This is a genomic window from uncultured Citricoccus sp. (assembly GCF_937871995.1).
GTDB lineage: Bacteria > Actinomycetota > Actinomycetes > Actinomycetales > Micrococcaceae > Citricoccus.
This window is the reverse complement of the sequence record NZ_CALMQR010000073.1, coordinates 1-57,671: the sequence shown is the minus strand read 5'-3', so window position 1 is coordinate 57,671 and position 57,671 is coordinate 1. Positions and strand designations below refer to the sequence as shown.

53 protein-coding genes (1 of these 53 running past the window's edge) are annotated in these 57,671 nt (G+C 71.3%); 43 read left to right on the top strand and 10 right to left on the bottom strand.

Translation table 11 applies throughout. The features are described 5' to 3' along the window. The 5 genes from aroC to nusB form a co-directional block, all read left to right on the top strand. A protein-coding gene (gene aroC / locus Q0283_RS08775) for a chorismate synthase (protein ID WP_298044244.1) crosses the window boundary here: on the top strand, positions 1–163 show its 3' end. It extends 1,079 nt beyond the left edge of the window; only the last 163 of its 1,242 coding nucleotides appear in the window; its start codon lies off the left edge, out of view; the stop codon is at positions 161–163. A 68-nt stretch (positions 164–231) separates the two neighbouring features. Then, positions 232–744 carry a shikimate kinase gene (locus Q0283_RS08770; RefSeq protein WP_183526332.1) on the top strand — a complete coding sequence of 171 codons (513 nt, stop codon included), beginning with the start codon at positions 232–234 and terminating at the stop codon, positions 742–744. Continuing rightward, a complete protein-coding gene (aroB, locus tag Q0283_RS08765) occupies positions 741–1,892 on the top strand; it encodes a 3-dehydroquinate synthase (RefSeq protein WP_183526329.1) in 1,152 nt (383 codons plus the stop codon). Before Q0283_RS08770 ends, aroB begins: the two co-directional genes overlap by 4 nt. 66 nt (positions 1,893–1,958) lie before the next feature. Further along, positions 1,959–2,522, top strand: coding sequence for an elongation factor P (gene efp / locus Q0283_RS08760; RefSeq protein WP_010143271.1), 564 nt, complete (start codon positions 1,959–1,961; stop codon positions 2,520–2,522). 7 nt (positions 2,523–2,529) lie between these two features. Continuing rightward, entirely contained in the window at positions 2,530–2,940 is a 411-nt protein-coding gene (nusB, locus tag Q0283_RS08755; RefSeq protein ID WP_010143269.1) for a transcription antitermination factor NusB, read from the top strand. Here nusB and Q0283_RS08750 read toward each other — a convergent pair. Continuing rightward, complete coding sequence (locus Q0283_RS08750) at positions 2,918–4,141, bottom strand: PrsW family intramembrane metalloprotease (protein WP_298044241.1); 1,224 nt, start codon at positions 4,139–4,141, stop codon at positions 2,918–2,920. The two genes, nusB and Q0283_RS08750, sit on opposite strands and share 23 nt — an antisense overlap. Before the next feature lie 151 nt (positions 4,142–4,292). Here Q0283_RS08750 and pyrR point away from each other — a divergent pair, with 151 nt between their 5' ends. The 13 genes from pyrR to Q0283_RS08685 all read left to right on the top strand — a co-directional run bounded on the left by pyrR (position 4,293) and on the right by Q0283_RS08685 (position 19,949). Continuing rightward, on the top strand, positions 4,293–4,910 hold the full coding sequence (pyrR, locus tag Q0283_RS08745) for a bifunctional pyr operon transcriptional regulator/uracil phosphoribosyltransferase PyrR (protein ID WP_298044239.1): 618 nt from the start codon (positions 4,293–4,295) through the stop codon (positions 4,908–4,910). Then, positions 4,907–5,920, top strand: a complete 1,014-nt coding sequence (locus tag Q0283_RS08740) for an aspartate carbamoyltransferase catalytic subunit (RefSeq protein ID WP_298044238.1) — start codon at positions 4,907–4,909, stop codon at positions 5,918–5,920. Before pyrR ends, Q0283_RS08740 begins: the two co-directional genes overlap by 4 nt. Continuing rightward, positions 5,917–7,263, top strand: a complete 1,347-nt coding sequence (locus Q0283_RS08735) for a dihydroorotase (protein ID WP_298044237.1) — start codon at positions 5,917–5,919, stop codon at positions 7,261–7,263. The genes Q0283_RS08740 and Q0283_RS08735 overlap by 4 nt, the downstream gene beginning before the upstream one ends. An 18-nt stretch (positions 7,264–7,281) precedes the next feature. Next, a complete protein-coding gene (locus tag Q0283_RS08730; RefSeq protein ID WP_298044235.1) occupies positions 7,282–7,818 on the top strand; it encodes a hypothetical protein in 537 nt (178 codons plus the stop codon). A gap of 44 nt (positions 7,819–7,862) precedes the next feature. Continuing rightward, the gene (carA, locus tag Q0283_RS08725; RefSeq protein WP_298044234.1) at positions 7,863–9,059 is read left to right on the top strand and encodes a glutamine-hydrolyzing carbamoyl-phosphate synthase small subunit; all 1,197 of its coding nucleotides are present in this window, start codon (positions 7,863–7,865) and stop codon (positions 9,057–9,059) included. Between the two features lie 6 nt (positions 9,060–9,065). Beyond that, positions 9,066–12,377, top strand: a complete 3,312-nt coding sequence (gene carB, locus Q0283_RS08720) for a carbamoyl-phosphate synthase large subunit (protein ID WP_298044232.1) — start codon at positions 9,066–9,068, stop codon at positions 12,375–12,377. Continuing rightward, entirely contained in the window at positions 12,374–13,294 is a 921-nt protein-coding gene (pyrF, locus tag Q0283_RS08715; RefSeq protein ID WP_298044231.1) for an orotidine-5'-phosphate decarboxylase, read from the top strand. Before carB ends, pyrF begins: the two co-directional genes overlap by 4 nt. 202 nt (positions 13,295–13,496) lie before the next feature. Continuing rightward, positions 13,497–13,811 (top strand): integration host factor, actinobacterial type, encoded by a 315-nt coding sequence (gene mihF / locus Q0283_RS08710; RefSeq protein WP_010143257.1) that lies wholly within the window; start codon positions 13,497–13,499, stop codon positions 13,809–13,811. A 140-nt stretch (positions 13,812–13,951) separates the two neighbouring features. After that, a complete protein-coding gene (gmk, locus tag Q0283_RS08705) occupies positions 13,952–14,554 on the top strand; it encodes a guanylate kinase (RefSeq protein ID WP_183528386.1) in 603 nt (200 codons plus the stop codon). A 76-nt stretch (positions 14,555–14,630) separates the two neighbouring features. After that, complete coding sequence (gene rpoZ, locus Q0283_RS08700) at positions 14,631–15,128, top strand: DNA-directed RNA polymerase subunit omega (RefSeq protein ID WP_298044225.1); 498 nt, start codon at positions 14,631–14,633, stop codon at positions 15,126–15,128. 7 nt (positions 15,129–15,135) lie between these two features. Next, entirely contained in the window at positions 15,136–16,359 is a 1,224-nt protein-coding gene (coaBC, locus tag Q0283_RS08695) for a bifunctional phosphopantothenoylcysteine decarboxylase/phosphopantothenate--cysteine ligase CoaBC (protein WP_298044223.1), read from the top strand. Between the two features lie 75 nt (positions 16,360–16,434). Continuing rightward, the gene (gene metK / locus Q0283_RS08690) at positions 16,435–17,685 is read left to right on the top strand and encodes a methionine adenosyltransferase (RefSeq protein ID WP_183528382.1); all 1,251 of its coding nucleotides are present in this window, start codon (positions 16,435–16,437) and stop codon (positions 17,683–17,685) included. Continuing rightward, a complete protein-coding gene (locus Q0283_RS08685) occupies positions 17,682–19,949 on the top strand; it encodes a primosomal protein N' (RefSeq protein ID WP_298044221.1) in 2,268 nt (755 codons plus the stop codon). The genes metK and Q0283_RS08685 overlap by 4 nt, the downstream gene beginning before the upstream one ends. A gap of 20 nt (positions 19,950–19,969) precedes the next feature. Here Q0283_RS08685 and Q0283_RS08680 read toward each other — a convergent pair whose 3' ends face one another. Further along, positions 19,970–20,803 carry an alpha/beta fold hydrolase gene (locus tag Q0283_RS08680; protein WP_298044280.1) on the bottom strand — a complete coding sequence of 278 codons (834 nt, stop codon included), beginning with the start codon at positions 20,801–20,803 and terminating at the stop codon, positions 19,970–19,972. 405 nt (positions 20,804–21,208) lie between these two features. Between Q0283_RS08680 and Q0283_RS08675 the strand changes: the two genes are divergently transcribed. Then, positions 21,209–21,616 (top strand): hypothetical protein, encoded by a 408-nt coding sequence (locus Q0283_RS08675; protein WP_298044219.1) that lies wholly within the window; start codon positions 21,209–21,211, stop codon positions 21,614–21,616. Between the two features lie 56 nt (positions 21,617–21,672). Here the strand turns inward: Q0283_RS08675 and Q0283_RS08670 are convergent, their stop codons facing one another. Together Q0283_RS08670 and Q0283_RS08665 are read right to left on the bottom strand one after the other, a co-directional pair. Continuing rightward, complete coding sequence (locus Q0283_RS08670; RefSeq protein WP_298044218.1) at positions 21,673–22,602, bottom strand: hypothetical protein; 930 nt, start codon at positions 22,600–22,602, stop codon at positions 21,673–21,675. Positions 22,603–22,667: 65 nt separating this feature from the next. After that, positions 22,668–23,372: a DUF6318 family protein gene (locus Q0283_RS08665; protein WP_298044217.1), complete on the bottom strand. Its 705-nt coding sequence runs from the start codon at positions 23,370–23,372 to the stop codon at positions 22,668–22,670. Between the two features lie 191 nt (positions 23,373–23,563). Here Q0283_RS08665 and glpK point away from each other — a divergent pair, with 191 nt between their 5' ends. The 7 genes from glpK (at position 23,564) to holA (ending at position 34,495) form a co-directional block, all read left to right on the top strand. Further along, entirely contained in the window at positions 23,564–25,102 is a 1,539-nt protein-coding gene (glpK, locus tag Q0283_RS08660; protein WP_298044216.1) for a glycerol kinase GlpK, read from the top strand. Between the two features lie 140 nt (positions 25,103–25,242). Further along, positions 25,243–26,163, top strand: coding sequence for a type II CAAX prenyl endopeptidase Rce1 family protein (locus Q0283_RS08655; protein ID WP_298044215.1), 921 nt, complete (start codon positions 25,243–25,245; stop codon positions 26,161–26,163). 159 nt (positions 26,164–26,322) lie between these two features. Then, on the top strand, positions 26,323–28,821 hold the full coding sequence (gene leuS, locus Q0283_RS08650; protein WP_298044279.1) for a leucine--tRNA ligase: 2,499 nt from the start codon (positions 26,323–26,325) through the stop codon (positions 28,819–28,821). An 84-nt stretch (positions 28,822–28,905) separates the two neighbouring features. Beyond that, positions 28,906–29,889, top strand: coding sequence for a DegV family protein (locus Q0283_RS08645; protein ID WP_298044214.1), 984 nt, complete (start codon positions 28,906–28,908; stop codon positions 29,887–29,889). A gap of 67 nt (positions 29,890–29,956) precedes the next feature. Continuing rightward, complete coding sequence (locus tag Q0283_RS08640; protein ID WP_298044213.1) at positions 29,957–30,793, top strand: ComEA family DNA-binding protein; 837 nt, start codon at positions 29,957–29,959, stop codon at positions 30,791–30,793. Positions 30,794–30,905: 112 nt separating this feature from the next. Further along, positions 30,906–33,485 (top strand): ComEC/Rec2 family competence protein, encoded by a 2,580-nt coding sequence (locus Q0283_RS08635; RefSeq protein ID WP_298044212.1) that lies wholly within the window; start codon positions 30,906–30,908, stop codon positions 33,483–33,485. Positions 33,486–33,490: 5 nt separating this feature from the next. Next, positions 33,491–34,495: a DNA polymerase III subunit delta gene (gene holA / locus Q0283_RS08630; RefSeq protein ID WP_298044211.1), complete on the top strand. Its 1,005-nt coding sequence runs from the start codon at positions 33,491–33,493 to the stop codon at positions 34,493–34,495. A gap of 138 nt (positions 34,496–34,633) precedes the next feature. Here holA and rpsT read toward each other — a convergent pair whose 3' ends face one another. Together rpsT and Q0283_RS08620 are read right to left on the bottom strand one after the other, a co-directional pair. Then, positions 34,634–34,900: a 30S ribosomal protein S20 gene (gene rpsT, locus Q0283_RS08625; RefSeq protein ID WP_298044209.1), complete on the bottom strand. Its 267-nt coding sequence runs from the start codon at positions 34,898–34,900 to the stop codon at positions 34,634–34,636. 139 nt (positions 34,901–35,039) lie between these two features. Then, the gene (locus Q0283_RS08620) at positions 35,040–35,702 is read right to left on the bottom strand and encodes a type II toxin-antitoxin system PemK/MazF family toxin (protein WP_298044208.1); all 663 of its coding nucleotides are present in this window, start codon (positions 35,700–35,702) and stop codon (positions 35,040–35,042) included. A gap of 150 nt (positions 35,703–35,852) precedes the next feature. On the opposite strand from Q0283_RS08620, the gene lepA reads away from it, so the two are divergent. Further along, positions 35,853–37,712, top strand: coding sequence for a translation elongation factor 4 (gene lepA / locus Q0283_RS08615; protein ID WP_029139329.1), 1,860 nt, complete (start codon positions 35,853–35,855; stop codon positions 37,710–37,712). A gap of 40 nt (positions 37,713–37,752) precedes the next feature. Next, positions 37,753–39,033 carry a radical SAM family heme chaperone HemW gene (gene hemW / locus Q0283_RS08610; protein ID WP_183526213.1) on the top strand — a complete coding sequence of 427 codons (1,281 nt, stop codon included), beginning with the start codon at positions 37,753–37,755 and terminating at the stop codon, positions 39,031–39,033. Positions 39,034–39,120: 87 nt separating this feature from the next. On the opposite strand, the gene Q0283_RS08605 is transcribed toward hemW, so the two are convergent. Continuing rightward, positions 39,121–39,552 (bottom strand): DUF4870 domain-containing protein, encoded by a 432-nt coding sequence (locus Q0283_RS08605; RefSeq protein WP_183526210.1) that lies wholly within the window; start codon positions 39,550–39,552, stop codon positions 39,121–39,123. Positions 39,553–39,625: 73 nt separating this feature from the next. Further along, entirely contained in the window at positions 39,626–40,510 is an 885-nt protein-coding gene (locus Q0283_RS08600) for a DUF3097 family protein (protein ID WP_183526207.1), read from the bottom strand. Between the two features lie 222 nt (positions 40,511–40,732). Here Q0283_RS08600 and hrcA point away from each other — a divergent pair, with 222 nt between their 5' ends. The 10 genes from hrcA to Q0283_RS08550 all read left to right on the top strand — a co-directional run bounded on the left by hrcA (position 40,733) and on the right by Q0283_RS08550 (position 51,235). After that, complete coding sequence (gene hrcA, locus Q0283_RS08595) at positions 40,733–41,746, top strand: heat-inducible transcriptional repressor HrcA (RefSeq protein WP_029139326.1); 1,014 nt, start codon at positions 40,733–40,735, stop codon at positions 41,744–41,746. 58 nt (positions 41,747–41,804) lie between these two features. Further along, positions 41,805–42,938 (top strand): molecular chaperone DnaJ, encoded by a 1,134-nt coding sequence (gene dnaJ, locus Q0283_RS08590; RefSeq protein WP_010145378.1) that lies wholly within the window; start codon positions 41,805–41,807, stop codon positions 42,936–42,938. A gap of 10 nt (positions 42,939–42,948) precedes the next feature. Further along, complete coding sequence (locus Q0283_RS08585) at positions 42,949–43,737, top strand: 16S rRNA (uracil(1498)-N(3))-methyltransferase (protein WP_183526204.1); 789 nt, start codon at positions 42,949–42,951, stop codon at positions 43,735–43,737. Positions 43,738–43,855: 118 nt separating this feature from the next. Beyond that, on the top strand, positions 43,856–44,773 hold the full coding sequence (locus tag Q0283_RS08580; protein ID WP_083843453.1) for a PhoH family protein: 918 nt from the start codon (positions 43,856–43,858) through the stop codon (positions 44,771–44,773). Continuing rightward, a complete protein-coding gene (ybeY, locus tag Q0283_RS08575) occupies positions 44,763–45,236 on the top strand; it encodes an rRNA maturation RNase YbeY (RefSeq protein WP_010145375.1) in 474 nt (157 codons plus the stop codon). The genes Q0283_RS08580 and ybeY overlap by 11 nt, the downstream gene beginning before the upstream one ends. Before the next feature lie 3 nt (positions 45,237–45,239). Continuing rightward, on the top strand, positions 45,240–46,592 hold the full coding sequence (locus Q0283_RS08570; protein ID WP_183526201.1) for a hemolysin family protein: 1,353 nt from the start codon (positions 45,240–45,242) through the stop codon (positions 46,590–46,592). After that, complete coding sequence (gene era / locus Q0283_RS08565) at positions 46,589–47,554, top strand: GTPase Era (RefSeq protein WP_183526198.1); 966 nt, start codon at positions 46,589–46,591, stop codon at positions 47,552–47,554. Before Q0283_RS08570 ends, era begins: the two co-directional genes overlap by 4 nt. 277 nt (positions 47,555–47,831) lie before the next feature. Further along, complete coding sequence (gene leuA / locus Q0283_RS08560) at positions 47,832–49,619, top strand: 2-isopropylmalate synthase (protein WP_183528376.1); 1,788 nt, start codon at positions 47,832–47,834, stop codon at positions 49,617–49,619. 12 nt (positions 49,620–49,631) lie between these two features. Then, the gene (recO, locus tag Q0283_RS08555) at positions 49,632–50,423 is read left to right on the top strand and encodes a DNA repair protein RecO (RefSeq protein WP_298044205.1); all 792 of its coding nucleotides are present in this window, start codon (positions 49,632–49,634) and stop codon (positions 50,421–50,423) included. Between the two features lie 8 nt (positions 50,424–50,431). Beyond that, positions 50,432–51,235 carry an isoprenyl transferase gene (locus tag Q0283_RS08550; RefSeq protein ID WP_183526192.1) on the top strand — a complete coding sequence of 268 codons (804 nt, stop codon included), beginning with the start codon at positions 50,432–50,434 and terminating at the stop codon, positions 51,233–51,235. On the opposite strand, the gene Q0283_RS08545 is transcribed toward Q0283_RS08550, so the two are convergent. Beyond that, positions 51,226–52,302, bottom strand: coding sequence for an alpha/beta hydrolase (locus Q0283_RS08545; RefSeq protein WP_183526189.1), 1,077 nt, complete (start codon positions 52,300–52,302; stop codon positions 51,226–51,228). The two genes, Q0283_RS08550 and Q0283_RS08545, sit on opposite strands and share 10 nt — an antisense overlap. A 23-nt stretch (positions 52,303–52,325) precedes the next feature. Here Q0283_RS08545 and Q0283_RS08540 point away from each other — a divergent pair, with 23 nt between their 5' ends. Then, positions 52,326–53,414: a quinone-dependent dihydroorotate dehydrogenase gene (locus Q0283_RS08540; protein WP_183526186.1), complete on the top strand. Its 1,089-nt coding sequence runs from the start codon at positions 52,326–52,328 to the stop codon at positions 53,412–53,414. Positions 53,415–53,423: 9 nt separating this feature from the next. Here Q0283_RS08540 and Q0283_RS08535 read toward each other — a convergent pair whose 3' ends face one another. Beyond that, positions 53,424–54,011, bottom strand: a complete 588-nt coding sequence (locus tag Q0283_RS08535) for a DUF3043 domain-containing protein (protein WP_298044204.1) — start codon at positions 54,009–54,011, stop codon at positions 53,424–53,426. A gap of 84 nt (positions 54,012–54,095) precedes the next feature. Here Q0283_RS08535 and Q0283_RS08530 point away from each other — a divergent pair, with 84 nt between their 5' ends. From Q0283_RS08530 to Q0283_RS08515, 4 genes are all read left to right on the top strand, one after another. Further along, positions 54,096–55,469, top strand: coding sequence for a dipeptidase (locus Q0283_RS08530; RefSeq protein ID WP_298044203.1), 1,374 nt, complete (start codon positions 54,096–54,098; stop codon positions 55,467–55,469). A 112-nt stretch (positions 55,470–55,581) separates the two neighbouring features. After that, positions 55,582–55,974 (top strand): iron-sulfur cluster assembly accessory protein, encoded by a 393-nt coding sequence (locus tag Q0283_RS08525; RefSeq protein ID WP_010145801.1) that lies wholly within the window; start codon positions 55,582–55,584, stop codon positions 55,972–55,974. 233 nt (positions 55,975–56,207) lie between these two features. Continuing rightward, positions 56,208–57,158, top strand: coding sequence for a cytochrome c oxidase subunit II (coxB, locus tag Q0283_RS08520; protein WP_298044202.1), 951 nt, complete (start codon positions 56,208–56,210; stop codon positions 57,156–57,158). Continuing rightward, positions 57,158–57,671: cbb3-type cytochrome c oxidase subunit I (locus Q0283_RS08515; RefSeq protein ID WP_298044201.1), on the top strand; the 514-nt coding region annotated here is incomplete at its 3' end. The genes coxB and Q0283_RS08515, both read left to right, overlap by 1 nt.

Genomic DNA, 57,671 nt, shown 5'->3' with positions numbered 1-57,671 from the left:
CCTCGTCCTCGCCCAGGCCGTCCTGGAGAAGTTCGGCGGGGACTCGGTCGCCGAGACCCGGCGGAACCTGGACAACTTCGTGGCGGCCCTCGAGCCCCTGCCCGCACCGGAGCCCACCGGGGTCTCCGCTGCCGAGGCGCCGATGGGCGATCCGCTGCAGTGACGCCCGGACCAGTCCCGGCTGGCGCACCGGACCGGTTCCCCCGTCAGCGCATCGTGCTGGTCGGCCCCATGGGATCCGGGAAGTCGACGGTCGGCACCGTCCTGGCCCGTTCCCTCGGCCTGGCCCGGCTCGACGCGGACGAGCTCTTCGAGTCCGCCCACGGACCGATCCCGGACTACTTCGCACGCCACGGCGAGCCGGCCTTCCGACAGGCCGAGGAGGACGTGATCGGCCAGGCGATCAGCGGCGCCGAGCCCTGCGTGCTCTCGCTCGGCGGAGGCGCCGTGCTCAGCGCGCTGACCCGGTCCCGGCTGGCCGGGTCGCACGTGGTCTACCTGACGGTCGACGAGGCCGTCGCGCTGCGCCGGGTCGGCGGCGGTGAGGGCCGCCCGGTGCTGGCGGGTGACCCCGGTCGCACGTGGCGGCGCATCCTGTCCGAGCGCGAGGCACTGTACCGTGAGGTGTCGGACTGGACGGTGGACACCACCGACCGGTCGGCCGACGAACTGGCCCAGACCATCATCCGCCTCGTGCGCGAGGCCGAATCCGTTTCCCCCACCCCAGGAGCTGTCCATCCATGACCGAACCGAACGTGCCGCAGGCCGCTACGCCCGGGACTCCCACTCCGGCTGCCGATGACGCCACCGTCATCCCCGTCTCGGGTGGATCCGGGGCCGCGGCCTCCGGCGGGTACGACGTCGTCGTGGGCAAGGGGCTGCTGGCCCGGCTGCCGGAGATGCTCGGTGCCGGCGTGCGCCGCGTCCTGGTCATCCACCCGCGCGCGCTGCGGGCCACCGGTGACGTGGTCAAGGCGGACCTGGAGACGGCCGGCTACACCGCCCTGACCGCGGAGATCCCGGACGCCGAGGAGGGCAAGCACATCCAGGTCGCCGCGTTCTGCTGGCAGGTGCTGGGCCAGAACGACTTCACCCGCTCGGACGCGATCGTCGCGGTGGGCGGCGGCTCGGTGACCGACGTCGCCGGGTTCGTGGCCGCCACCTGGCTGCGCGGCGTACGGGTCGTGCACATCCCCACCACCCTGCTGGGCATGGTGGACGCCGCCGTGGGCGGGAAGACCGGGATCAACACCGCCGAGGGCAAGAACCTGGTCGGCGCGTTCCACCCGCCGGCCGGCGTCCTGGCCGACCTCGACACCCTGCTGACCCTGCCGCCGAACGAACTCGTCTCCGGGCTCGCCGAGGTGGTCAAGTGCGGGTTCATCGCCGACCCGACGATCCTGGACGTCATCGAGTCCTCGCCGCAGCAGGCCCAGAACCCCCACTCGGCCCAGCTGCGGGAGCTGATCGAGCGCTCCATCAGCGTCAAGGCCGAGGTGGTCTCCCAGGACCTGCGCGAGGCGGGGCTGCGGGAGATGCTCAACTACGGGCACACCCTGGGCCACGCGATCGAACTGGCCGAGCGCTACCAGTGGCGCCACGGGGCGGCCGTCTCCGTCGGCATGGTCTTCGCGGCCGAGCTCGCCCGCTCCGTCGGACGGCTGGACGACGCCACCGCCGACCGGCACCGCAGCATCCTGCAGTCCCTGGGCCTGCCCACCTCGTACGCGGCCGGGCGCTGGGAGACGCTGCTCGACGGCATCCGCCGCGACAAGAAGAACCGCGGCGACCAGCTGCGCTTCGTCCTGCTGGACGGCCTCGCCCGCCCGACGACCTACGACGTCCCGGACGCCTCGCTGCTGTTCGCCACCTACCAGGAGATCGCCGAATAACCGGACTCCGGTCATCGCCTAGAATGGTCGACTGGACTTCGAACGAGGCAACAGACGGAGAAGACTGTGGCAACCAGCAATGACATCAAGAACGGCACCGTCCTGAAGATGGACGGCCACCTGTGGAACGTGATCGAGTTCCAGCACGTGAAGCCGGGCAAGGGCGGCGCCTTCGTGCGCACCAAGATGAAGAACATCACCACGGGCAAGCTCGTGGACAAGACCTTCAACGCCGGGGCCAAGGTCGAGACCGCCACCGTGGACCGTTCGGACTACGAGTACCTGTACCAGGACGGCGAGGACTTCGTGTTCATGGACCTGGACACCTACGACCAGATCACGGTCTCCCCGGCCGTCGTCGGGGACGCCGCGCACTTCATGCTGGAGAACCAGAAGGTGACCATCGCCATGAACGAGGGCACCCCGCTGTACCTGGACATGCCGCCGTCGGTGGTCCTGGAGATCACCTACACCGAGCCGGGCCTGCAGGGGGACCGTTCCTCCGCCGGCACCAAGCCGGCCACGGTGGAGACCGGTTACGAGATCCAGGTCCCGCTGTTCGTGGACCAGGGCACCAAGGTCAAGGTGGACACCCGCACCGGTGACTACCTCGGCCGCGTGAACGACTGATCCGCCGGTGAGTGCACGAGGCCGCGCCCGCAGGCGCGCCCTGGAGATCCTGTTCGAGGCCGAGCAGCGGGGGACCACGCCGGATGAGGGAATCACCTCCCGCCGGACGTCGACGGAGCAGGTGATCAACCCGTACACGGTCGAGATCATCCACGGCGTGATCGCCGAGCAGGAGCGGATCGACGAGATCCTCTCCTCCTACGCCCAGGGCTGGACCCTGGACCGTATGCCCGCGGTGGACCGTTCGATCCTGCGCATCGGCGCCTGGGAGCTGCTGTTCAACGACGACGTCCCGGACGGCGTGGCCGTGGCCGAGTCCGTCACCATGGCCAAGGAGCTCTCGACCGACGCCTCCCCGGAGTTCGTCAACGGGCTGCTCGGCCGCATCCAGCAGCTCAAGCCAACCCTGCTGGACTGACGCCCGCCGACCCGACCGCGGCCAGCAGCTCCTGGCGCTGGCGGACCGTGGCCCGCAGCAGCCTGGACTCCTCGGCGGCATTGCGCTCCACGTCGTGTCCCCGGTCGAGCCGGTGCCGCACGGCGGCCAGCCTGCGGGCCGTGCGTTCGAGCTGCACCAGCTGGTCACCGGCGCCGGCACGGCGGGCCCAGCGCCGGGACTGGAGCCGGCCCGCCCGGGTGCCGAACATGACCGTCTCCTGGGGCAGCAGCCATCCGGTCCGCTCGTAGTGGGCCAGCTTCTCGTGGGCCAGGCGCCGCTCACCGCGCATCAACAGCAGCACGGCCGCGATCGCGGCGAGGAACAGCGGCACCTGCAGCAGCACGTAGAACGAGAAGAAGTCGTCGAAGAGCAGCGCGAGGCCGCCGTTCCACAGGACGTGCCCGAGGACGGCCGGGACCAGTCCCAGCAGGAACCATCCCGCCCAGCGGGCCGGGGCGGCGTGGGACCCGGGACCCATCCGGTGGGCGGCGATACCCAGGAAGAACCCGATCCAGACGGTGAACAGCACGTGGGCGAAGGGCGAGAACAGCCCCCGCAGCACGAACGTGACGGCCAGTTCCGGGCCCCATCCCACCTCGCCGTAGGCGGCGCCGAAGTAGAGGATGTTCTCGGTGAAGGCGAAGCCGGCGGCGACCAGCCCGGCGTAGACGACCCCGTCCACGGGCCCGTCGAAGTGTGAGCGCGCCGCCAGGAAGACGACGATCAGCCCGGCCCCCTTCATGACCTCCTCCACGACCGGGGCCTGGACCACCGCGCCGAAGGTGCCGGCGTCCAGGGCCGACAATTCGGCGAAGGCGGCCGTGAACACCTCCCCGAGCACGAGGGTCCCGAACACGGACACCCCGGCCCCCCACAGCAGGGCGAAGGCCAGCCAGCCCCGCGGTTCCGGATCCCACCGGTCGATCCACCACAGCCCGACCAGCACGATCGCCAGGGGGACGAGGGCGAGCAGCCCGACCACGAACAGGGTGTCCGGACCCAGTGCCGAGGCGAGGAACCGCGCCACCAGGACCGCGACGGCGGCGGTGAGCACCAGCAGGACGGTCACGGCGGCGGTGGAGCGACGCCGGCCGCGCTCGAGCTGACGGGGTGTGGGCGCGGTCGCGTAGGGGCTGGGCGCGGGCGGTTGCGGCCCGCGGCCGTGGACCTGCTGTGACATGCCTCCCATCCTGTCATCCCGGTCCGTCACGTCCCGTCTCGGCCCCGTGGCGGCGGGTCCCGGTGGTAGGGTTGTCGCCGGACCAGACACACCCCTACCGGGGTTGCGTTTCCTTTAAGTTCCGTCCTGTGAGGCGGGGAAGGAGGCATGTGTGCAGGCTGCACCCCGCGATGCGAGGACCGTCCTGTCCGCTGCGGACATCGATCGGGCACTGACCCGGATCGCCCACGAGATCCTTGAGGCCAACCGTGGCCCGGAGGGGATCGTCGTGCTGGGCATCCCCCGCCGGGGCGTGCCGCTCGCCGAGCGCATCGCCGCGAAGCTGGAGCGGATCGAGCCCGGCTTCGACGCCGCCGCCGCCACGGGCCAGCTCGACGTCACCCTGTACCGCGACGACCTGCGCCGCTCCACCTCACGCACCCCCGCCCCGACGCGGCTCCCGGCCTCCGGGATCGACGGCGCCGTCGTCGTCCTCGTGGACGACGTCCTGTACTCCGGGCGCACCATCCGGGCCGCCCTGGACGCCCTGAACGACGTCGGCCGGCCCGCCGCCGTGCGGCTGGCGGTGCTGGTGGACCGTGGCCACCGCGAGCTGCCCATCCGGGCCGACTTCGTGGGCAAGAACCTGCCGACCTCCACCGCCGAGCGCGTCCAGGTCCGGCTCCTGGAGATCGACGGTCCCGCGGGCACCGGTGAGGTCACCGAGGACGCCGTCGCGATCATGGACATCACCGACCCCGCCACGGCCGTGGGGGAGGGCGCCCGGTGAAGCACCTGCTCTCCACCCAGGACCTCTCGCTGGGCGACGCGCTGCGCATCCTCGACACCGCCGAGGAGATGTCCGCCGTCTCCGGCCGCGAGGTCAAGAAGCTGCCGGCCCTGCGCGGCCGCACTGTGGTCAACCTCTTCCTCGAGGACTCCACCCGCACCCGGATCTCGTTCGAGGCGGCCGCCAAGCGGTTGAGCGCGGACGTCATCAACTTCACCGGGAAGGGCACCTCCGTGTCCAAGGGGGAGTCCCTCAAGGACACGGTGCAGACCCTGGAGGCCATCGGCGCGGACGCGATCGTCATGCGCCACTGGGGCTCCGGGGCCGCCGCCCAGCTGGCCGGCTCCGGCTGGATCACCTCCTCGGTGGTCAACGCCGGCGACGGCACGCACGAGCACCCCACCCAGGCGCTGCTGGACGCGCTGACCCTGCGCCGTCACCTGGCCCGCCGCCACGGCACCGGCCCGCGCGGGACCGACCTGTCCGGGATGAAGGTCGTGATCGTGGGAGACATCCTGCACTCGCGCGTGGCCCGCTCCAACCTGTGGCTGCTCACCACCCTGGGGGCCGAGGTCACCCTCGCGGCGCCGCCCACGCTCATGCCCGTGGGCGTGGAGCAGTGGCCCTGCCAGGTGACCTACTCCCTGGACGAGGCCATAGCCGCCGGCCCCGACGCCGTGATGATGCTGCGGGTGCAGTCCGAGCGCATGCACGAGGCCTTCTTCCCCTCCGCCGCGGAGTACACCCGGTCCTGGGGGCTGACCGACGACCGGCTCGCCCTGCTCGAGTCCGCCGGCGCCGACGACGCCGTCATCATGCATCCCGGCCCCATGAACCGCGGGCTGGAGATCTCTGCCGCGGCGGCCGACTCCGTGCGGAACACGGCGCTGGAGCAGGTCGCCAACGGTGTCTCCGTGCGCATGGCCGTGCTGTACCTCGTCCTGTCCGGCACCGAGACCGCCGGCACCCCCGACCTCGTCCCCAGCGCCGCCAGGAGGCCTGAAGCGTGAGCCCCACCGCACCCCGATACCTGATCTCCGGCGGCACCCTGCCGGACGGCACCACGTCCGACGTCCTCATCGAGGACGCACTGCTGGCCGCGGTCGGGCCTGAGGCGCGCTCCCGCGCCGAGGCCGGCGACGGCCCGCTCGAGACCGTCGACGCCTCCGGGCGGATCGTCCTGCCGGGACTGGTCGACCTGCACACCCACCTGCGCGAACCGGGCCGGGAGGACGCCGAGACGGTGGAGACCGGGACCCGGGCCGCCGCCATGGGCGGCTTCACCTCGGTGCACGCCATGGCGAACTCGACGCCGGTCGCGGACTCCGCGGGTGTCGTCGAGCAGGTCTGGCAGCTGGGCCGGGAGGCCGGCTGGTGCGACGTGCACCCGGTGGGCGCCGTGACCGTGGGCCTGGCGGGGGCGCGCCTCGCGGAGCTCGGTGCCATGGCCTCCTCCCGGGCCGAGGTCCGCGTCTTCTCCGACGACGGGATGTGCGTCGCCGACCCGGTGCTGATGCGCCGGGCGCTGGAGTACGTCAAGGCGTTCGACGGCGTCGTCGCCCAGCACGCGCAGGAACCCCGGCTGACCGAGGGCGCGCAGATGAACGAGGGCGAGCTGTCCTCGGTCCTGGGCCTGTCCGGCTGGCCGGCCGTCGCCGAGGAGGCCATCATCGCGCGGGACGTGCTGCTGGCCCAGCACGTCGGCTCGCGGCTGCACGTGTGCCACGTCTCGACCGCCGGTTCCGTGGAGATCATCCGCTGGGCCAAGGAGCGCGGGATCGACGTCACCGCCGAGGCGACCCCGCACCACCTGCTGCTCACGGAGGAGTCCGTGCGCAGCTACGACCCGGTGTTCAAGGTGAACCCGCCGCTGCGCCGTGAGGCGGACGTGATGGCCCTGCGCGAGGGCCTGGCGGACGGGACGATCGACACGATCGGCACCGACCACGCCCCGCACACCGCCGAGACCAAGGAGTGCGAGTGGACGGTGGCGGCGATGGGGATGACCGGGCTGGAGACGGCCCTGCCCGTGGTCCAGCACGCCCTCGTGGACACCGGACTGATGGATTGGGCGGGCGTGTCCCGGATCCTGAGCTCGACGCCGGCGCGGATCGCCCGGCTCACGGACCAGGGCCGGATCTCGGCCGCCGGCGTCTTCGAGACCGGGGCCCCGGCCAACGTGACCGTCTACGACCCGCACGTCACCCGCACGGTGGATCCCGCCACTCACGCCACGCGCTCGAGGAACAGCCCGTACCGCGGCATGGAACTGCCCGGTCAGGTCACCGACGTGTTCAACCACGGGCACCCGGTGGTGCGTGACCGCGCCCTGGCCACGCCCCGCACCCACTAGAGAAGGACCCTCCCAGACGTGAACGACTACAGCGCCGAGTACACCCTCATCGGGATCCTGACGGTGATCGTGGTGATCGCCATCGGTGTCCTGATGTGGTGGGGCTGGCGCAACCGGAAGCGACGCCAGCAGGACATCCCCGCCCCGGTGCCGGTGCCCGCGCACCTGCTCGAGGCGGCGCCGTCGGCGGACGCGGAGGGGATGTACGTCAGCACCGTCCGCGGCCGCGACTACCTGGACCGCATCGCCGTGCACGGGCTGGGCCTGCGCACCAACGCCCGGCTCGAGGTCCACCCCGACGGGGTGGTCGTGCTGCGCGAGGGCAGCGCGAACTTCCTCATCCCCGCCGCGGACCTGCTCGAGGTCGGCCTGGACTCCGGCATGAGCGGCAAGTTCGTCGAGTCCGGCGGGCTGATCGTCATGACCTGGCTGCTGGGCGGCCAGGAGGTCACCACCGGGTTCCGCACCCGGGCCGCCCGAGACCGTGACCCGCTGCGGTCCGCGATCGAGCTCATCGTCCCCCACCACGACGGCGGCAACCGCGCCGCCGCCTGAACCACGACTTCCCCTCACCCCCACCAGCAGATGGAGTACCTTCCGTGAGCCTGTTGAACCCTGAACCGGCCCTTCTCGTCCTGGGCGACGGCACCGTCCACCGCGGCCAGGCCTACGGTGCCACCGGCACCACCCTCGGCGAGGCGGTCTTCACCACCGGCATGACCGGTTACCAGGAGACCCTGACCGACCCCTCCTACGCGCGGCAGATCATCGTGCAGACCGCGCCCCACATCGGCAACACCGGCGTGAACGACGAGGACGCGGAGTCCCGCGACATCTTCGCCGCGGGCTACGTGGTGCGGGACGCGGCACGCCGCCCGTCCAACTGGCGTGCCCGTCGCAGCCTCGACGAGGAGCTGGTGGCCCGCGGCGTCGTCGGGATCCAGGGGGTGGACACCCGGGCGATCACCCGGCACCTGCGCAGCGAGGGGTCCATGAAGGCCGGGATCTTCTCCGGCGAGGCCGCCCGGCGCCCCGAGGGCGAACTCGTCGCCGAGGTCCAGGCCCAGCCGCCGATGGCCGGTGCCCGGCTGGCCGAGCAGGTCACCACGGACGCCCCCTATGTGGTGGAGCCCGCCGACCACGGCTGGCAGGGCGAGCCCCTGCACGAGATCGCCGCGATCGACCTGGGGATCAAGGCAGCCACCCCGCGCCACCTGGCCTCCCGCGGCGTCCGCCTGCACGTGCTGCCGGCCACCGCGACGTTCGAGGACATCACCGCCCTGGACCCCGCCGGCGTGTTCCTGTCCAACGGCCCGGGCGACCCGGCCACCGCGGACGAGCAGGTGGCCCTGCTGCGCCAGGTCCTGGACGCCGGGATCCCGTTCTTCGGCATCTGCTTCGGCAACCAGGTCTTCGGCCGCGCCCTCGGCTTCGGCACCTACAAGCTGCCCTTCGGCCACCGCGGGCCCAACCAGCCGGTGATGCACAAGACCACCGGCCGGGTGGAGATCACCTCCCAGAACCACGGCTTCGCCGTGGACGCACCCCTCGGGGAGCCCGTCCAGGCACCCGAGTCCGCCTACGGCCGGGTGGAGGTCTCGCACTGGTCACTCAACGACCAGGTCGTGGAGGGCCTGCGCCTGCTGGACCGCCCGGCCTTCTCCGTCCAGTTCCATCCCGAGTCCGCCGCCGGCCCCAACGACTCGATCGACCTGTTCGACGCGTTCATCACCATGATGACCGAGCACTCCGCCGCCGGCGCCCCCCAGACCACCAATCCCGCTGAAGGAGCCTGAACCCAGATGCCCAAGCGCACCGATCTGCAGTCCGTCCTGGTCATCGGTTCCGGCCCGATCGTCATCGGCCAGGCCGCCGAGTTCGACTACTCCGGCACCCAGGCCATCCGCGTCCTGAAGGAGGAGGGCCTGCGCGTCGTGCTGGTCAACTCCAACCCGGCCACGATCATGACCGACCCCGAGCTGGCCGACGCCACCTACGTGGAGCCCATCACCCCCGAGGTGGTCGAGAAGATCATCGCCGTCGAGCGCCCGGACGCCATCCTGCCGACCCTCGGCGGCCAGACCGCCCTGAACACGGCGATCGCCCTGGACGCCAACGGCGTGCTGGAGAAGTACGGCGTGGAGCTCATCGGCGCCAACATCGAGGCGATCGAGCTCGGCGAGGACCGCGAGAAGTTCAAGGGCGTGGTGGAGCGCTGCGGCGCGGAGTCGGCCCGCTCCGTGATCGTCCACTCCATGGACGAGGCCTTCGCCGCCGCCGAGACGCTCGGGTACCCGATGGTGGTCCGCCCCTCGTTCACGATGGGCGGCCTGGGTTCCGGCATGGCCTACGACGAGGAGGACCTGCGCCGCATAGCCGGTGCCGGCATCCAGTACAGCCCGACCTCCGAGGTCCTGCTCGAGGAGTCCATCCTCGGCTGGAAGGAGTACGAGCTGGAGATGATGCGGGACCGCAACGACAACGTCGTGGTCGTCTGCTCCATCGAGAACTTCGACCCGGTGGGCGTGCACACCGGCGACTCCATCACCGTGGCCCCGGCCATGACCCTGACGGACCGCGAGTACCAGCGGATGCGGGACATCGCGATCGCCGTCATCCGCGAGGTCGGCGTGGACACCGGCGGCTGCAACATCCAGTTCGCGGTGGAACCGTCCACCGGGCGGATCGTCGTCATCGAGATGAACCCGCGCGTGTCCCGGTCCTCGGCGCTGGCCTCCAAGGCCACCGGCTTCGCCATCGCCAAGATCGCCACCAAGCTCTCCCTGGGCTACACGCTCGACGAGATCCCCAACGACATCACCCGGAAGACCCCGGCGTCCTTCGAGCCGGTCCTGGACTACGTGGTCGTGAAGGTCCCGCGCTTCGCGTTCGAGAAGTTCCCCGCCGCCGACCCGACGCTGACCACCACCATGAAGTCGGTCGGCGAGGCCATGGCCATCGGCCGCAACTTTACCGAGGCGCTGCAGAAGGCCCTGCGCTCCCTGGAGCAGAAGGGCGCCGAGCTGTCCTTCGTGCGCCCGGCCGTGGACGAGGTCCCCGCCCTGATCGAGCAGTCCAGGGTCCCGACGACGGACCGGCTGGCCCAGGTGCAGCGGGCCCTGCTGGGCGGCGCCACCGTCGAGCAGCTCTTCGAGGCCACCGCGATCGACCCGTGGTTCCTGGACCAGCTGGTGCTCATCAACGAGGTGGCGGCCGAGGTGGCCGCCGCCCCTGAGCTGAGCGAGCCGGTCCTGCGGCTGGCCAAGCGCCACGGCTTCTCGGACGCTCAGATCGGCCAGCTGCGGCATATGGACCCCTCGGTCGTCCGCGGCGTCCGCCACGCCCTCGGCGTGCGGCCCGTGTACAAGACGGTGGACACCTGTGCCGCGGAGTTCGAGGCCTACACCCCGTACCGCTATTCCAGCTACGACCTCGAGGACGAGGTCACCGCGCACGACAAGCCCTCGGTCATCATCCTGGGCTCGGGCCCGAACCGGATCGGCCAGGGCATCGAGTTCGACTACTCGTGCGTCCACGCCACGCTGGCCCTGCGCGCCGCCGGGCACGAGACCGTGATGGTCAACTGCAACCCGGAGACCGTCTCCACGGACTACGACATCTCCGACCGGCTGTACTTCGAGCCGCTGACCCTCGAGGACGTCCTGGAGGTCATCGCCGCCGAGGAGCGCAGCGGGGGAGTGCTCGGGGTGTTCGTCCAGCTCGGCGGCCAGACCCCGCTCAAGCTCGCGCAGCAGCTCGCGGACGCCGGCGTGCCGATCCTCGGCACCTCGCCCGAGGCCATCGACCTGGCCGAGCACCGCGGCGAGTTCGCCCGGGTCCTGGACGAGGCCGGGCTGGTGTCCCCCAAGAACGGGACCGCGGTGTCCTTCTCCGACGCCAAGAAGGTGGCGGACGAGATCGGCTACCCCGTCCTGGTGCGCCCCTCCTACGTGCTCGGCGGCCGCGGCATGGAGATCGTCTACGACGAGCCCTCGCTGTCCCGGTACATCGAGAACGCCACCGAGATCACCGTGGACCACCCGGTGCTGGTGGACCGGTTCCTGGAGGACGCGACCGAGATCGACGTGGACGCCCTCTACGACGGCACCGACCTGTTCATCGGCGGCATCATGGAGCACATCGAGGAGGCCGGGATCCACTCGGGCGACTCCGCATGCGTGCTGCCGCCCATCAACCTCGGCCCGGACACCCTGGACCGGGTCCGCGAGGCCACCCGCGGCATCGCGGCCGGCGTGGGCGTGCGCGGACTGATCAACATCCAGTTCGCGCTGGCCTCGGACGTGCTCTACGTGATCGAGGCGAACCCGCGGGCCTCCCGCACCGTGCCGTTCGTGTCCAAGGCCACCGGCGTGCAGCTGGCCAAGGCCGCGGCACTGATCGGTACCGGTCGCACGATCGCCGAACTGCGCGCCGACGGCATGCTGCCCGCCAGCCACGACGGCTCCTCGCTGCCGCTGGACGCCCCCGTGGCGGTCAAGGAGGCCGTGCTGCCGTTCGCCCGGTTCCGGACCCCCGAGGGCCGCGTCGTGGACTCGCTGCTCGGCCCCGAGATGCGGTCCACCGGCGAGGTGATGGGCATCGACAAGTACTTCGACACGGCCTTCGCCAAGAGCCAGTCCGCCGCCAACAACCCGTTGCCGACCTTCGGCAAGGTGTTCCTCTCGGTCGCCAACCGGGACAAGCGCGGGATCGTCATGCCGGCCAAGCGGCTGATCGACCTCGGTTTCACGATCGTCTCCACCGGCGGCACCGCCGAGGTGCTGCGGCGCAACGGCGTGCAGGCGGACGTGGTCCGCAAGATCGCCGACGCCGGCTCCGCGGAGGGGGAGGGCACCGTGCTGGAACTGCTCGGCGCCGGCCAGATCGCCCTGGTCCTGAACACGCCCTCGGGCGGGGACTCGCGCGGGGACGGCTACGAGATCCGGGCCGCGGCGACCTCCATCGGCGTGCCGATGATCACCACGCTGGCCGAGTTCGGCGCCGCCATCCAGGCGATCGAGGCCCAGCGCGAGTACGCGTGGGACGTCACCTCCCTGCAGGAGCACGACGCGCGGCTGGCCGCCGCGATCGGCCGCGCGGGAACCGGAGCGTGAGCGACCCCGCGGCCTCCCCTGCCGGCCGGGCATCCTTCGGTGCCCGGCTGGCAGAGGCCATGGACGCCGCCGGGCCGCTGTGCCTGGGGATCGACCCGCACCCGCAGCTGCTCTCCGACTGGGACCTGCCGGACACGCCGGTGGCCCTGGAGCGCTTCTCCCAGACGGCACTGGAGGCCGCCACGGGAACCGGTGCGCAACCCCTCGTGGCCGCCCTCAAGCCACAGGTCGCCCTCTACGAACGGCACGGTTCCGCCGGGCTGGCCGTGCTGGAACGGCTCCTGTCCGCCGCCCGCCGGGCGGGCGTGCTGACGATCGCCGACGCCAAGCGGGGTGACATCGGCTCGACGATGGCCGGGTACGCCCATGCCTGGCTCTCGGACTCCTCGGCGCTGGCCGCCGATGCCGTCACGCTCAGCCCGTATCTCGGCTACGGGTCGCTGGCCCCGGCCATCGAGCTGGCCGCGGCCACCGGGCGCGGCGTCTTCGTCCTGGCCCTGACGTCCAACCCGGAGGGCGCCTCGGTGCAGCACGCCACCGGGCCGGACGGCGCGGTCGCCCGGGTCATCGCCGAGGCGGCCGCCGCGGACAATGCGCGGGAACTGGCGCGGGCCCCCGGCCCGCAGGGCGGCCCGGCCGGAGCGCGCCCGGCGTTCGGCCCGGTCGGACTCGTGGTCGGGGCGACCGTCGCGGGCCAGGCCGCGGAGCTGGGCATCGACCTGGCGGGGGTGCGCGGCGCCCTGCTGGCGCCGGGTTTCGGGGCCCAGGGGGCCTCCGGGGCGGGGATGCGCGACGGGTTCGCCCGGGCGTGGCCGGGCGTGCTGGCCACCTCCAGCCGCGCCATCCTGCGGCAGGGGCCCTCGGTGGCGGGACTGCGCGGTGCCCTGGAGTCCGCGCGGGACGAGCTGGCGGGCTGATCTGGATCGACACGCCCACCGTGACCGGGTCGTCACCTACCAGAGGGTAGTCGGTGGCCGCAAGGGCCTCCGATCACCGTTGGATAAAGTTTCGGCGCGGGACCGCGTCCAGACCTGCCCCTGGCCGCGTGGGGTTGGTAGCTTTTCTCCAAGTCACGGCACCACTGCCGTGGCGTGTGGATCTAGCCCGAGGTGGTTCACCATGGCCCTCAAGGAACTGACGTCCGAAGAACGGGAAGCCGCCAGGAGCAAGGCGCTGCAGGCACGGACCGCTCGCGCGGATCTCAAGGAATCGTTCCGTGCGGGGAAGACCACCCTGCAGTCGGTCTTCGAGACGGCCGACGTGGACGACGCGATCGGCCGGATGCGCACCGTGGACCTGCTGCAGACGCTGCAGGGCGTCGGTGAGGTGCGGGCGGCGAAGATCATGGAGACGTGCGGGATCTCACCGAACCGGCGGCTGCGCGGCCTGGGCCGGAGGCAACGTGAGGCGCTGATCGCCTATATTGGCCGGTAGTCCCCTACCGACCAGGAGGTCCCGTGACCGAGCCGACCATCGGCAGATCCGTCGGCTCGGCTGGCTCTGCCGGCCCTGGCGTGCCCGCCGGGCTGGAAGACATCGAGCCCCCGCCCGTGCCGGGTGCCCGACCGGTCAGCCTGCGTCCGGAGCACGGCGCGGCCCCCGCCGGACACCGGCCGGGCATCACCGTGCTCGCCGGACCGACCGCCGTCGGGAAGGGCACCGTCTCCCAGTTCATCCGGGAGCACTATCCACAGGTATGGCTCTCGGTCTCCGCCACCACCCGGCCCCCGCGGCCGGGGGAGGAGGACGGCCGGCACTACTTCTTCGTCTCCCCGGAGCGCTTCGACGAACTGGTCGAGCAGGACCAGATGCTCGAGTGGGCGGTCGTCCACGGGGTCAACCGCTACGGCACCCGGCGGGACACCGTCCAGCGGGCGCTGGCCGACGGTCAGCACGTGCTGCTGGAGATCGACCTGCAGGGCGCCCGGCAGGTACGCGAGCGGCTGCCGGAGGCCACGTTCGTCTTCCTGTCCCCGCCGAACTGGGAGGAACTGGTCCACCGGCTGGTGGGCCGCGGCACGGAAACACCGGCCGAACAGCGGCGTCGGCTGGAAACGGCTAGAATGGAACTCGCTGCCGAGCCGGAGTTCGACGCCGTCGTGGTCAACGACACCGTGGAACGGGCCGCCCAGGAGCTGGTCCGCATCATGGGACTGGACCCGGACGACCGCCCCTGAGACGCGATCGAGGCAGCCACACAGACTGAGCCGCGGCTACAGCAGCGGACAACCGACAGACAACAGTGGAGATCCTGTGACCGAACAGTACGAAGGCATCGTCAACCCGCCCATCGACACCCTGCTGGAGAAGGTTGACTCGAAGTACGCCCTGGTGCTCTTCGCCGCCAAGCGCGCGCGCCAGATCAATGCCTACTACTCGCAGCTCCACGAGGGCCTGTTCGAGTACGTCGGCCCGCTGGTCGACACCAAGCTCAACGAGAAGCCGCTCTCCATCTCCCTGCGCGAGATCGAGTCGGACCTGCTCGAGGCCACCCCGATGACCGAGGAGCAGATCGCTGCCGAGGAGTCCGGTGACTTCGGCGCCTTCGACCTGCCCGGTTCCACGGACGCCGACTTCTCCGACGCCGGCTTCTCCGGCGAGGGCTTCCTGACCGACACCGAGGTGGCGGACGCGACCACCGACCCGGGCATCGCCACCGACGGGTCCCCGGTCGCCGAGGAGGCCATCAGCACCGACCTGGACGGCACCCCCACCGAGGGCACCGACGACGAGGCCGACCACCAGTCCTGATCACCCGATGAGGATCGTCCTGGGAGTCACCGGCGGGATCGCCGCGTACAAGTCCGCGCTGCTGCTGCGCCTGATGACCGAGGCCGGCCACACCGTGGACGTGGTCCCCACCCCGGCAGCCCTGGGCTTCGTGGGCAAGGCCACGTGGGAGGCCCTCTCCGGACGTCCGGTGCGCACGGACACCTTCGAGGCCGTGGAGACCGTCAACCACGTCCGGCTGGGCCGCGAGGCCGAGCTGGTCGTCGTGGCACCGGCCACCGCGGACGCCATGGCGCGCGCCGCCGCCGGGCTCGCCCCGGACCTGCTGGGCAACGTCCTGCTCACCGCCACGTGCCCGGTCCTGGTCGTCCCGGCCATGCACACCGAGATGTGGCAGAACCCGGCGACCGTGGCCAACGTCGCGACCCTGCGCTCCCGCGGCATCACCGTCATGGACCCGGACTCGGGCCGTCTCACCGGCCAGGACACCGGTCCCGGGCGCTTCCCGGAACCCGAGCGCATCTGGGCCGAGGCCCAGCGGCTCGCCCGGCCCACTGAGTCCCCCGAGGCCGGTCCGCTGGCCGGACGCACCGTCGTCGTGACCGCCGGCGGCACCCGTGAGGCGCTGGACCCGGTCCGCTACCTCGGGAACCGCTCCTCCGGCAAGCAGGGCGTGGCCCTGGCGCAGGCCGCCGCGGCCGCCGGCGCCACCGTCCGCTTCATCGGCGGCGCCATGTCCGTGGAACCGCCCGCCGGCACCGCCGTGACACGGGTGGAGTCCACCCAGGAGCTGCACGACGCGGTCATGGAGCAGTGTGCGGACGCCGATGCGCTCATCATGGCCGCCGCCGTCGCCGACTTCCGGCCCACCGAGTACGCGGACGCCAAGATCAAGAAGTCCGAGGACGGCTCCAGCCCCGTGATCCACCTCGAGCGGACCCCGGACATCCTCGCCGGAACCGTCCGGGCGCGGGCCGAGGGCCGGCCCATGCCCGGTGTCATCGTCGGCTTCGGCGCCGAGACCGGTGACGCCGAGCGCTCCGTGCTGGAGCACGGCGCCGCGAAGCTGGCCCGCAAGGGGTGCGAGATGCTCGTGGTGAACCAGGTCGGCCGGGACCTCGGCTTCGGCCAGGACGTCAACGAGGTCACCATGCTCTTCGCCGACGGCCGCGACCCGGTCGAGGCGGCCGGGTCCAAGGCGGACGTCGCGGCCGCCGTGGTGGACCAGCTGGCCGGGCTGCTCCGGGGCTGACGGCGACGCCCGGCCACCGGTGTCCGCGTCCGTGGCTAGGATGGTCGGGTGACTGACGCAGACAACACCGCAGACATGGCCCAGCCCCGTGAGGCCGCCGGCTTCGAGTCCTACGCGGGCGTCGGGGGAGGTGGACTGCGCCTGTTCACCTCCGAGTCCGTGACCAGCGGCCACCCGGACAAGATCTGTGACCAGATCTCGGACGCAATCCTGGACGCGATCATCGCCCAGGACCCCACCGCGAAGGTGGCCGTGGAGACCCTGACGACCACGGGTCTGGTGCAGGTGGCCGGCGAGGTGAACACCTCCGCCTACGTGGAGATCCCGCAGATCGTGCGCGAGACCATCCTCGGGATCGGCTACGACTCCTCCGCCAACGGCTTCGACGGCGCACGCTGCGGCGTGAACATCTCCATCGGCCAGCAGTCCTCGGACATCCACGCGGGCGTGTCCACCTCCCTCGAGGCCCGCGGCGGCTCCGTGGACGCCGTGGACCTCCAGGGAGCCGGCGACCAGGGCATCATGTTCGGCTACGCCTCGAACGAGACCCCCACCTACATGCCGACCCCGATCTTCCTGGCGCACCGGCTCTCCGAGCGGCTGACCACGGTCCGCACCATGGACGAGTCGCCCATGCCCTACCTGCTGCCGGACGGCAAGACGCAGGTCACCGTCGGCTACGGCGAGGACGGCCTGCCCAAGACCATCGAGACCGTGGTGGTCTCCACCCAGCACCTGCCGGACGTCACGCAGGAGCAGGTGAGGGCAGACGTGGAGCGGCTCGTCATCCGCCCGGTCCTGGACCAGTCCGGCCTCGACTACTCCGGGGCGCAGGTCATCATCAACCCCGGTGGTCCCTTCGTCATCGGCGGACCGGTCGGCGATGCCGGCCTGACCGGGCGCAAGATCATCGTGGACACCTACGGCGGCATGGCCCGCCACGGAGGCGGTGCCTTCTCCGGCAAGGACCCGTCCAAGGTGGACCGCTCCGCGGCCTACGCGATGCGCTGGGTGGCCAAGAACGTGGTCGCCGCCGGACTGGCGGACCGCGCCGAGTTCCAGGTCGCCTACGCCATCGGCAAGGCCCGCCCCGTGGGCCTGTACGTCGACACCTTCGGCACCGCGAAGGTCGACGAGGCCGCCATCATCAAGGCGGTCAACGAGGTGTTCGACCTGCGTCCGCTGGCCATCATCCGGGACCTGAACCTGTTGCGGCCGATCTACCGGAAGACCGCCGCCCACGGTCACTTCGGCCGTGAGGACCCGGACTTCACCTGGGAGCGGCTGGACCGCGTCGACGCCCTGCGCGCCGCCGTCGGCTGGTGACCGAGGAGCCCCTCTTCCACATCCCGGTGCCCGCCCCGGTGACCGGTCTGCCCGAGGTCGCCGGGGGCTGGCCGGACGACCCCGTGGCCCGGGTCCTGCTGGACTCCGGGGTTCCCCACCTGGACCGGGAGTTCGACTACCTGGTGCCCCATGCGCTCGACGACGAGGCCCGCCCGGGGGTGCGGGTGCGGGTGCCCTTCGGCCACCAGGACGTGCTGGGCTGGCTCGTCTCGCGGGGTTCCGAGCCCTCGACCGGTGCCAAGCTGCTGCCCCTGCGCGCGGTGGTCTCCCGCGAGCAGGTCCTCGCACCGGAGGTCCTGGACCTGGCCCGCGCCGTCGCCGCGCGGTACGCCGGGAACGTGGCGGACGTCCTCCGTGTGGCCGTGCCACCCCGCGTGGCCCGGGTGGAGAAGCAGATGGACGCCGAGGCCGAGGCCCCGGAGGCCGTGGGGACAGCAGAGCCCGACCACCCGGGTGCCACGGCTGAGGCCCCCGGTGCGGACGGCGCCGGCAGCGGACCGGAGGCCGGATCGCCCGTCGGACCGGTTGCCGAGGCACCCGCCCCGGACCCCGCCCCGGACCCCGTCTCGACCGTGCCGGCTGCCGCCGAGCCCGGGTTCCGGCCCGATGCCGGCAGCCGCTTCGACTGGACCCGTCTGGACGGCGCCACCTCGTTCTTCCGGCAGGTCACCGCGGGAGAGGGGCCCCGCGCGGCGGTGACCGTGCCGAGCGCCCACGGCAGCTGGGACTCCGCCACCCTGCTGACCGACGCGGCCGCGCGGACCGCCGAGGCCGGCCGGGCCGCCGTCGTGGTGGTCCCGGACCAGCGCGACCTGGACCGGCTCTGCCGGGCACTGGACCGCCGCGTGGGCGCCGGCGCGTACGCGCGGCTGACCGCCGACGACGGACCCACCCCTCGCTACCGGGCCTTCCTGCAGTTGCGGCGGGGTCAGCGGCGGATCGCGGTGGGCACGCGGTCCGCGATCTGGGCACCCGTGCCGGACCTCGGCCTGGTGGCCGTCTGGAACGACGACGACGCCCTGCACTCCGAACCGCGGGCGCCGTACCAGCACGTCCGGGAGGTGGCCCTGCTGCGCTCCGAGATGGCCGGGGCCGGACTGTTACTGGCCTCCACGTCGCGCACCCCCGAGGTCCAGCGGCTGGTCGAGTCCGGGTGGCTGGGGGAGCTGGGCGTGGACCGCCAGACGGTGCACGCCGCGACCCCGCGGGTCGTGGCCACCGCGGACTCCTGGGAGTCGGAGCGCGATCCGGTGCTGGCGCGCGCACGACTGCCGCAGGCCGCCTGGAAGGCCGCGCGGGAGGGACTGGAGGGCCGGCACGGCGAGCCCGGTCCCGTGCTCGTGCAGGTCGGCCGCAGCGGGTTCATTCCCGCCCTGAGCTGTCAGGACTGCGGGACACCGGCTCGCTGCCGGCACTGCACGGGCCCGCTGGGATACCCGGACCGGACGGCCTCCGCCCGGAACGAGACCGCGTGCCGGTGGTGTGGGCGGCGGGAGCGACAGTACGAGTGCCCCGAGTGCGGCAGCCACCGCCTGCGGGCCGGCTCCCGGGGCGTGGACCGGACCGCCGACGAGCTCGGACGGGCCTTCCCGGACACGCCGATCTTGTCCTCCTCGGGGGACCACATCCTCTCGACCGTGGACGGCACCCCGGCGCTGGTGGTCGCCACCATCGGTGCAGAACCCGTGGCCGAGGGCGGTTATGCGGCGGCGCTGCTGCTCGACGGTGACAACCAGCTCCAACGCGAGGGGCTGCGCACCCCGGGGCAGGTGCTGTCGCGGTGGTTCGCGGCGGCCGCCCTGGTCCGGCCGCGCCAGGACGGGGGCGTGGCCGTGGTCACCGCGTCGCAGGAGGACGTGGTGGGAGCCCTGGTGCGCATGGACGCCGCCGGGTACGCCTCGCGTCAACTGGCCGAGCGCCGTGAGCTCGGGCTGCCGCCGGCCGTGCGGATGGCCGAGGTGTCCGGACCCGCCGACGCCGTGGCCGCGTTCATGGACCTCGTGGGCCCCCTCGGTGGGCCGTCCCCCCTGCCCTGGGTGGGACCGGTCCCGGTGGGCGACGACGCAGGATTCGGGCACGCGGACGGATCTACCGGTCCGGTCCGGCACCGGGCACTGCTCTTCTTCCCCTATTCCGCAGCTCGGCGGGTCGTCGAGTCGTTGCGCGCCGCACGGGCGGCGGCCAGCGCCCGGCGGTTGACCGAGCCGGTGCGGTTGCGGATCGACCCGGTGGACCTGCCGTAGTCCATCCCGCGCGGTGGTGATCAGTCGGTCCGCAGGAAGTCCCGGATCACCCCGGCCGTCTCCGGGGCCCGTTCATAGTGGATGAGGTGCCCGACGCCGTCGAACACCTCCAGGCTGACCCGGGGAGAGACCTCGCGGATCCGACGGGCCAGGTGTTCCTGGCCCGCCACGGAGCCCAGCTCGTCCTGGGCGCCCGCCACGAGGAGGACGGGCAACGCCAAGCGATCGGCGACGTCCAGGGCCGTTCCCCTGATCGACGCGCGATACGACTCCACCAGCACGCGGCGGTGGTCGAACGCGGAGAAGTACCTCTGATGCTGGTCGTGGAGGTACGCGAGCGTATGACGGTCCTTCGTCTTGGCCATCACCGTTCCCGTGAACCAGACGACCACCGGGGAGGACAGCAGGGCCATGCCCAACGACTCGGGCAGGGCCGCGGAGGCCGCGTAGTAACCCTGGGCCAGACGCGCCAGCGTCCGTTCTGAGCGGGTGCCGTCGACGGACAGGGCCGGCTCGCAGATCGGATTGACGAGGATGAGCTCGCTCCACCGCGACGGCTGCTCCGCGGCGAGGTGAGCGGCGACCACGGACCCGAAGGAATGGCCGAGCAGCACGGGCCTGGCCGCCGCCTCCGGTGCCGTGGCCGGGCGCCCTGCGTCGGGTATCGGGACCAGGCCCAGCGCGTGCACCGCAGCGCCCACGGCCGTGGCGTAGTGCGCGACGGTGTGCTCGGCGTCCGGGAAAGCGGGGGAGTGCCCGAACCCGGGCAGCTCGGGGAGGTAGAACTCCATCTCCGGGAGGCAGTCGGCGAGCAGCGTCAGCCCATGGTGATCGCCTCGGAACCCGTGGATCATGACCACCGGTGTGGTGGGTCCTTCTGCGCTCTGGCGGGGTGCCGTCGCGTAGTGCCAGACGGCGATCGGGGTGGCACGGCCAGAGACGGGGTCCGGCACCTCGACGATCCGCCGTTCCGGGGTCCTAGCCCGGTGGCCGGTGATCACCGCGGTGTCGCGCGGGGCCGGAGGGACGAGGAGGCGATCCCTCCACCGGATGGGCAGTGGGCGCCTGCCGCCTGGGGTCCGCTCGGTGTTCACACGGTCAGCCTACCGATCCGTCGTGGTCAGACGGTGAACGGCGGACTAGGTCAAACTCCCCATCCTCGGCCGATGAAGATGGGGGATTCGCCCGATCCACCGCCCGAGGCGGACTCCTAGCGTTGGTTCCGGAAGCATCAGCCGATCTGGAGAGCGACGAGGACCATGGACTTCGACTTGGCGGTACTGGCGGGAGTGATCTCCTCCATCGTCTTCGTCGGCAGCGTGCTGCCGATGCTGATCAAGGCCGTGCGGACCCGGGACCTGGCGTCGTACAGCCTGGGAAACCTCTTGCTGGCGAATCTCGGCAACGTCGTGCACTCCGTCTACGTGTTCAGCCTGCCGACCGGTCCCATCTGGGCCCTGCACGGCTTCTACCTTCTGACTTCGGCCTTCATGCTCGTGATGTACCTGCGCCATCGGGAACCACGGCCCCGGGAGGGGCTCGGCCATGATGTCTCCTCTGACGTCCTTCGGACCGACGGCCGCGTGGGCTCGGGATCTGAGGACGCCGGTCGGGCAGCGGCGGGACGACCCGCGGGCGGCCTCCAGGCAGTCGGCGCCCTCCGATAGCGGCGGGGTTAATGGGCCCAGCGCCTCATCCGCCGGCATCGTCGTGGGGCGGCAGGTCAGTCTTCGATGAAGGGGTTGGCGCACGCCCAACCGTCGGGGTTCTGGTGGCAGTCCTCGGCGACGTTCTTGGCCTCGGATCGCCAGATGTCGGCTTCCACCGGGGTGCTGGGCACACTGGCGGTGCCGGGAATGGCGATCCAGGGACCACCGTTGACGGAGAACTGTCCCCGGTAGGCGGTGGCCACGGTGACCGGGAAGGTACCGGTCTGCTGATAGGCGTGGGACGTGGTGGTCTCCTGGTTGAACTCGCGCTGCGGCCCTCCCGGGGTGGTACTGACCAGCGGGGCACTGCCGTCGCCGTAGGTGAACGTCCACTGCACCGGGATCGCCTGGATGGCGACCTGCTGGCCCAGCATGGTGGTGTTGAGGGTCTGTGACTCCTCGGTGGCATAGAAGTTGGTGTTGGCCCGGATCAGCCCGAACCCTCCGGAGTCCGACTCGATCTTCGAGGGGGCGATGTCCAGACGCCGGAAGTCAGCGAGCGTCACGACGGGCATCGGTGGAGCCTCCGGCTCGGCCTCTGCTGGATCACTGATGACCGGGTCCGACGCTTCGGAGCAGAACGGTTGTCCGAAGCGTTGTAGCGAATTGGTGGGATCAGCACGTTCATAGCGTGCCCGGATGACGTACTGGCTTCCATCCTCGGTGCACAGGGTCTGCTCGATTTCGAAGCAGTCGATGTACCCTGTTCCGTCGTTTTCATGCCCCCCGAGGCAAAAGGGTTGAAGTAGCTCTACATATTTAGACTTGAGCCCGGTATTCGCCTTAGACCTGGAATTGGACTCAGATGACTCCGTACTTTCAAGGTCCACGGCCTTATCTCCAGTTGCCGCTTGATCCCGCTCGACTTTCACATCCGCACTGGCATCTCCCGTGTTGGCCTTAATGCGGCTGAACGGATCGTCATTATCGGCAACAGCCGTCATTGAACTAGCGGTCAGCAGTGCAGGAATTGTGCATGCAACCAACAACCTGGTCAGAGCTCCAGTCTTCATTGCACGCTCATGTCTTCAATCTGCCACTGCCCGCCGGAGTATCTGGCGCCGGCACCCCAGCCGACGTCTTTGCTTCCGTCACCCGAAGCCGACTCCACCCTTGAACCGTCGGGCCGGTAGACCTCACCGGGCGCCTCCGAAACCATCAAGATTGCCCGTCCACCGAGATTGTTGTTATCTAGCGAACTAAACGCGACCTCCATTTCTGTTTCTCCTATGTCTGCCCAACCGTCAGCCCTATAAATTGCTGGCCAGTTCTTGATCAACTCTTCACACAAGGCACAGTCTTCGGTCGAGATTGCTCGCAGTGGATCAGGGTCACCAGTCAGCTTGAGGTACCGCTCTGCTTCCCACCAATACTCCAGGGCGGCCTCCAGGCCTTCCTGTGTCTGCTCCTTGGCGGCAGTCGGCATCTGGGGTACCGGCACGTTCTGGGCGGGCCCGTCGGAGGAGGCCGGGACGAACTCACCGTCCGCCGCGTCCTGGGACGCCGTCGAGGACCTCGAGGGCGCTGCTGAGTCCTTCGCGTCCTCGGATGCACTCGGTTCCGGTGAGGCCTCGCTCGACGCCGAGGCCGTGCTCGCCGGAGCGCCGGTGTCCGGATCGTCGGCCCCACCGCCGCAAGCGGTCAGCGCCAGGGCCAGTACCGCCACCGCAGCACCCGCCCGCGCGGTCCGGCGACTCATCAGCAACGTGCTCACAGGTTCAGTCATGGAGGAACCCCCCGTCAGGCCACGAGGCCAGCCACCGGAGCCGCGCTCGCACGCCCCGGCCTGCCATCCCCACAGCAGTTCAAAGAGCCTAGTCATCCCGTGTCCCAGGCCACACCCGACATTCAAACACAGCCGCCCCATCCGCTGTCCGCCCTGTCCACAGCCGGTATCCTGCCGCCATGCCTCCCAGCGCCGTGATCAGCATCGACCAGGGCACCACCTCCACCCGCGTCGTGGTGATGGACCAGTCCGGCTCCATCATCGCCAGCGCCCAGCGCGAGCACCGTCAGCACTTCCCGCGCCCGGGCTGGGTGGAGCACGACCCGGTGGAGATCTGGGAGAACACCCGGGAGCTGAGCGGCCTGGCACTGACCCGCGCCCGGATGCGCCCGGGGGACATCGCCGCCGTCGGGATCACGAACCAGCGCGAGACGACCGTCCTGTGGGACGCGGTCACCGGCCGGCCCGTCCACCGGGCCCTGGTCTGGCAGGACGTGCGCACCGACGCCCTCATGGCTCGGCTCCGCTCCGACGGACACGAGGACGCGGTCCGCGCCCGCACCGGACTGCCCCTGGCCTCCTACTTCGCCGCGGGCAAGATCGCCTGGATGCTGGAGAACGTCCCGGAGGCCGCCGACCTGGCCCGCAACGGCCGCCTGCGCGCCGGCACCATCGACAGCTGGCTGCTGTGGAACCTCACCGGCGGCACGGACGGTGGAGTCCACGCCACGGACGTCACCAACGCCTCGCGCACCCTGCTCATGGACCTGGACACCCTCGACTGGGACGAGGACCTCGCGTCGGTCTTCGGCATCGACCCGGACCTGGCCGCCTCGATGCTGCCCCGGATCCACCCGTCCGTGGGAGAGTTCGGCACCATCGTGGGGGCCGAACCACTGAACGGCGTCCCCGTCTGCGGCATCCTCGGCGACCAGCAGGCGGCGACCTTCGGCCAGGCGGCCTTCGACCGCGGGGACGTCAAGAATACCTACGGCACGGGATGCTTCATGCTGCAGAACACCGGCACGACGGCGGAACCCTCCTCCCACGGACTCGTCACCACGGTCGCCTACCAGGTGGAGGACGCGCCGGCCGCCTACGCGCTGGAGGGTTCCGTGGCCGTGGCCGGTTCACTCGTGCAGTGGCTGCGGGACAACCTCGGCCTCATCCGCACCTCGGCCGAGGTCGAGGCGCTCGCGGGCACCGTGGAGGACAACGGGGGCGTCTACTTCGTACCCGCGTTCTCCGGTCTCTACGCCCCGTACTGGCGCCCCGACGCCCGCGGGCTGATCGCCGGACTGACCGGCTATGCCACGGCGGGCCACCTGGCCCGAGCGGCCCTGGAGGCGACCGCCTACCAGTCGCGGGACGTGCTGGAGGCGGTGGTGGCGGACACCGGCCAGCGTCCTGAGGAACTGCGGGTGGACGGTGGCATGACCGTCAACGACGACCTGATGCAGTTCCAGGCCGACATCCTGGGCGTCCCGGTGGTGCGTCCGGAACAGGTGGAGACGACGGCGGTCGGGGCCGCCCATGCCGCGGGACTCGCCGCCGGCGTGTGGTCGGGCCTGGAGGAACTGGCCGGACTCTGGCGCGAGGGCGGCCGCTGGGAGCCGAGGATGGACGCCTCGCACCGCGAAGGACTCCTGTCCGGTTGGCAGAAGGCCATCAGCCGGTCGATGGGCTGGATGACGGAGCCGGCGTCGGAACGCGCCTGAGCGTAGGGCCGTGCCGGGTCCGGGGAACTGGCCCTGGTGTCCCGTGCTCGCGGCATTGAACGCCGCAGGGACCGCGCGCACACTGTGCCTGTCAACACCTTCCCTGGTCCCCGGGGCCAGGCGTGTACTAGGCGGTAGAGATGGACCTCCAGGCCGTGCGGCGGATGGCGTGGCCGCTCTTCCTCGTCGGTGCCCTGCTGTTGCTGGGTGCCGGCAACGAACTGCTGTACGGGATCACCATCCCGGCGCTCGCCCTCATCCTGGTGCTGGTCGTCCCGGGGGACAGGCCCCGGCTGGCGATGCGCGTGGACTGGCCCGACCTCGCCGTGGTGGCAGTGCTGTACACCGGGGTCGTGGCGCTGTTCTGGCTGGCGTTCCGCGTGTTCACCCAGCAGAACACCCTGGGCCTGTTCCTGTGCTTCGCGGCCGGGATGCTGCTGGGCGTGGTGGGACCGGTCGTGTACACGACCTGGATCCGGCGCAGGGCGTTGGCCGAGCTCGGGTTCCGCCGGGACAACCTGCGTCAGGCGCTCATCCTGGGACTCGTCCTGGCGGCCGTGCAGTTCCTGCTCACGCTGTGGGGTTACGCCCTGCCACGTCCGGTGGACTGGGTCCCGTTGCTGTTCCTTGCCCTGACCGTCGGTCTCTTCGAAGTGGTCTACTTCCGCGGTTTCGTACAGACCCGGTTGGAGGCCTGCTTCGGTTCCGTGCCCGGCGTGGGCGGTGCTGCAGCCCTGTACGCCGCCTACCACATCGGCTACGGCATGGGCCTGCGGGAGATGGTGTTCCTCTTCGGGCTCGGTGTGGTGTATTCCACCGCATTCGCCGTGGTGCGCAACGTGGCCGTCCTCTGGCCCCTGCTGGTCCCGATGGGGTCCTTCTACAGCAACCTGCGCGGCGGGGACATCGTGGTGCCCTGGGCCGCGATCCTGGGCTTCGCCGACGTGCTGGCCGTGATGGTCACCGTCCTGTGGTTCGCGGCCAGGAGCGAGCGGGGTCGACGGGACGGCACGGGCACGGTCCGTCGTGGCGGGCCGGCTCACCGCCGGCAGCCGCCGTAGGCGCGGTTCCGAGGCGACAGCCGCCGCGGAGTAGGATGGGCGGGCGCGTCGAGCGCCCGGTTGACGGGCCGGCGTCGTGATGTTGACACCCCGTTTCCACCGCACTTCAAGGACAGGACTTCCGTGAGCCAGGCAGCGCAAGGTACTCCCCAGGACCCCGTGACGGGGCAGGCCACCCAGGCCGCGCCCGAGGAGTACTCGTTCCGGGCCCTAGAGGACCGCTGGGGCGGTTACTGGGAGAAGCACGAGACCTTCGCGCCGCTGGACGACGGGTCCGCGGAGCGCCGCTACGTGCTGGACATGTTCCCCTACCCGTCCGGTGACCTGCACATGGGCCACGCGGAGGCCTTCGCCATGGGCGACGTCGTCGCCCGGTACTGGACGCAACTCGGCTACGACGTGATGCACCCGATCGGCTGGGACTCCTTCGGGCTGCCCGCGGAGAACGCCGCCATCAAGAACAACGCCCACCCGGCCGAGTGGACCTACCGGAACATCGAGACGCAGAAGTCCTCGTTCCAGCGCTACGCGATCTCCACCGACTGGTCCCGCCAGCTGCACACCTCCGACCCCGAGTACTACCGGTGGACCCAGTGGCTGTTCCAGCAGTTCTACGCCAAGGGCCTGGCCTACCGGAAGGACTCCCCGGTCAACTGGTGCCCGAAGGACCAGACGGTGCTGGCCAACGAGCAGGTCGTCAACGGTGCCTGCGAACGCTGCGGCACCCAGGTGACCAAGAAGTCCCTGAACCAGTGGTACTTCAAGATCACCGACTACGCCGATCGCCTGCTCGAGGACATGTCCGAGCTGGAGGGCCACTGGCCCGATCGCGTGCTGGCGATGCAGCGCAACTGGATCGGCCGCTCCGAGGGCGCCCACGTGGACTTCCAGGTCGAGGCGCGCAACGGCCAGCCCGGCCAGTCGATCACCGTGTTCACCACCCGCCCGGACACCCTGTTCGGCTCGACCTTCATGGTCGTGGCCGCGGACGCCGACCTGGCCCTGGAACTGGTGGACCCGGAGTACCGCGAGGCCCTGGAGGCCTACCGCGAGGAACTGACGCACGTCTCGGAGATCGAGCGGCAGTCCACCGAACGCTCCAAGACCGGGGTCTTCCTGGGCCGGTATGCCGTGAACCCGCTGAACGGCGAGCGGCTGCCGATCTGGGCCTCCGACTACGTCCTGGCCGACTACGGCACCGGCGCCATCATGGCCGTGCCCGCCCACGACCAGCGCGACCTGGATTTCGCCCGCGCGATGGACCTGACCGTGCGCATGGTCGTGGACACCGGTGAGGAGGACCCGGCGGTGTCCGGTGTGGCCACCACCGGGGACGGCACCCTGGTGAACTCCGGCGAGCTGGACGGCCTGGACAAGACCGCCGCGATCAGCCGCGCCATCGAGATCCTGGACGGCCGGGGTACCGGCCGCGGCACCGTGAACTTCCGCCTGCGGGACTGGCTGCTGTCCCGCCAGCGGTTCTGGGGCGCACCGATCCCGATCGTGCACTGCGCCGGTTGCGGCGAGGTCCCCGTGCCGGAGGACCAGCTGCCCGTGCTGCTCCCGACCGACGTCACCGGGGAGAAGCTGGCGCCGAAGGGCAAGTCCCCGCTGGCCGGCATCGAGGAGTGGGTCAACACCACGTGCCCGTCCTGCGGGGGCGCGGCGCTGCGGGACACCGACACCATGGACACCTTCGTGGACTCGTCCTGGTACTACATCCGCTACGCCTCGGCCCACGACGACACCCAGGCCTTCGACCGCGACGCCGTGGATCGCTGGCTGCCGGTGGACCAGTACGTCGGCGGCGTGGAGCACGCGATCCTGCACCTGCTCTACTCGCGGTTCTTCACCAAGGCGCTCTACGACATGGGCCTGGTGTCCTTCACGGAGCCGTTCAAGGCGCTGCTGAACCAGGGCCAGGTGCTCAACGGCGGCAAGGCCATGTCCAAGTCGCTCGGCAACGGGGTGGACCTCGGAGAGCAGCTGGACACCTTCGGCGTGGACGCCGTGCGCCTGACGATGATCTTCGCCTCCCCGCCAGAGGACGACGTGGACTGGGCGGACGTCTCGCCGTCGGGCTCGGCCAAGTTCCTGGCCCGCGCGTGGCGGCTGGCCCAGGACGTGCAGTCCGCCGGCGCGGCGCCGGGCACGGATCCCGACGGCGGCGTGAAGTCCCTGCGCCAGGCCACCCACCGCACGGTGGCGGATGCCGCCCGGTTGCTGGACGAGCACAAGTTCAACGTGGTCATCGCCCGGACCATGGAACTGGTCAACGCCGCCCGCAAGGAGATCGACTCCGGTGCCGGGGCGGGCGACCCCGCCGTCCGGGAGGCCGTGGAGGCCGTGGCCGTGCTGCTGAGCCTGTTCGCCCCCTACACCGCCGAGGACATGTGGGCCCGGCTGGGCCACGAGCCGTCGGTGGCCCGGGCCGGCTGGCCGGCCGTGGACGAGGCGCTGCTGGTGGAGGACACCACCACCGCCGTGGTCCAGGTCAAGGGCAAGGTCCGGGACCGCCTCGAGGTGGCCGTGGACATCTCCGCGGCCGATCTGGAGGCGCTGGCGTTGGCGTCCGAGGCCGTCCAGCGGGTCCTCGACGGGGCTGAGGTCCGCAAGGTCATCGTGCGCGAGCCGAAGCTGGTCAACATCGTCATCTGAGACCCAGAGCAGGCGACCCGGGGCCGTGGTGCCCCGGGTCGCCTAGGTTAAAGCCGGAACCGTCGGGCGTTGAAGGGAGTGCGCGTGGTCGACATCGCCGAGTGGCAGGCCGCCATGCTCGTCCGGATCCGCCAGCTGCGGGCCTCCCAGAGCGGCCGGGTCCGGCTCGGACTCCGCCCGCCGCGGAAGGGGCGGACCGCGATCGTCACCGACTCCTCGGCCTCGATCCCGGCCGAGGTGCTCGCCCACCCGCTGGCCCGCGGCCTGCGCCAGGTGCCCATGCCGGTGATGATCGGTGACCAGATCTACACGGACGGCACGCCCGACCTGCTGCGGGAGCTGCCGTTGGCCCTGGCCGCCGGGACACCCGTGAAGACCTCCCGGCCCTCACCCGGTGCGTTCAGTGCCGTGTACCAGTCGCTGGCCGAGGCCGGTTTCGAGCAGATCATCTCCGTCCACCTGTCCGGCAGGCTGTCCGGGACCGTGGAGGCCGCGCGGTTGGCCGCGCGGGAGTCGCTCATCCCCGTCTCGGTGGTCGACTCGCACACGGCCGGGTTCGCGCTCGGAACGGTGGTGATCGACGCCGTGATCGGGGCGGGCTTCGGCGTGGCCCCGGACCAGCTGGTGTCCGTCGTGGACGCGGCGAGCCAGGACTCCGGGGTGTTCTTCACCGTGCCCAACTTGGAGCAGTTGCGCCGGGGCGGTCGGATCGGGACGGTGGCGGGTCTGCTGGGGTCCCTGCTGCACGTCAAGCCGGTGCTCACGCTCGAGGACGGGGTGGTCTCCCTCGTCGACCGGCCGCGCACCACGGCCCGGGCGACGGAGCGTCTGGTCGAACTGGTCCGGGAGGCGGCGCAGGACTCGGACACGCCGGGGCCCTCCGAGCGCATCGCGGTCCACGGCTTCGGCAACCAGGAGGCCGCCCACGAACTGGCCGGCCGCCTGCAGAGCCTGTCCGCGATGCCCGTGCCGGTGATCCGGCTCCCTGCGGTGCTGGCCGCGCACCTGGGCCTGGGGGCGCTCGGGGTCACGATGAACCCGGTGCCCACTCCACAGCCCGCCTCCTGACGGCGTGTCGCACCCTCCCGGTGCACTGACCTGCCCGTGGCCCGTTCGACCGGGCGAGGGTGGAGGCATGGGACGCCACAGCCAGGACGACACCTCCGTGACGGGGGACTGGGAGCAGCCGCCTCCAGTGGCCCCCTTGTGGCGGGGGCGCGTCGTGACCTCCGCCGTCCTGTTGCTGGCGGTGCTCGCCGCCACGTGGTGGGCCGTCAGCTGGCTGGTGTCACCGGCCGGGCCGACGGGTACCCCCGCACCACAGGCCGCCGCCCTCGAGAACCGGGAGGGGCACCGCGGCCGTGACGCCGAGGACGCTGAACAGCGGGCGGGCACGGACCGCGGCCCCTCGTCCACGGCAGTGCCCGGACCTGCGGAAGCCGGCCAGCCAGGCGTCGGGCCGTCACCGATGGACCAGGACATCGGCACGGTGGGCACCGCCCCCGGGGCCGTGATCGTGCACGTGGCGGGAGAGGTCCACGAACCGGGGCTCGTGGAGCTGCCGGCCGGTTCGCGCGTGGCCGACGCCCTCCATGCCGCCGGCGGGTCGACGACGCGGGCGAGACTCGACCTGCTGAACCTCGCCGCACCGGCCGTGGACGCCAGCCAGATCCTCGTGCCTGGACCGGACACCCCACTGGCGACCGGTGGGACGGAACCCGGTGACGGTCCTGGGAGACAGCCGGTGAACGAGGCTCCGGGTGAACCCGGCTCCCCGAGCGGCACGGTCAACGTCAACACGGCGGATGCCGCCGAGCTCGAACAGCTGCCCGGCATCGGACCCGCGCTGGCCGGCAGGATCGTCGACCACCGCGAGCAGGTCGGACCCTACGGGTCGCTGGAGGACCTGGACGCGGTGTCCGGCATCGGCCCGGCCATGATGGAACGCCTCGACGGACTCGTCAGCTGGTGAGACGACCACGAGGGCGGACCCAGAGTCGGGGTCGAGGGCGCACCCGGGTCGGTCCCACCGCATCCAGCCCAGTGACGACGATGCCGTGGTGGTCCGACGGGCTGGACGGCCGGTGAGGCCACCGACTGCCGGACCGGTGCCCGGGCCGGTCGACGTGCGGCTCGTGCCGGCCCTGCTGCTGACGCTGGTGACGTGTCTGGCCGTTCCGGTCCTCCCGTATGAGTGGGTGCAGATGCTGCCGTGGGGCCTGGGAGTGGCGGCCGCCGCGGTCACGGTGCTGTTGGTTGCCATTGCGCGCAGTGGGCGTGTGGCACTGGTGAGCCTGACGGCGCTCACCGCCTGTGCGCTGTGGGTCGCGGCCGTCGCGGCAGTGCAGGCCGTCGGGGACCGGGCCCCGGTGAAGGCCTCCGGCTGGGAGGATGCGGTGTCCGCGGGCCAGCCGGTGCGCCTCTCCGGTCGGGCGACGGGTGGGGCGGTGAGGTCCCCGGGGGCCTTCGGGGACCGGTGGCACGTGACCGTTGCCGTGGATGCCTTCGGACACCCGGTACGGACCGTGCCAGAGGGCACCGAGGTCGTCGTCTCCGGAGATGCGGAGTGGGACGGTATGGAGCTTGGCACACGGCTATGCCTGACGGCCGATCTTGAGCCGTCCGGTACCACGGTGTTCGCTCGTGCCCGCACCGGCCCGGATGCCGGGTCATGCCCGGACCACAACGGTGGGACAGGCGCGGAGAGCGGCACGGGCGGGAGCACGGGGCGCGAGGTGGTGCGAGCGGCGGTCCGCGACGCGGCGGCCGGCAGCGTGGGCGCGGCACCCCAGCTGCTTCCAGGACTCGTCCTGGGGGACCGCTCCGTGCAGGACCCGGAACTGGACGAGGCGATGAAGGCCTCCGGGCTCAGTCACCTGTCCGCCGTCAGCGGTGCCAACTGCACCCTCCTGGCCGGCGCAGTCATGATGAGCCTGCGCACCCTGCGGATCCGTCGCCCGGTGGTGCTGGGCGCGGTCCTGGGGGTGCTGGTCGTCTTCGTCATCATCGTCGGCCCGGAACCCTCCGTGATCCGGGCGGCCGTGATGGGCGGGATCGGCGCCTGGGCGGTGTTCTTCGGGCGGGGACGGCAGGCCCTGCCGCTGCTGTGCCTGGCCGGCTGCGTCCTGCTGTGCTGGAAACCGGCGCTGGCCGCCGAACCGGCATTCCAGCTCTCCCTGGCAGCCACCGCCGGCATCGTCCTGGCCGCACGACCGGTGGAACAGTGGCTGACCGCCACGCTCGGGAGGATACTGCCCGGACCGGTCGCCGGGACGATCGGCGCCGCGCTCGCGGTGACCGTCTGTGCCCAGGTCGCCTGCCAGCCGGTGCTGGTGGGGATCGCGGGCACGCTCAGCAGCTATGCTGTGCCCGCCAACCTGTTCGCGGCACCCCTCGTCCCCCTCATCACCGTGCCGGGCACGGCGGCTGCCATCCTCGCCGTGCCGCTCGCCGGCCTGGCCTCCGCCGTCTTCTGGCTGATCGGCTGGCCGGCCGCAGGGATCGGCTGGATCGCCGGCGCCCTGTCGTCACTGCCGGGAGCGCTCCATGCCTGGCCCGGGGGAGTGCTCGGGGCAGTCCTGGTGGCCCTGCACGTGCTCGCGGCCCTGGCCTTGCTCTGGCTGCTGCTGCGGTGGGAACGAACGCGGCCCGCCCGCGTGCGCCGGATCCCCGCCGGTCCGGTTCCGCGCGGCGCCCCGTCCTCCCGAACCCTGCGGTGGTCGCTGGCCGCGGCGTGGACGCTCGTGTGCGCCGCCGTCGGCAGTCAGCTTGCCCTCGTCGTCTCCCCACCGACCGGGCCCGTCCCGCGGGACTGGTCCCTGGCCGCCTGCGACGTCGGCCAGGGGGACATGCTGGTCCTGCGTACGGGGCAGCGGTCGGCGATGGTGGTCGACACGGGCCCGGACCCGGGGGCGGCGACGTCCTGCCTCCGGAACGTCGGTGTGGAGCGGATCGACCTGCTCGTGCTGTCCCACCTGCACCAGGACCATGCGGGTTCCGCCGCCGCGCTCGCCGAGTGCTGCCAGCCTGCTGCCGTCGTCTACTCGAGCATGGCCACCCCCGGGGCCGGCGGGCCGGGCGCAGGGGACCGTGAGGACCGATCTGCCGCCGAGGGCGCCGGAGGCGCTCGCGCCCCCGCCGGTGCGCGCCGGCCGGGGGTGGGGGAGACGGGCACGGTGGGTGAGCCGGCATCGGTATGGCGGGTGGACTGGGAGGTGCTGGCCGCGGACTCGGAGGCGCGCGACGAGAACGATGCCTCCCTGCAGATGGCGGCCACCGTGCACACGCCTCAGGGGTCCTACACCGTCCTGCTCACGGGGGACATGGAGCAGGAGGCCACCGGTGCACTGCTGCGCCAGGGAGTGTTCCCGGAGACGGTGGACGTGCTCAAGGTGAGCCACCACGGGGCCAGGAACGGTGGGAACGACCTCGTGCGCGCCCTGATGCCGGCGTTGTCGGTGGTGCAGGTCGGCCGGGAGAACAGCTACGGGCATCCGCACCCGTCCGTCATCACCGAGCTCCAGCGGCACGGGCCGGTCGTGCGCACCGATGAGCACGGCACGACGGTCGTCTCGCTCCGCGACGGACAGCTGGTGCCGACCGTGACCGGCCAGTTCGCACCCGCGGTGACCGGCCGGGCGGCGGGCACCATCCCGGTAGGATGACACGCATGCCCGCCCCCAGCCGCTCTCGCCGATCCACCAGCTCCGGCACCGACTGGCGACGCGTGGAACCGGCGCCCCTCATGCTCCTGAAGGGGCCCGAGGACTTCATCGCCACCCGGGTCACGGACCGGGTCAGGACCGCGCTGCGGCAGGCGGACCCGGGCCTGGAGCTCCACCGGCTGGATGCCGCCGACTACCAGTCCGGACAACTGTCCATGCTGGCCAGCCCGTCCCTGTTCGGCGAGGCGAAGATCGTCCTGGCCGAGGGCCTGCAGGACATGAACGAGGCGTTCCTGGCCGACTGCCTCGACTACGTGGCCGCCCCCGCCGATGACGTCACCCTGATCCTGCGCCACTCCGGAGGCAACCGCGGCAAGAGGCTGCTGGACGTGGTCACCTCGTCCGGGGTGCTGGTGGAGTGCCAGCCCATCAAGTCCGACGCGGACAAGGCCGACTTCGTGGTCGGCGAGTTCCGGTCCCGGCGCCGGTCGATCGACCAGGAGGCCGTCCGGTCCCTCATCGACGCCACGGGCGGATCGCTGACCGACCTCGCGGTGGCCTGTCAGCAGCTGGCCGCGGACACCGAGGGGACCGTGACCACCCAGGTCGTGGACCGGTACTACGGCGGACGGGTCGAGGCCACCGCCTTCCGGGTCGCCGACGCGGCCATCGAGGGCCGGGCCGGTCAGGCCACCGCGCTGTTGCGGCACGCCCTGGCCACCGGGGTCTCCGCACCGGCCATCACGGGGGCCTTGGCCATGAAGACCCGGCAGATCGCCCGGATCGTCGACGCCCGCATCTCGCAGGGCCAGGTCGCCCAGGTCCTGGGGATGGCCCCCTGGCAGGCCAAGCGCGTCTCGGAGACCGTCCGGTTCTGGAATCCCGCGACCATCGCGGCAGCCATCGAGTGGGTCGCGCAGGCCGACGCCGAGGCCAAGGGACTGGCCAAGGACGCCGAGTACGCCGTCGAGCGCGTCGTCACCCGCATCGCCCTCACGGCCCGGCGCTGACGGCCCGGCGCTCACGGCGCACCGACCGGTGACACTCTGGCGCTCACCGGCCGGTGACGTCCGCTGAACGCACGAGGCCCCCGTCCGATGGGACGGGGGCCTCGGTGCCTGGCGCGGGGCGCCGGCGCAGCGTGAGGATCAGGCGCTGATCTTGTTCACGCGCTTGGCGATACCGGACTTGCGGTTGGCAGCCTGGTTCTTGTGGATGACGCCCTTGCTGACGGCCTTGTCCAGCTTCTTGCTGGCCAGCGCGACGGCGGAGGAGGCGGCGGCCTGGTCACCGGCGGTGACGGCCTTGTCCACGGCGCGGATGGCGGTGCGCAGCTCGGACTTCACGGCGACGTTGCGCTGGCGAGCCTTCTCGTTGGTGAGGATGCGCTTCTTCTGGGACTTGATGTTGGCCACGAAAGAGTCTTTCTGTTGCTTCGGACTTTGGTCGGTGAGGGATATTCCCGGATCCGGCGACTGAGAGGCGTGGGGATGCCCTGGAAAGCCGTTCCGGGAGTGCCCGTCGACCTGCGCGGACACACAACTGAATAGTCTATCACGACCACCCGTTCCGGTCGTGGAGTCCTCGGGCCACCGTCTCGAACGCGTTCCGGGGGAGCACCCCACCCTCCCGCCGGACGTCGCGGGCACTGACCTGCAGGATCCGGTCCAGCTTCACCTCGGACGGGCGGCCCCTCGAGTCCCACGGGCCGGTGCCGATGTCGATGTAATCCCGGTCCCGCCGTACCCCGTTGTTGCGGTCCCGCGTCGTGAGCTGGGCGGCCAGCAGGTAGTCACCGTTGCGGCCGACCACCAGGACGGGGCGGTCCTTGCCCCGGCCGTCGAGCTCCTCGAACGGCACCCACGTCCACACGATCTCGCCCGGCCCGGCCTCGGGGCCGGGGGCCGGGTCGTACTCCACCCTGGCCCGGCCGTGGAAGTCACCCGGGTAGTCCAGGACCTCACCCGCAGGCCCGACGCCGGCCGCATCGCCCGGTCGCGCGCTGCCCGGTCGCGCACCGCCCGGGACGACGCGGGGCTGGGCCGGGCGGGTCGAGCCCTGCCGCGACCCGGGCAGGCGGGGCTGGGGGCGGGAGCGCTGGGAGCCGGTGCCGTCGTCGTGCCGTCCGGGGGAGGGCGCGGAGGAACGCCGGACGTCCCGGACGAGGCGGGCCACCGCACGGCCGGCGGACAGCAGGCGGTTCAGGTTCAGGGCCATGGCACGAACCTACCAACGGGTGTCCGCGCCGCGGGGAACGAGCGCGTCGCATCGAGGCGGATCCGCGGCGGGAAACATGGAAGAATGGGGAGCCAGTCCCGCCTGGCCCCGCCAGGCGCGCCCACGTTCCCCAGTCGAAGGAAGATGCCCGTGTCGCCCATGGCGATCCACGCCCCGGTGCCCGCCGCCACCGATCCGGCGGTGATCCGTAACTTCTGCATCATCGCGCACATCGACCACGGCAAGTCCACCCTGGCCGACCGCATGCTGCAGTCCACCGGCGTGGTCCAGCCCCGGGACATGAAGGCCCAGTACCTGGACCGGATGGACATCGAGCGCGAGCGCGGCATCACCATCAAGTCCCAGGCCGTGCGCATGCCGTGGAACGTGGACGGCGCCGACTACGCGCTCAACATGATCGACACCCCCGGGCACGTGGACTTCACCTACGAGGTCTCCCGCTCACTCGCCGCCTGTGAGGGCGCGATCCTGCTGGTGGACGCCGCGCAGGGGATCGAGGCACAGACCCTGGCCAATCTGTACCTGGCCATGGAGAACGACCTGACGATCATCCCGGTCCTGAACAAGATCGACCTGCCCTCGGCCGAGCCCGAGAAGTACGCGGCCGAGATCGCCGGCCTGATCGGCTGCGATCCGGACGACGTCCTGCGCGTCTCCGGCAAGACCGGTGTCGGCGTGGAGGCCCTGCTGGACCGCGTCGTCGCCGAGATCCCGGCTCCCCAGGGGAACACGGACGGTCCGGCCCGGGCCATGATCTTCGACTCCGTCTACGACACCTACCGCGGCGTCGTCACCTACGTGCGCGTGGTGGACGGCAGGCTCTCCCCGCGGGAGAAGATCACCATGATGTCGACGGGCGCCACCCACGAGCTGCTCGAGATCGGCGTGTCCTCGCCCGAGCCGATCCCCTCGAAGGGCCTGGCCGTGGGCGAGGTGGGCTACCTGATCACCGGCGTGAAGGACGTGCGCCAGTCCAAGGTCGGTGACACGGTCACCTCGGCGGCCAAGCCGGCCACGGAGCGCATCGGCGGGTACGAGGACCCCAAGCCGATGGTGTTCTCCGGCCTGTACCCCATCGACGGCTCCGACTACCCGGTGCTGCGCGACGCGCTGGACAAGCTCAAGCTCAACGACGCGGCCCTGGTCTACGAGCCGGAGACCTCGGTGGCCCTGGGCTTCGGCTTCCGCGTGGGCTTCCTGGGCCTGCTGCACCTGGAGATCATCCGCGAGCGGCTCGAGCGAGAGTTCGACCTCGCGCTGATCTCCACCGCACCGAACGTGGTCTACGAGGTCACCCGGGAGGACGGACAGGTCATCACCGTGACCAACCCGTCCGAGTTCCCCGAGGGCAAGATCAACGAGGTCCGCGAGCCGATGGCCTCGATCACGATCATCGTCCCCTCGGAGTTCATCGGTGCCGTCATGGAGCTGTGCCAGGGCAAGCGCGGGCAGATGCGCGGCATGGACTACCTCTCCGAGGAGCGGGTGGAGATCCGCTACTGGATCCCGCTGGCGGAGATCATCTTCGACTTCTTCGACCAGCTGAAGTCCCGCACCAAGGGCTACGCCTCCCTGGAGTGGAAGACCGACGGCGATCAGGTCGCGGACCTGGTCAAGGTCGACATCCTGCTACAGGGCGAGCAGGTGGACGCCTTCAGCTCCATCACCCACAAGGACAACGCCTACTCCTACGGCGTGATGATGACGGGCAAGCTCAAGGAGCTCATCCCCCGGCAGCAGTACGAGGTGCCGATCCAGGCCGCGATCGGCTCCCGCATCATCGCCCGCGAGAACATCCGCGCGATCCGCAAGGACGTGCTCTCGAAGTGCTACGGCGGTGACATCTCCCGCAAGCGCAAGCTGCTCGAGAAGCAGAAGGAGGGCAAGAAGCGCATGAAGATGGTCGGCCGGGTGGAGGTCCCTCAGGAGGCCTTCATCGCCGCCCTGTCCTCCGAGGGCGCGGGTTCCGAGACCGGCGCCAAGAAGTAGCCAGCACATCGCAGCAGCAGTAGTAGGAGAGTAGTACCGCTTGCCTTCCATCCTTCCCGAGGGTGACCCCGCGCCCGACGACGGCCGGTTGCCCGCGCACGTGGCCCGCCGAGTGCGTGAGGCCGAGTCCGCCGGCGCGCCGCGGACGTTCAGCCTGTACGTCCACGTGCCGTTCTGCGAGGTCCGCTGCGGGTACTGCGACTTCAACACGTACACCGCCGAGGACCTGGGTCCCGGGGCGTCCCGCTCCAGCTATGCCGGCACGGTGACCGGCGAGTTCGACTTCGCCGCCGGGGTGCTGGCGGCCTCGGACGTGCCGGCACGGCAGCTGGAGACCGTGTTCTTCGGCGGCGGCACCCCCACGCTGCTGCCCGCCGCGGACCTGGTCGGCATCCTCGGCCGGGCCCGCGAGGTCTTCGGCCTCGCGCCGGGAGCCGAGGTCACCACCGAGGCCAACCCGGACTCGGTCACCGCGCGGTCGCTGGCCGAACTGGCCGCCGGGGGTTTCACCCGCGTGTCCTTCGGCATGCAGTCCGCGGTGCCCCACGTGCTGGCCACCCTGGACCGCACGCACCGCCCGGAGAACGTGCCGGCCGCCGTCGGGTGGGCCCGGGACGCGGGCCTGGAGGTGTCCCTGGACCTCATCTACGGCACGCCGGGAGAGTCCCTGGAGGACTGGCGGACCACGGTGGAGGCGGCGCTGGCGCTGCGCCCGGACCACGTCTCCGCGTACTCCTTGATCGTCGAGGAGGGCACCAAGTTCGGGTCCTCCGTCAAGCGCGGCGTCCAGGCCGACGTCGACCCCGACGACCAGGCGGACAAGTACCTGCTGGCCGAGCGGCTGCTCGCCGAGGCCGGCTACCGGTGGTACGAGATCTCCAACTGGGCCCTGGATCCGCTGGACGAGGGCATCCACCGCGCCCGCCACAACATGGCCTACTGGCGCGACCAGGACTGGTGGGGTGCCGGCCCGGGCGCCCACTCCCACCTCGCCGGCGTCCGGTTCTGGAACGCCAAGCACCCGGCCGCCTACGCCCAGCGTCTGGCCACCGGCGTGTCACCGTCCGTGGGCCGGGAGGAACCCGATGCCGAGGCCAGGTTCCTGGAGCGCGTCATGCTCGGTGTCCGGCTGTCGGAGGGCCTGGAGACCAGCGTCCTGGACGTGGCACCGGACGGCGGCGCCCAGGCCAGGGGTGAGATCGCGGCGATGATCGCCGAGGGACTGCTGGATGGCCGGGCCGCCCTGGCCGGCCGGATCATCCCGACCCTGCAGGGCCGCCTGCTGGACGACGCGATCGTGCGGCGGCTGGCGGGGTTCTGAGACGCCCCCACCGGTTCGTCATCCCCGAGGGGACCCATCCGGTGCGGTCCCGCGCCGGACATGTCCTGTGAGGACGGACGGACGGGCCTACTGGATCAGGCGCAGGTTGAACGGGTACCGGTACGGCCGGCCCTTGTTGCAGTGGATGCCCGCGGCCAGGCCGGAGATGGTCATGAACAGCCAGATGAGCATCGCGATGATCCCGAAGACCCCGCCGACCACGGGGATCAGGGCCAGCAGGTTCGCCACGATCGCCAGCACCGTGGGCGGCAGCGTGAAGTTCAGCGCCTCCTTGGCCTCCTGGGCCGTGAAGGGCCCGCGGTGGCGGAAGACGAGGTAGATCACCAGGGAGGGGACGAAGCCCAGGATGCCGCCGAAGTGCGCCAAGGTGGCCCACTGGCGGTCCTGCGCGGGCGTCAGGGGTGCGGCCTTGGCAGGGGAGCCCTGCAGGTGCTGGTCGCGCCGGGGCGCGGCGACCGGACGCTGGCGGTGCGGACCGCTGGGCTGCTGCTGTGACACGTCCTTCTGCCTCTCGGGAGTGGGGGTACTACGCCGGATTCCGTAGGACATCCTACGTGGATATCCGCCGCTGCTAGTCGCCCACGGCGGTGAGGAAGTCGATGACCTCCTCGACGCGGCCCAGCAGGGCGGGCTCGAGGTCGGCGTAGGTGCGCACCCGGGAGAGCAGCCGCTTCCAGCCGAGGCCGACGTCCTCCTTGGTCCGGTGCGGCCAGCCCAGGCCCTTGAGGATCCCGGTCTTCCAGTCCTGGCCCCTGGGCACCACCGGCCAGGCCTCGATGCCCAGCACGGCCGGCTTGATGACCTGCCAGACGTCCACGTAGGGGTGGCCGACGATCAGCACGTTGCCGCGCGCCCCGGGCACCCGCATCGCCTCCGCGGCGATGCGCTCCTCCTTGGACCCGGACACGAGGTGGTCCACGAGGATCCCGAGCCGGCGCTGCGGCCCGGGGGAGAAGTCGGCGATCGCACCGGCGAGGTCATCCACGCCGTGCAGGGGCTCGACGACGATCCCCTCCAGCCGGAGGTCCTCACCCCAGACCTTCTCCACCAGCTCGGCGTCGTGCAGGCCCTCCACCCAGATGCGGGAGGCGCGCGCGGTGCGGGCCCGGGCGTGGCTCACCCGCACGGACCCCGACGCCGTCCTGGCCGGCAGGGCCTTGCCCGTCACCCCGAGCGTGCGGCCCGGAGCGGCAGGCGCGGGGGGCACCACCTGGACCGGGTCGCCGTCCACGAGGAAGCCGAAGCCCAGCGGGAAGGACTTCGTCCGGCCCCTGCGGTCCTCCAGCACCACCAGGTGCACCCCGCCGGACTTCTCCACCCGCAGGACGGCCCCGGTGAATCCCGTGCCGGCGTCCTCCAGGACCGTGCCGCGGTCCGCGGGGACCTCCGGCACGGCGCGGGCCGCCGGCCGGAAGCCGCCGTCCAGGGTGCCGGGTCCCCAGCTGTTCCATTCCATGGGCCCCGACGCTAGCAAGGCGTCCCGGAGAACCCGGGGAACGGCTCGCGCCCGGCGTGAACCGGGTCGTGGGCGGAGCGGGACGGCTCGGACACGACCGGGTGGCGGGAGGCGCCGGGAGCGGACTGGACAGAGGTATTAGACTTGGCACTTGAACTCGACGAGTGCTAAGTGCATGGCCGGGACGACCGGTGCACCACTGACCGACGACGGGAGGGTGAGATGAGCGAGCAGCCGCGCCGCATGCAGGTGCTGCAGGCGATCGTGGAGGACTACGTGGCCTCCCGGGAACCGGTCGGCTCCAAGGCCCTCGTGGACCGCCACCAGCTGGGCGTGTCCTCGGCGACCGTGCGCAATGACATGGCCGCCCTGGAGGACGAGGGGCTGATCGTGGCCCCGCACACCTCGGCCGGGCGCATCCCGACGGACAAGGGCTACCGCGTCTTCGTGGACCAGATCTCCGAGGTCAAGCCGCTCTCGGCCGCGGAGCGCCGGGCTGTGCAGACCCTGCTGGACTCCTCCGATGACCTGCACGAGATGATGTCCCGCACCGTCCGGCTGCTCTCCCAGCTGACCCACCAGGTGGCCGTGCTGCAGTACCCGCACCTGGACTCCTCCACCGTGCGGCACCTGGAGCTGGTCGCCCTGGCCCCCCGCCGCGTCCTGGCGGTGGTGATCCTGTCCTCCGGCCAGGTGGACCAGCGCGCCGTCACCACCGAGCAGGACGTCTCGGAGACCTCCCTGAACGCCCTGAAGCAGCTGTTCCTGCGCCACCTCGACGGCCTGACCCCCGTCCAGGCCGCCGACGGGCTCCGGGCCGCCATGGCGACCGTGCCGGAGCAGGACCGGGAACTGGCGGGCGTCCTGGCCGGCCAGCTGGACCAGTTGCTGGCAGCCCGGCGCGAGGACCGCATCATCATGGCCGGCACGGCCAACCTGGCCCGGTCACCGGGGGACTTCCCGTACTCGATCGGCCCCATCCTGGAGGCCCTCGAGGAGCAGGTCGTGCTGTTGCGCCTGCTGACCGAGATGGAGCAGGATGTGCGGGGCCTGAGCGTGCGCATCGGGTCCGAGAACACCGGTTCGCTGGCCGAGACCTCGGTCATCGCGGCCGGTTACGGACCCGGGGCCGGCGCCAAGCTCGGGGTCGTCGGACCCACCCGCATGGACTACCCCGGCACCATGACCGCGGTCCGCGCCATCGCCCGCTACCTGTCCAGGATCCTGTCCCAGTAGACTGCCGGGCCGCATCAGACCCGAACACGAATCCCGTCCGGAAGGAATACCCCACACCGTGGCAGACCACTACGAGGTCCTCGGCGTCAGCCGTGACGCCTCTGCCGAGGAGATCAAGCGCGCCTACCGCAAGCTGGCCCGCAAGCTCCACCCCGACGTCAACCCCGCCCCGGAGGCCGGAGACCAGTTCAAGGAGGTCACCCGCGCCTACGAGGTGCTCTCGGACGAGGACAAGCGGCGCAACTACGACGCGACCGGCCACGAGAACGGCACCGGCGGCATGGGCGGATTCGGCGGGGGTGACTTCGGCGGCTTCCAGGACATCTTCGAGACGTTCTTCGGGGGCGGTGGCGGCATGGGCGGCGGCGGGCGTGGCCCGGCGAGCCGGTCCCGCCGCGGCCAGGACGCGCTGATCACCGCGCGGATCGACCTGGTGGACGCCGTGTTCGGCGTGGACAAGACCCTCGAGGTGGACACCGCGGTGGTCTGCCCGGAGTGTGACGGCTCCTGCTGCCGGCCCGGCACCCACCCCGAGACCTGTTCCATCTGCCACGGCCAGGGCGCCATCCGCCGCCCCGTCCGTTCCATCCTGGGCACGGTGATGGCCGCCGAGACCTGTTCGGCGTGCCAGGGCTTCGGCACCGTCATCCCGGATCCCTGCCGCGAGTGCAACGGCCAGGGCCGCGTGCGCGACCGCGCGTCCCTGACCATCAAGATCCCCGCCGGCGTCGCCACCGGCACCCGCATCCAGTTGGCCGGACGGGGGGAGGCCGGCCCGGGCGGCGGCCCCAACGGCGACCTCTACGTGGAGATCGACGTCCGGCACCACGACGTGTTCACGCGGGACGGCGACGACCTGCTGGCGACCATGACCGTGCCGATGACGGCCGCCGCCCTGGGCACCGAGCTCACGCTGGACACCTTCGACGGTGAACAGCAGGTGCCGGTCCGGGCGGGCACCCAGTCGGGTGAGGTGCAGGTGCTCAAGGGCCTGGGCGTCGGGCGGCTGCGCGGTTCCGGCCGCGGGGACCTGAAGGTCACCCTGCGCGTGGAGACCCCCACCCGGCTCGACGACGAGCAGCGGCGACTGCTCGCGGAGCTCGCGATGGCCCGCGGTGAGGAGGCCGTGCACGGCAGCACCGAGCACCGCGGGCTGTTCTCCAAGCTGCGGGACAACCTCAAGAACCTGTGAGCGATCGCCCGTGAGCAACCCGCTGTTCTACCTCGACGCCGGTTCGCTGGCCACCACCGCGCCCGGTGACGCCGTCGTGCTCACCGGCGCCGAGGCCCGCCACGCCGCCCAGTCGATGCGGCTGGGCCCGGGGGAGCCGCTCGACGTAGCCGACGGCTCCGGACGCCGGGTCACGGCGACCGTCGTCGCCGCCGCCCCCGACCGGCTGGAGGCGACCGCCCGGTCCGTCACGGACGAACCGGCACCGCTTCCGGAGCTGGTCCTCGTGCAGGCACTGGCCAAGGGCGACCGGGACCTGATGGCCGTCCAGGCCGGAACCGAGCTCGGGCTGGACGCGGTCCATCCCTGGCAGGCCGAGCGCTCCATCGTGCGGTGGACGGGCGGGAAGCCGGGCAAGGGCGCCCGGACCGACAAGACGGCCAAGGCCCTGGCCAAGTGGGAGGCCGCCCTGCTGGCGGCCGCGAAACAGGCCCGGCGCACCCGGGTGCCGGAGGCCCGCGAGATGCTCGACGGCGTCGGGGTCGCGTCAGTCTGCGGCCCCGGGACGCTGGTGCTGGTCCTCCACGAGGAGGCGCAGGCCCCGCTCGGCGAGGCGGTGGCCGAGGCGGCCGCCGTGGACCGGATCGTGATGGTCGTGGGCCCCGAGGGCGGCATCAGCCCGGCCGAGCTCACGGCGCTCACCCAGGCCGGGGCCGTGCCCGTCCTGCTGGGGCGCAACGTGCTGCGGTCCTCCACCGCGGGGCCCGCGGCGACCGCCGTCGTCCAGCAACTGCTGGGACGTTTCGGGTCCCGGTCGTAGACTTCCACCAGAGCCACCCACCACAGCAGGAGCTGAACCCCCCGCCTTGAGCCTCCCCACCGATTCGACCGGAACCGACCGGGACCAGATCACCATCACCTTCGCCTCCGCCGAGGACATGGTCCGGACCCTGGGCACGCAGGACCTGTTGCTGCGCATCCTCGAGGGCATCTACCCCGGACTGGCCCTGGCCGTCCGGGGCCAGGACCTGGACGTGGACGGGCGGACCGCCGACGTGGGCCAGGCGCGCCAGATCATCGAGGACCTCAACGTGCTGGCCCGGCGGGGCACCACGATCACCCCGGAGGTGGTGGAACAGGTGTCCACCCTGGTCCGGGGCGGGTCCGGGGCCCGGGCCTCGGGGATGCTCTCGGCCTCCATCCTGTCCAGTCGGGGACGCAAGATCCGGCCCAAGACGGTCAACCAGCAGCGCTACGTCGAGTGCATCGACGAGCACACCGTCGTCTTCGGGCTCGGGCCGGCCGGCACCGGCAAGACCTACCTGGCCATGGCCAAGGCCGTCCAGGCACTGCAGGCCAAGGAGGTCAACCGGATCATCCTGACCCGCCCCGCGGTCGAGGCCGGGGAACGCCTGGGGTACCTGCCGGGGACGCTGTCCGAGAAGATCGACCCCTACCTGCGCCCGCTCTACGACGCCCTGCACGACATGGTGGAGCCGGAGTCGATCCCCCGGCTCATGGCGGACGGCACCATCGAGGTGGCCCCGCTGGCGTACATGCGCGGCCGCACGCTCAACGACGCCTTCATCATCCTCGACGAGGCCCAGAACACCACCGGTGAGCAGATGAAGATGTTCCTGACCCGGTTGGGCTTCGGCTCGCACATGGTCGTCACCGGGGACACCAGCCAGGTCGACCTGCCCCGCGGGACCGACTCCGGGCTGGCGCAGGCGGTCTCCGTGCTCGAGGGCGTGGACGACATCGCGGTGGTGCGGCTGACCTCCACCGACGTGGTCCGGCACCGCCTGGTCAGCCGGATCGTGGACGCCTACGAGGGGCTCAGCCATGGCCGTTGAGATCGTCAATGAGTCCGGCGTCGCCGTCGACGAGGAGTCGCTGCTGGGACTGGCCAGGTCCGTGCTGGCCGGACTGCACGTCCACCCCGGGGCCGAGCTGTCCGTGATCTGCGTGGACGAGGCGGCCATGGAGCAGCTGCACCTGGAGTGGATGGACCTGCCCGGGGCCACGGACGTGATGAGCTTCCCCATGGACGAGCTGCGTCCGGGCACCCCCGAGGCGCCCAGCCCCGAGGGGCTGCTCGGCGACGTGGTCATCTGCCCCCAGGTGGCGGCCGTGCAGGCCGCCCGGGGCGGGCACCCGACGTCGGATGAGATCCTGCTGCTGCTGACCCACGGCATCCTGCACCTGCTCGGCTTCGACCACGAGGAGCCCGAGGACCGCGCCGAGATGTTCGGCCTGCAGGCCCGGTTGCTCGGGGACTACCTCGGCCGGCCGGCGCCCGATCCCACCGAGGACTGAGCCGTGCTGACCACCATCCTGCTGGCGGTGCTGCTGGCGCTGCTGTTGCTCCTGACCTGGACGCTGGCCGTGGCCGAGACGTCCCTGGGCTACCTGTCCCGCAAGGAGGCCGAGGGCATCGCCCTGCGGCGCCCGCGCAGCCCAATCCTCACCGTGATGGCCCGCCTGCCCGAGCACCTGCACGCCCTGCGGTTCTGGCGATTGTTCGCCGAGACCACCGCGGCGGTCGCCGGCACCCTGTTCATCCACTCGCTGATCGGGATCGTGTGGCTCACCGCGGTGGTGTCCACGGTCCTGATGGGCCTGGTGGCACTGCTGCTGGTGGTGCTCTCCCCGCGCCAGGTCGGTACCCGGCACGAGGTGGCCGCCGCCCAGCGCACCGCCGGCCTCGTCCGGTTCCTCACCGTGCTGCTCGGCCCGCTCCCGGCCCGGTTCGCCGCGCCCGGGCCACGTTCGGAGGACGAGGAGGAGGAGGCCGCGGAGATCGAGGAGCGGCACTTCCGCGAGTTCGTGGCCCGCGCCAACGACGCCGACGTCCTGGAGGACTCCGAGGCCGAACTGATCCAGTCGGTCTTCGACATGGGGGACACGCTCGTGCGGGCCGTCATGGTCCCGCGCACCGACATCGTCACGATGGAGACGGGCACCTCCCTCGAGGACGCGATGAACCTGTTCCTGCGCTCGGGCTGCTCCCGCATCCCGCTGATCGGGGACAACGCCGACGAGGTCTTCGGGATGGTCTACCTCAAGGACGTCGCCCGGGCCCTGCACCGCGGTCCCGACGGCGACGTGGACCGGACCGCGCCCGTCGACCCCGTGGCCCGGGACGTCCGGTTCGTCCCGGAGTCCAAGCAGGTCTCCGCACTGCTGCCGGAACTGCAGCGCGAGTCCAAGCACGTGGCCATCGTGGTCGACGAGTACGGTGGCACCGCCGGACTGGTCACGCTCGAGGACCTCATCGAGGAGATCGTCGGGGAGATCTCGGACGAGTACGACCGGCAGGACCGGCCCGAGGTCGAACCCCTCCAGGACGGGACCTTCCGGGTGGATGCCCGGATGGGCATCGACGACTTCGCCGAGATGTTCGGCGTGGACCTGGACGACGAGGACGACATCGACACCGTCGGCGGCCTGCTCGCCAAGACCCTCGGCCGGGTCCCGATCCAGGGCTCGTGCGTGACCGTACAGGGCATCGAACTGACCGCCGAGTCCCTCGAGGGGCGTCGCAACCGCGTCGCCCGTCTCATCGTCCGGGACACCGCCGGACCCCGACGCCGGCCGGGCACCGAACTGGTGCCGGCACCTCAGGACGAGGACGAACACACCGACGCCCACGCATACCGGGAGACCCGATGACCAACCTGCTCGACCCCAACGCGGTACCCGAGGGCTTCCGGGCCGGATTCGTCTCCCTCGTGGGGCGGCCCAACGCCGGCAAGTCCACGCTGACCAACGCCCTGGTGGGGGAGAAGGTGGCCATCACCTCCTCCAAGCCGCAGACCACCCGGCACACCATCCGCGGCATCGTCCACCGGGACGCCTTCCAGCTGGTGCTGGTGGACACCCCCGGGCTGCACCGGCCCCGGACCCTGCTGGGCCAGCGGCTCAACGACCTGGTGGCCGAGACGCTGGGTGAGGTCGACGCCGTCGGGTTCTGCATCCCGGCGGACGAGAGGATCGGGCCGGGGGACCGCTACATCGCCGGCCAGCTGGCCCTGCTGAACCGCCGCCCGGTCGTGGCGCTGGTGACCAAGACGGACAAGGTGAAGCCGGACCAGGTCGCCGAGCAGCTGCTGGCCGTCACGGCGCTGGGGGACGAGGTCCTGGGCCCGGAGAACGGCGGGGCCGGCTTTGCCGCCGTCGTGCCCGTCTCAGCGGTCAAGGGCCACCAGGTGGAGGACGTGGCCGAGGTGCTGGCCGGTCAGTTGCCCCTGTCCCCGCCGCTGTACCCCGGGGGCGAGCTCACGGACGAGCCGGAGGCCGTCATGGTCGCCGAGCTGATCCGCGAGGCGGCCCTGGAGGGGGTGCGGGACGAGCTGCCGCACTCCGTGGCCGTCGTGGTCGAGGAGATGAACCCCCGAGAGGGACGGCCCGCGGACAGGCCGCTGCTGGACGTGCACGCCAACGTGTTCGTGGAGCGGGACAGCCAGAAGGCGATCATCATCGGCAAGGGCGGCTCCCGGCTCAAGGCGATCGGCTCCCAGGCCCGCACCTCGATCGAGCGGCTCCTGGGCACCCCCGTCTACCTCGACCTGCGGGTCAAGGTCGCCAAGGAGTGGCAGCGCGATCCCAAGCAGCTCGGCCGGCTGGGGTTCTGACGCTCTCCCGACCCGCGGCGCGCGCGGTGCTAGTCTGATGCCATGCGTGACCGACTGGGACTCGCCGGGATCCTCCCGGACACCGTTGCGGGGCTGCTACTAGGCCGCCGCAACGGGGCTGAGCCGTCGGTCGTGGTGCCCGCCACGCGCTGACGCGCCGGGTGTTCGCAGCACCCGGTGGGGCCGGATCCCCGTTGCGGAGGAAGAACCACGGCCCCTGCCCCCGTCAGACCCTCCGGTCCACGCCGGATCCATGAAAGGCACGCTGAACAGCACCATGCGCAACCTGCAGAAGTCCTCCGGGATGAAGTTCCACAAGTACACCCCCTTCCAGGACCAGATCCAGGTCCACCTGCCGGACCGCACGTGGCCGGACAAGGTCATCACCGAGGCGCCCCGGTGGTGCGCGGTCGACCTGCGCGACGGCAACCAGGCCCTCATCGACCCGATGGGGCCGGAGCGCAAGCTGCGGATGTTCGAGCTGCTGGTGTCCATGGGCTACAAGGAGATCGAGGTCGGCTTCCCGTCGGCATCGCAGACCGATTTCGACTTCGTCCGCCAGCTGATCACCGAGGACCGGATCCCCGAGGACGTCACCATCCAGGTCCTCACCCAGTCCCGCGAGCACCTGATCGAGCGCACGTATGAGGCGCTCGAGGGCTGCCACCGCGCGATCGTGCACCTGTACAACTCCACCTCCGTGCTCCAGCGCCGCGTCGTGTTCCGCGAGGACCAGGACGGCATCGTGGACATCGCCACCTCCGGGGCCCGACTGTGCCGGAAGTACGAGGAGCAGATGAAGGGCACGGAGATCATCTACCAGTACTCCCCGGAGTCCTTCACCGGCACGGAGCTGGAGTTCGCCGCCCGCATCTCCAACGAGGTGGCCGAGGTCCTGGAGGCCTCCACCGACCGCCAGATGATCCTGAACCTGCCGGCCACCGTGGAGATGGCGACCCCGAACGTCTACGCCGACTCGATCGAGTGGATGCACCGCAACCTCGCCCACCGGGACGCCATCATCCTGTCCCTGCACCCGCACAACGACCGCGGCACCGGTGTGGCCGCCGCCGAGCTGGGCTACATGGCCGGCGCGGACCGGATCGAGGGCTGCCTGTTCGGCAACGGTGAGCGCACCGGGAACGTGGACCTGGTCACCCTGGGCATGAACCTCTACAGCCAGGGCATCGACCCGATGATCGACTTCTCCGACATGGACTCGATCCGCCGGACGGTCGAGTACTGCAACCAGCTCAAGGTCGCCGAGCGGGTGCCCTACGGCGGCGACCTGGTGTTCACCGCCTTCTCCGGTTCGCACCAGGATGCCATCAAGAAGGGCTTCGAGGTCATGGACGCCGACGCGGCCGAGGCCGGCACCGACCGGGACGGCATCCCGTGGGCGGTCCCCTACCTGCCGATCGACCCCCAGGACATCGGGCGCTCCTACGAGGCCGTGATCCGGGTGAACTCGCAGTCCGGCAAGGGCGGCGTGGCCTACCTGCTCAAGAGCGAGCACAACCTGGACCTGCCGCGTCGTGCGCAGATCGAGTTCTCCCACGTCATCCAGCGGATGGCGGACAGCCAGGGCGGGGAGGTCACGGGCGACCAGCTCTGGCAGGTCTTCCAGGACGAGTACCTGCCGGCCGAGGAGGGCCAGACCCGCTGGGGTCACTACCGGCTCGGCGCGGTGCACTCCGAGACCGCCGAGGACGGCAGCTTCACGATGACGGCCGAGGCAGACGTCGCGGGCGTGCGGCACCAGCGCACCGCGTCCGGCAACGGACCCATCGCCGCCCTGCTGACGATCCTGTCCGAGGACGGGCTCGACATCCGGGTGCTCGACTACACCGAGCACGCCCTGTCGGAGGGTGGCTCGGCGATGGCGGCGGCGTACGTCGAGTGCGCCGTGGGGGAGCGCGTCCTGTGGGGCGTGGGGCTGGACTACAACACCACGATGGCCTCGCTCAAGGCCGTCGTCTCCGCCGTCAACCGTGCCCTGCGGGACGACGCCGAACTGCTCGAGGCCATCGTCGGTCCCGCGGCGTCCGGGTCGGCCGCCCACTGACGGTCACCGACGATGGCGGGCCGGGGCGGCGGTTATGCCGCCAACAGCTATCGCACCGACGCCCTGGTGCTGCGCACCTACAAGCTGGGTGAGGCGGATCGCATCATCGTGCTGCTGACCCCCGGCCACGGCCAGGTCCGGGCCGTGGCCAAGGGGGTCCGCCGGACGACCTCGAAGTTCGGGGCCACCCTGGAGCCGTTCATGCTGTCCCGGCTGCAGCTCGTCCACGGCCGGAACCTGGACATCATCACCCAGGCCCAATCGGTCACCCCCTACGGCACCGCCATCGCCGCGGATTACGACGCCTACGCGGCGGCCTCCGCCATGGTGGAGACGGCCGAACGGCTGACGGTGACCGAGGTGGGGGAGCACGGTGGCGGGGTCGAGGCGCCGAGCCAGTACCGCTTGCTGCACGGGGCCCTGGCGGCCCTGGCACGGCGGGCCCACGCACCCCGCCTGCTGCTGGACTCGTACCTTCTGCGGGCCCTGGCGACGGCAGGCTGGGCGCCGAGTTTCACCTCGTGCGCCCGCTGCGGGGCGCCCGGGCCGCACCGCTCCGTCAACGTCACGCTCGGCGGCAGCGTCTGCGACGACTGCCGGCCGCCCGGGTCCTCGACGCCGGCCCCCCAGTCGGTGGCGCTGCTGGCCGCCCTGCTCTCGGGGGACTGGACGACCGCGGACGCCGCGCCGGAGGCCTCCCGGCGCGAGGCGGCCGGTATCGTGGCGGGGTACCTGCAGTTCCACCTGGAACGCCACCTGAAGTCCCTGGCCGTGATGGGCCAGGACGCCGACCGCCACCCCTAGAGGACCGCATGCCCCGTCGACCCGCCCGCGCCGTCCAGGAGCCGTACCCGCACCCCAGCGGGGCGCAACCACCGGTCATGGACCCGCGGTTCGTGCCACGCCACGTGGCGATCGTCATGGACGGCAACGGCCGGTGGGCCAACCAGCGCGGGCTGCCCCGCACCGAGGGCCACCGGGCCGGGGAGGCGGCCCTGCTGGACGTCATGGCCGGCGCCGTGCAGCTCGGGATCGAGTACGTGACCGTCTACGCCTTCTCCACGGAGAACTGGAAGCGCTCCCCGGAGGAGGTGCGCTTCCTGATGGGCTTCTCCCGTGACGTGCTGCGCCGCCAGCGGGACACCCTGGACTCCTGGGGGGTGCGGATCCGGTGGAACGGCCGCCGGCCCCGGCTGTGGAAGTCCGTCGTGGACGAACTGCTCGTCGCCGAGGACCAGACCCGGCAGAACACCCGCTGCCACCTGACGATGTGCGTGAACTACGGCTCGCGGGCCGAGATCACCGACGCGGTGAAGGACATCGCCCGGGAGGTCGAGGCCGGGCGGCTGTCCGCGGCGGGCATCCGGGAGGAGACCATCACCCGGCACCTGGACGAGCCGGACGTCCCGGACGTGGACCTGTTCCTGCGCACCTCGGGGGAACAGCGGCTCTCCAACTTCCTGCTCTGGCAGTCCGCCTACGCGGAGCTGGTCTTCCTGGACACGCTGTGGCCGGACGTGGACCGGACCACCCTGTGGGACGCCGTCGAGGTCTACGCCCGGCGCGACCGCCGTTACGGGGGAGCCGTGGACCGGTCGGGCGACGCTCAGGCGTAGGCACCCAGCCACGTGAACATCTCGCGGGCGGCCGTCCGGCGGATGGGCTCGACGGAGGCCATCACGTCGTGCAGGGCGCCGGGATGGCGGACCACCGTCACGTGCCGGCCGAGGCGGGTGGCACGCTGGGCCAGGACCTCCACGTCCAGCACGACGTCCGCGGCCGTCATGTCCTCGGACCACCTGGTGCCGAAGACCGTGCGGTCGGACAGCATGACGTAGACCGGCTCGGCCAGCCCCAGCCCGGACGCCACCCGGGCGTGCCCGGCCATCACCGCCTGCAGCCAGCCGCCGGGCACCTCGAAGGAGTGCCGGGGACGCCAGAGCGGGTGCAGCGCCCAGTCGCCCTCGGCCTCGTCCGAGATGGACCGCCAGTAGTGGTCCACGCGGGGCAGCCTCAGGAAGCTCTTCGGCTGCAGCCGGGCCACCGGGTCCAGCACGGCCTGGGCCATCAGCCGCACCAGCGCGGAGCCCTGCATCTCCAGCCAGGGGCTGTTCAGCACCAGGGCCCGGGCCCGGCCCGGATGCCGGTCGGCCCACAGGGAGAGGGTGAGCCCGCCGGTGGAGTGTCCCATCAGCACCGGGGGCTCGGGGTGGTCCCCGGCGATCAGGCGCAGCGCCGAGCCGATCTCGTCGTCGTAGACCTGCAGGCTCTGGACCCAGCCGGGAGTCTGGCCCGGGCGCAGCGAGCGTCCGTACTTGCGCAGGTCCAGGGCGTGGAAGGCGTAACCGTGCTCCTCGAAGAGCCGGGCCAGCGGGGCGTTGTAGAAGTAGTCCGACCAGCCGTGGACATACAGCACGGGAACCCGGTGCCGTAGCCTGCCGGCAGCCCGCTCACCGGTCGCCGGACCCCGGGCGACCCGGACGAGGGTGGCCACGTTGGGGCCCTCCTCGTCCACCTCCAGCGGGACGGTCAGGCGCTCGAAGCCCTCCAGCACGTCCGGGACCCACACCCCGGGCGGCGAGTCCTCCAACAGGTCCCCCTCGGGACCGGTGAGGGGCTCCTGCGCGGGCCGCGGCTCGTCCGGGGTGTCCGGTTCGTCCCGGGTCGATGGCAGGGAGGGCATGACGGCCAGCCTACGATGGAGTCATGCCCCACCCCGACCTCACCCTGCCGCGGGTCTACCCGGCCTTCTTCAACGCCTTCTTCAAGGGCATGGACGCCGAGAAGGCCCACCACGCCGGCTTCAGCATGATCCGCGCCACCGAAGCCACCGGGGTCTCGGCCGCGCTGCGCCGACTGACCCGTCCCCACCCGTCGCTGACCACCCGCGTCATGGGACTGGACTTCCCCTCGCCCTTCGGGCTGGCGGCCGGTTTCGACAAGCAGGGACTGGGCACGGCCGCCCTGGCCGACCTCGGCTTCGGCCACATCGAGGTGGGGACGATCACCGGGCAGGCGCAACCGGGCAACCCGGCGCCGCGGCTCTTCCGGCTCGTCGAGGACCGCGCCCTGATCAACCGGATGGGCTTCAACAACGACGGGGCCGCCGCCGTCGCGCCCCGCCTCAAGGCCACCCGCAAGACGCTGACCCGGCGGTTCGGCAGCCGTCGTCCGGTCCTCGGGGTGAACATCGGCAAGACCAAGGCGGTGCCGCTGCAGGACGCCACCCGGGACTACCTGGTCTCCACCGCGGCCCTGGCACTCCACGCCGACTACCTGGTGGTCAACGTCTCCTCGCCGAACACCCCGGGACTGCGCCAGCTCCAGGACATCGAGGCGCTGGCCCCGCTGCTCGCCCAGGTCCGGGCCACGGCCGACCGGACGACCGGACGTCACGTCCCGCTGGCCGTGAAGATCGCCCCGGACCTGGCCGACGAGGACGTCGACGCCGTGGCCGGGATGGCCGTCGAACTGGGCCTGGACGGGGTCATCGCCACCAACACCACGATCAGCCGCGAGGGGCTCCGCACCCCGGCCGCCGAGGTGGAGGCCATGGGTCCCGGCGGCCTGTCCGGGGCCCCGCTGAAGGACCGGTCGCTCCAGGTGCTGACCCGCCTGCGGTCGGGGCTGCCGGACTCGGTGGCCCTGGTCTCCGTCGGCGGGGTGACCACCGGCGCAGACGTGCAGCAGCGACTCGACCTCGGGGCCGACCTGGTCCAGGGCTACACGGCGTTCCTGTACGAGGGGCCCTTCTGGGCGGCGCGCATCAACCGCGACCTGGCGCGGGGACGCTGAGCCTCCCGGTCAGGCGGGGTACTGGCCCCGCTTGACCTGGGGCTTGGGCAGGCGCAGCCGGCGCAGCTGCATGGCGCGCATCACCCCGTACCAGCGCACGCCGCGTTCGACCGCGCCGAACTTCTCCGTCAGGCGCCCCTTGAGCTGGAACGAGACGAGGACGCCCTCGAGGACCACCAGGAGCACCAGCGCCCACAGGGAGAACGTGAGCCACAGCTGCAGGTCCGTGTTGGGCAGGAACGCCATGAACACGTAGACGAGGACGATGATCATCAGCCACTCGCCCAGGCCGGTGCGGGCGTCCACGAAGTCCCGGGCGTAGCGCTTCTGCGGTCCACGGTCGCGGAGCGGCATGTGCCGCTCGTCGCCGGTCTCCATGGCGAGCCGCATCTTCTGCCGCTCGGCGGCCTCGGCCTCGCGGGACGCCGCCCGGGCGGCCTTGCGGTCGTCCGGCACCAGCGGGCGGCGGCGGGCCGCCTCCTGCTGGGCGCGCGTGGGGGTCGGCCCCTTCTTCTGCCGCGGGGCAGCGCCGACCTCCTCTGCGGGCACCACGGGCATCTCGGCAGGGTTCTCGGTGGTCTTCTTGCGTCCAAACACCCGTTCATTCTAGGTCGTCGGGGCCCGCCCGTGGGCCAGGCCGGGCCCGTGCCACCGGCCGGTCCGGATCGGTACGCTGGCCCCATGCCCGAACAGCCTGACCGTGACCTGATCACCCGCCTCGCCGATGCCGTGGACGCGCTGATGCCCCAGGCGATCTCCACCCTGGAGGACCTCGTGGCCATCCCGGGCATCGCCTGGGACTCCTTCGACCGCGAACCCCTCGAGCGGTCCGCCCGCACGGTCGCCGAGCTGATCCGCGGCCTGGGACTGGACGACGTCGAGATCCTGACGGAGGCAGGCGGCGGACCGGCCGTCGTCGGGCGCCGCCCGGCCGCACCCGGACAACCGACGGTCCTGCTCTACGCGCACCACGACGTCCAGCCCGTGGGGGACCTGGCCCTGTGGCAGACCGAGCCGTTCACCGCCGTCGAGCGCGACGGCCGGCTCTTCGGGCGCGGCGCGGCCGATGACAAGGCCGGCATCATGGTCCACCTGACGGCGCTGAAGGCACTGCTCGACGTCGGCGCGGACCCCGGGGTGGGCGTCACCTTCTTCATCGAGGGGGAGGAGGAGGCCGGTTCACCCACGTTCCGGGCGTTCCTGGACAGGCACCGTGACCGGTTGGCCGCGGACGTCATCGTGGTGGCCGACTCCGGCAACTGGAAGGTCGGCGTGCCCGCCCTGACCACCTCGCTGCGGGGACTGGTGGACGGGGTCATCGGGGTGCGCGTCCTGGACCACGCCGTGCACTCCGGGATGTACGGCGGGCCGGTCCTGGACGCCCCCACGCTGCTGGCCCGGCTCATCGCCACCCTGCACGACGACCAGGGCAACGTCGCGATCGCGGGCCTGGAGCAGCGGCATCACGCGGCGATCGAGTACCCGGAGGCCGACTACCGTGCCGATGCCTCGGTCCTGGACCCCGTGCGACTGGCCGGCAGCGGCCCCCTGGCGGACCGGTTGTGGAACCGGCCGGCCCTGAGCATCATCGGGACGGACGTGCCCCGGCTGGAGGTCGCGTCGAACACCCTGCAGCCGGAGGCCCGCGCCAAGTTCAGCCTGCGGCTGGGGCCCGGAACCGACCCGGAACAGGCCATGGCCGCGGTGCGTGAGCACGTACTGGCCCAGGACCTGTTCGGCGCCGAGGTCTTCTTCGAACCGGGGGAGACCGGCCAGCCCTTCGCCACCGACACGTCGGCGCCCGCGGCCCGGGCGATGCTGGACTCCCTCCGGGACGCCTGGGGCGTGGAACCGGTGGAGACCGGGATCGGCGGCTCCATCCCCTTCACGGCGGACCTCGTGGAGGTCTTCCCGGCGGCGACGCTGCTGATCACGGGCGTGGAGGACCCGGACTCCCGCGCGCACTCGGCCAACGAGTCGCTGCACCTCGGTGACTTCCGCAACGCCGTGCTGGCCGAGGCCCTCCTGCTGGTCCGGCTCGGCGCCGGCGCCTAGACTCGTCGGACCGGCCGGGAATGTTCCGGCCACCCGTGCTGTTGGCACCGGTGACGGCGGGCCCTGTCCGCCGACCCCGAGGGGGAGTAGACGCGCAGAAGAAGGAGCGATCATGAGCGTTTCCGCAGAAGCATCCGGGACTGAGATCCCCACCGCCCAGCCCGCCGAGGGCCTGGACGCCCACGAGGTCGCCCTGACCGACGTGGCCGCCACGAAGGTCCGCACCCTGCTGGAGCAGGAGGGCCGTACCGACCTGCGCCTGCGGGTGGCCGTGCAGCCCGGAGGGTGCTCCGGACTGATCTACCAGCTCTACTTCGACGAGCGGGTGCTCGAGGGCGACACCCTGCGTGACTTCGACGGTGTCGAGGTCATCGTGGACAAGATGAGCGTCCCGTACCTCACGGGTGCCACCATCGACTTCGAGGACACCATCTCCAAGCAGGGGTTCACGATCGACAACCCGAACGCCGGCGGTTCCTGCGCGTGCGGAGACTCCTTCCACTGAGCCACCGCGGGATTCGAGCCGGATCCCCGCAGAACCGAGTGCCCGGGCCCCTTGGGGGTCCGGGCACTCGGCGTTTCCGCGTGTCATGGGGCAGACGATCAGGACGGTAAGCTCTACAGTAGGTAGTAAACCTAGGGGTCCCCCTGTGGCTTCGTCGTCCCGGCCCAGACGCTGGCGCGGCATGGTCCGTCACAGGAGGCATTCGCACTCAAGATGAAGAGGAAGGGCCGTCTGTGAGATCGCAGAATCAAGCCGGCAGCCGTGGCAGGCGTCTCCTGAAGGGGGGAGCGCTTGCCGTCGTGGCAGCCGTGGTCCTGTCCGGTTGCTCCGAGCAGGTCCAGCGTGGCTGGCTGCCGGGCACGCGGGAGACCACGAACCAGTCCGCCGAGTTGACCGACCTGTGGGTCAACTCCTGGATCGCAGCCCTGATCGTGGGCCTGGCGGCCTGGGCCATGATGCTGTGGTGCATGGTCGCCTACCGGCGCCGGAAGAACGACAAGGGCTACCCGCGCCAGATGGCCTACAACGTCCCGTTGGAGACGCTGTTCACCGTCATCCCGATCATCATGGTCCTGACCCTGTGGGGCTTCACCGACCGCGTCCAGCGCTCGGTGGACACCCCGGTGGAGGACTCGCCGCTGACCGTCCAGGTCTACGGCAAGCAGTGGGCCTGGGACTTCAACTACAGCTACGACGGCCAGGAGAAGCACCTTGCCGGCGTCCAGGCACAGCTCGACGGCACCGAGGGTGTCGAGGAGACGCTGCCGACCTTGTACCTGCCGGTGGACGTCCCGGTCGAGTTCGAGCTGAACTCGCGTGACGTCATCCACTCGTTCTGGGTCCCCGCGTTCCTGCGCAAGCTGGACATGGTCCCGGGCAAGACCAACTACATCTACCTGACGCCCCAGGAAGAGGGACGCTTCCAGGGCAAGTGCGCCGAACTCTGCGGCGAGTACCACTCCGAGATGCTCTTCAACGTGGAGGTCGTCTCCGAGGCCGAGTTCCGGGAGCAGCTGTCCCGGATGGAGGACGGCCACCTGGGTGAGGAGTACAACCGCAACCCGAACGAGAACCCGGACGGCTGGCGTGACTCCCAGGTCCAGAACCAGGGTGACGGCACCCTGCGCGGTGAGTCCGGCGGTTCGACCGGTGGCGAGGACCTGACAGGTGAGGGAGACAACTGATGACCACCTATGAGTACGCCACGGACGAGGCGGCGGCCCAGCCGCGCGTGGTGCCCGTCTCCAAGGGCAGGATCGTCGTCAACTGGCTGACGACCACCGACCACAAGACGATCGGGTACATGTACCTGATCACGTCCTTCATCTTCTTCTGCATCGGCGGCGTCATGGCGCTGCTGATCCGCGCCGAGCTCTTCGAGCCGGGCATGCAGTTGCTCCAGACGAAGGAGCAGTACAACCAGCTGTTCACCATGCACGGCACGATCATGCTGCTGATGTTCGCGACCCCGCTGTTCATCGGCTTCGCCAACGTCATCATGCCGCTGCAGATCGGCGCGCCGGACGTGTCGTTCCCCCGCATGAACGCCCTGGCGTTCTGGTTCTTCCTGTTCGGCTCGATCATCGCGGTGGCCGGTTTCCTCACCCCGCAGGGTGCGGCCTCGTTCGGCTGGTTCGCGTACGCGCCCCTGTCGAACACCACGTACTCGCCGGGCGTGGGCGGTGACCTCTGGGTCT

Coding starts and splice junctions, on each gene's coding strand:
- Q0283_RS08670 (WP_298044218.1), bottom strand. CDS start 22,602: ATGACGGCTGTTGCCGATAATGACGATCCGTTCAGCCGCATTAAGGCC.
- Q0283_RS08770 (WP_183526332.1), top strand. CDS start 232: ATGGGATCCGGGAAGTCGACGGTCGGCACCGTCCTGGCCCGTTCCCTC.
- Q0283_RS08675 (WP_298044219.1), top strand. CDS start 21,209: ATGGACTTCGACTTGGCGGTACTGGCGGGAGTGATCTCCTCCATCGTC.
- Q0283_RS08525 (WP_010145801.1), top strand. CDS start 55,582: ATGAGCGTTTCCGCAGAAGCATCCGGGACTGAGATCCCCACCGCCCAG.
- mihF (WP_010143257.1), top strand. CDS start 13,497: ATGGCCCTCAAGGAACTGACGTCCGAAGAACGGGAAGCCGCCAGGAGC.
- Q0283_RS08640 (WP_298044213.1), top strand. CDS start 29,957: ATGGGACGCCACAGCCAGGACGACACCTCCGTGACGGGGGACTGGGAG.
- Q0283_RS08550 (WP_183526192.1), top strand. CDS start 50,432: ATGCCCCGTCGACCCGCCCGCGCCGTCCAGGAGCCGTACCCGCACCCC.
- ybeY (WP_010145375.1), top strand. CDS start 44,763: ATGGCCGTTGAGATCGTCAATGAGTCCGGCGTCGCCGTCGACGAGGAG.
- Q0283_RS08600 (WP_183526207.1), bottom strand. CDS start 40,510: ATGGAATGGAACAGCTGGGGACCCGGCACCCTGGACGGCGGCTTCCGG.
- Q0283_RS08680 (WP_298044280.1), bottom strand. CDS start 20,803: ATGATCCACGGGTTCCGAGGCGATCACCATGGGCTGACGCTGCTCGCC.
- era (WP_183526198.1), top strand. CDS start 46,589: ATGACCAACCTGCTCGACCCCAACGCGGTACCCGAGGGCTTCCGGGCC.
- coaBC (WP_298044223.1), top strand. CDS start 15,136: ATGAGGATCGTCCTGGGAGTCACCGGCGGGATCGCCGCGTACAAGTCC.
- Q0283_RS08620 (WP_298044208.1), bottom strand. CDS start 35,702: ATGGCCCTGAACCTGAACCGCCTGCTGTCCGCCGGCCGTGCGGTGGCC.
- Q0283_RS08655 (WP_298044215.1), top strand. CDS start 25,243: ATGGACCTCCAGGCCGTGCGGCGGATGGCGTGGCCGCTCTTCCTCGTC.
- Q0283_RS08540 (WP_183526186.1), top strand. CDS start 52,326: ATGCCCCACCCCGACCTCACCCTGCCGCGGGTCTACCCGGCCTTCTTC.
- leuA (WP_183528376.1), top strand. CDS start 47,832: ATGCGCAACCTGCAGAAGTCCTCCGGGATGAAGTTCCACAAGTACACC.
- carB (WP_298044232.1), top strand. CDS start 9,066: ATGCCCAAGCGCACCGATCTGCAGTCCGTCCTGGTCATCGGTTCCGGC.
- Q0283_RS08545 (WP_183526189.1), bottom strand. CDS start 52,302: ATGCCCTCCCTGCCATCGACCCGGGACGAACCGGACACCCCGGACGAG.
- recO (WP_298044205.1), top strand. CDS start 49,632: ATGGCGGGCCGGGGCGGCGGTTATGCCGCCAACAGCTATCGCACCGAC.
- hrcA (WP_029139326.1), top strand. CDS start 40,733: ATGAGCGAGCAGCCGCGCCGCATGCAGGTGCTGCAGGCGATCGTGGAG.
- holA (WP_298044211.1), top strand. CDS start 33,491: ATGCCCGCCCCCAGCCGCTCTCGCCGATCCACCAGCTCCGGCACCGAC.
- aroB (WP_183526329.1), top strand. CDS start 741: ATGACCGAACCGAACGTGCCGCAGGCCGCTACGCCCGGGACTCCCACT.
- glpK (WP_298044216.1), top strand. CDS start 23,564: ATGCCTCCCAGCGCCGTGATCAGCATCGACCAGGGCACCACCTCCACC.
- Q0283_RS08750 (WP_298044241.1), bottom strand. CDS start 4,141: ATGTCACAGCAGGTCCACGGCCGCGGGCCGCAACCGCCCGCGCCCAGC.
- Q0283_RS08580 (WP_083843453.1), top strand. CDS start 43,856: ATGGTCCGGACCCTGGGCACGCAGGACCTGTTGCTGCGCATCCTCGAG.
- metK (WP_183528382.1), top strand. CDS start 16,435: ATGGCCCAGCCCCGTGAGGCCGCCGGCTTCGAGTCCTACGCGGGCGTC.
- Q0283_RS08530 (WP_298044203.1), top strand. CDS start 54,096: ATGCCCGAACAGCCTGACCGTGACCTGATCACCCGCCTCGCCGATGCC.